62 protein-coding genes (2 of these 62 running past the window's edge) are annotated in these 57,671 nt (G+C 28.8%); 1 reads left to right on the top strand and 61 read right to left on the bottom strand.

Features of this window, described 5'->3' with window-relative positions; translation table 11 throughout:
* The 58 genes from J2Z25_RS00865 to J2Z25_RS00580 all read right to left on the bottom strand — a co-directional run.
* Positions 1-356: the 5' portion of a hypothetical protein gene (locus J2Z25_RS00865; protein WP_209737634.1), read on the bottom strand. The gene continues 160 nt to the left of window position 1, outside the view; 356 of the gene's 516 nt are visible here — the first part of the coding sequence; it begins with the start codon at positions 354-356; the stop codon falls past the left edge of the window.
* Positions 357-395: 39 nt separating this feature from the next.
* Complete coding sequence (locus J2Z25_RS00860; RefSeq protein ID WP_142689867.1) at positions 396-1,121, bottom strand: FliA/WhiG family RNA polymerase sigma factor; 726 nt, start codon at positions 1,119-1,121, stop codon at positions 396-398.
* 15 nt (positions 1,122-1,136) lie between these two features.
* Entirely contained in the window at positions 1,137-1,778 is a 642-nt protein-coding gene (locus J2Z25_RS00855; RefSeq protein ID WP_209737632.1) for a flagellar brake protein, read from the bottom strand.
* A gap of 10 nt (positions 1,779-1,788) precedes the next feature.
* Positions 1,789-2,652: a MinD/ParA family protein gene (locus J2Z25_RS00850; RefSeq protein ID WP_209737624.1), complete on the bottom strand. Its 864-nt coding sequence runs from the start codon at positions 2,650-2,652 to the stop codon at positions 1,789-1,791.
* Positions 2,646-3,797 (bottom strand): flagellar biosynthesis GTPase FlhF, encoded by a 1,152-nt coding sequence (gene flhF / locus J2Z25_RS00845; protein WP_209737622.1) that lies wholly within the window; start codon positions 3,795-3,797, stop codon positions 2,646-2,648. Before flhF ends, J2Z25_RS00850 begins: the two co-directional genes overlap by 7 nt.
* A complete protein-coding gene (flhA, locus tag J2Z25_RS00840) occupies positions 3,797-5,857 on the bottom strand; it encodes a flagellar biosynthesis protein FlhA (RefSeq protein WP_008678076.1) in 2,061 nt (686 codons plus the stop codon). Before flhA ends, flhF begins: the two co-directional genes overlap by 1 nt.
* 17 nt (positions 5,858-5,874) lie before the next feature.
* A complete protein-coding gene (locus tag J2Z25_RS00835; protein WP_111928422.1) occupies positions 5,875-7,719 on the bottom strand; it encodes a fused FliR family export protein/FlhB family type III secretion system protein in 1,845 nt (614 codons plus the stop codon).
* 14 nt (positions 7,720-7,733) lie between these two features.
* Positions 7,734-8,003, bottom strand: a complete 270-nt coding sequence (gene fliQ, locus J2Z25_RS00830; protein ID WP_035285706.1) for a flagellar biosynthesis protein FliQ — start codon at positions 8,001-8,003, stop codon at positions 7,734-7,736.
* Between the two features lie 9 nt (positions 8,004-8,012).
* Positions 8,013-8,786, bottom strand: a complete 774-nt coding sequence (gene fliP, locus J2Z25_RS00825; RefSeq protein ID WP_008678069.1) for a flagellar type III secretion system pore protein FliP — start codon at positions 8,784-8,786, stop codon at positions 8,013-8,015.
* A gap of 13 nt (positions 8,787-8,799) precedes the next feature.
* Positions 8,800-9,168, bottom strand: a complete 369-nt coding sequence (locus J2Z25_RS00820) for a flagellar biosynthetic protein FliO (RefSeq protein ID WP_035285104.1) — start codon at positions 9,166-9,168, stop codon at positions 8,800-8,802.
* A gap of 19 nt (positions 9,169-9,187) precedes the next feature.
* Positions 9,188-9,634 carry a flagellar basal body-associated FliL family protein gene (locus J2Z25_RS00815; RefSeq protein WP_008678065.1) on the bottom strand — a complete coding sequence of 149 codons (447 nt, stop codon included), beginning with the start codon at positions 9,632-9,634 and terminating at the stop codon, positions 9,188-9,190.
* A 1-nt stretch (position 9,635) separates the two neighbouring features.
* Positions 9,636-10,376 carry an OmpA family protein gene (locus tag J2Z25_RS00810; RefSeq protein ID WP_099346642.1) on the bottom strand — a complete coding sequence of 247 codons (741 nt, stop codon included), beginning with the start codon at positions 10,374-10,376 and terminating at the stop codon, positions 9,636-9,638.
* Positions 10,376-11,182, bottom strand: coding sequence for a motility protein A (locus J2Z25_RS00805; RefSeq protein ID WP_099346643.1), 807 nt, complete (start codon positions 11,180-11,182; stop codon positions 10,376-10,378). Before J2Z25_RS00805 ends, J2Z25_RS00810 begins: the two co-directional genes overlap by 1 nt.
* A 16-nt stretch (positions 11,183-11,198) precedes the next feature.
* Positions 11,199-11,390: a flagellar FlbD family protein gene (locus tag J2Z25_RS00800; protein WP_008678059.1), complete on the bottom strand. Its 192-nt coding sequence runs from the start codon at positions 11,388-11,390 to the stop codon at positions 11,199-11,201.
* Between the two features lie 133 nt (positions 11,391-11,523).
* Positions 11,524-14,163: a flagellar hook-basal body complex protein gene (locus J2Z25_RS00795; protein WP_209737620.1), complete on the bottom strand. Its 2,640-nt coding sequence runs from the start codon at positions 14,161-14,163 to the stop codon at positions 11,524-11,526.
* Between the two features lie 76 nt (positions 14,164-14,239).
* Positions 14,240-14,626 (bottom strand): TIGR02530 family flagellar biosynthesis protein, encoded by a 387-nt coding sequence (locus J2Z25_RS00790; RefSeq protein ID WP_209737618.1) that lies wholly within the window; start codon positions 14,624-14,626, stop codon positions 14,240-14,242.
* A 31-nt stretch (positions 14,627-14,657) separates the two neighbouring features.
* Positions 14,658-15,356 carry a flagellar hook capping FlgD N-terminal domain-containing protein gene (locus J2Z25_RS00785; protein WP_209737616.1) on the bottom strand — a complete coding sequence of 233 codons (699 nt, stop codon included), beginning with the start codon at positions 15,354-15,356 and terminating at the stop codon, positions 14,658-14,660.
* 12 nt (positions 15,357-15,368) lie between these two features.
* Positions 15,369-16,880 (bottom strand): flagellar hook-length control protein FliK, encoded by a 1,512-nt coding sequence (locus J2Z25_RS00780; protein WP_209737614.1) that lies wholly within the window; start codon positions 16,878-16,880, stop codon positions 15,369-15,371.
* A 17-nt stretch (positions 16,881-16,897) separates the two neighbouring features.
* Entirely contained in the window at positions 16,898-17,329 is a 432-nt protein-coding gene (gene fliJ / locus J2Z25_RS00775) for a flagellar export protein FliJ (RefSeq protein WP_111928421.1), read from the bottom strand.
* 14 nt (positions 17,330-17,343) lie between these two features.
* The gene (gene fliI, locus J2Z25_RS00770) at positions 17,344-18,654 is read right to left on the bottom strand and encodes a flagellar protein export ATPase FliI (RefSeq protein WP_008678048.1); all 1,311 of its coding nucleotides are present in this window, start codon (positions 18,652-18,654) and stop codon (positions 17,344-17,346) included.
* A 15-nt stretch (positions 18,655-18,669) separates the two neighbouring features.
* Positions 18,670-19,428, bottom strand: coding sequence for a FliH/SctL family protein (locus J2Z25_RS00765; protein WP_209737612.1), 759 nt, complete (start codon positions 19,426-19,428; stop codon positions 18,670-18,672).
* Positions 19,412-20,428 carry a flagellar motor switch protein FliG gene (gene fliG / locus J2Z25_RS00760; protein ID WP_008678045.1) on the bottom strand — a complete coding sequence of 339 codons (1,017 nt, stop codon included), beginning with the start codon at positions 20,426-20,428 and terminating at the stop codon, positions 19,412-19,414. Before fliG ends, J2Z25_RS00765 begins: the two co-directional genes overlap by 17 nt.
* A 4-nt stretch (positions 20,429-20,432) precedes the next feature.
* Positions 20,433-21,995 (bottom strand): flagellar basal-body MS-ring/collar protein FliF, encoded by a 1,563-nt coding sequence (fliF, locus tag J2Z25_RS00755; RefSeq protein WP_209737610.1) that lies wholly within the window; start codon positions 21,993-21,995, stop codon positions 20,433-20,435.
* Between the two features lie 21 nt (positions 21,996-22,016).
* Entirely contained in the window at positions 22,017-22,319 is a 303-nt protein-coding gene (gene fliE / locus J2Z25_RS00750; RefSeq protein WP_209737608.1) for a flagellar hook-basal body complex protein FliE, read from the bottom strand.
* Positions 22,320-22,328: 9 nt separating this feature from the next.
* A complete protein-coding gene (flgC, locus tag J2Z25_RS00745; protein WP_008678042.1) occupies positions 22,329-22,733 on the bottom strand; it encodes a flagellar basal body rod protein FlgC in 405 nt (134 codons plus the stop codon).
* Positions 22,734-22,735: 2 nt separating this feature from the next.
* Positions 22,736-23,131 (bottom strand): flagellar basal body rod protein FlgB, encoded by a 396-nt coding sequence (flgB, locus tag J2Z25_RS00740; RefSeq protein WP_209737606.1) that lies wholly within the window; start codon positions 23,129-23,131, stop codon positions 22,736-22,738.
* 703 nt (positions 23,132-23,834) lie between these two features.
* Positions 23,835-24,692, bottom strand: a complete 858-nt coding sequence (locus J2Z25_RS00735; RefSeq protein WP_209737604.1) for a flagellin N-terminal helical domain-containing protein — start codon at positions 24,690-24,692, stop codon at positions 23,835-23,837.
* 192 nt (positions 24,693-24,884) lie between these two features.
* Positions 24,885-26,000 carry a flagellin N-terminal helical domain-containing protein gene (locus tag J2Z25_RS00730; RefSeq protein ID WP_209737602.1) on the bottom strand — a complete coding sequence of 372 codons (1,116 nt, stop codon included), beginning with the start codon at positions 25,998-26,000 and terminating at the stop codon, positions 24,885-24,887.
* Positions 26,001-26,170: 170 nt separating this feature from the next.
* Positions 26,171-26,497, bottom strand: coding sequence for a flagellar protein FliT (locus J2Z25_RS00725; RefSeq protein ID WP_209737600.1), 327 nt, complete (start codon positions 26,495-26,497; stop codon positions 26,171-26,173).
* 4 nt (positions 26,498-26,501) lie between these two features.
* Positions 26,502-28,613, bottom strand: a complete 2,112-nt coding sequence (gene fliD, locus J2Z25_RS00720; protein ID WP_209737598.1) for a flagellar filament capping protein FliD — start codon at positions 28,611-28,613, stop codon at positions 26,502-26,504.
* 141 nt (positions 28,614-28,754) lie between these two features.
* A complete protein-coding gene (gene fliS, locus J2Z25_RS00715; RefSeq protein ID WP_209737588.1) occupies positions 28,755-29,138 on the bottom strand; it encodes a flagellar export chaperone FliS in 384 nt (127 codons plus the stop codon).
* Positions 29,139-29,152: 14 nt separating this feature from the next.
* Entirely contained in the window at positions 29,153-29,443 is a 291-nt protein-coding gene (locus tag J2Z25_RS00710) for a hypothetical protein (protein WP_008678032.1), read from the bottom strand.
* A 14-nt stretch (positions 29,444-29,457) separates the two neighbouring features.
* A complete protein-coding gene (locus J2Z25_RS00705; protein WP_209737586.1) occupies positions 29,458-29,808 on the bottom strand; it encodes a flagellar protein FlaG in 351 nt (116 codons plus the stop codon).
* Positions 29,809-29,823: 15 nt separating this feature from the next.
* Complete coding sequence (csrA, locus tag J2Z25_RS00700; protein ID WP_035285103.1) at positions 29,824-30,042, bottom strand: carbon storage regulator CsrA; 219 nt, start codon at positions 30,040-30,042, stop codon at positions 29,824-29,826.
* A 16-nt stretch (positions 30,043-30,058) separates the two neighbouring features.
* Positions 30,059-30,481 (bottom strand): flagellar assembly protein FliW, encoded by a 423-nt coding sequence (gene fliW, locus J2Z25_RS00695; RefSeq protein WP_209737584.1) that lies wholly within the window; start codon positions 30,479-30,481, stop codon positions 30,059-30,061.
* A gap of 13 nt (positions 30,482-30,494) precedes the next feature.
* Complete coding sequence (gene flgL, locus J2Z25_RS00690) at positions 30,495-31,490, bottom strand: flagellar hook-associated protein FlgL (RefSeq protein ID WP_097032673.1); 996 nt, start codon at positions 31,488-31,490, stop codon at positions 30,495-30,497.
* Positions 31,491-31,503: 13 nt separating this feature from the next.
* Entirely contained in the window at positions 31,504-33,339 is a 1,836-nt protein-coding gene (flgK, locus tag J2Z25_RS00685) for a flagellar hook-associated protein FlgK (RefSeq protein WP_209737582.1), read from the bottom strand.
* 21 nt (positions 33,340-33,360) lie between these two features.
* On the bottom strand, positions 33,361-33,771 hold the full coding sequence (gene flgN / locus J2Z25_RS00680) for a flagellar export chaperone FlgN (protein ID WP_209737580.1): 411 nt from the start codon (positions 33,769-33,771) through the stop codon (positions 33,361-33,363).
* 1 nt (position 33,772) lies between these two features.
* Positions 33,773-34,048: a flagellar biosynthesis anti-sigma factor FlgM gene (locus tag J2Z25_RS00675; RefSeq protein ID WP_209737578.1), complete on the bottom strand. Its 276-nt coding sequence runs from the start codon at positions 34,046-34,048 to the stop codon at positions 33,773-33,775.
* 241 nt (positions 34,049-34,289) lie between these two features.
* Positions 34,290-35,396, bottom strand: coding sequence for a flagellar motor switch phosphatase FliY (gene fliY / locus J2Z25_RS00670; RefSeq protein ID WP_008678018.1), 1,107 nt, complete (start codon positions 35,394-35,396; stop codon positions 34,290-34,292).
* Complete coding sequence (fliM, locus tag J2Z25_RS00665) at positions 35,389-36,384, bottom strand: flagellar motor switch protein FliM (protein WP_008678016.1); 996 nt, start codon at positions 36,382-36,384, stop codon at positions 35,389-35,391. The genes fliY and fliM overlap by 8 nt, the downstream gene beginning before the upstream one ends.
* A gap of 16 nt (positions 36,385-36,400) precedes the next feature.
* Positions 36,401-36,799, bottom strand: coding sequence for a chemotaxis protein CheW (locus tag J2Z25_RS00660; protein ID WP_008678014.1), 399 nt, complete (start codon positions 36,797-36,799; stop codon positions 36,401-36,403).
* 22 nt (positions 36,800-36,821) lie between these two features.
* Positions 36,822-37,181 carry a response regulator gene (locus tag J2Z25_RS00655; RefSeq protein ID WP_008678013.1) on the bottom strand — a complete coding sequence of 120 codons (360 nt, stop codon included), beginning with the start codon at positions 37,179-37,181 and terminating at the stop codon, positions 36,822-36,824.
* Positions 37,182-37,196: 15 nt separating this feature from the next.
* Complete coding sequence (locus tag J2Z25_RS00650) at positions 37,197-37,796, bottom strand: chemotaxis protein CheC (RefSeq protein ID WP_008678011.1); 600 nt, start codon at positions 37,794-37,796, stop codon at positions 37,197-37,199.
* A 14-nt stretch (positions 37,797-37,810) separates the two neighbouring features.
* Positions 37,811-39,847: a chemotaxis protein CheA gene (locus tag J2Z25_RS00645; RefSeq protein WP_008678009.1), complete on the bottom strand. Its 2,037-nt coding sequence runs from the start codon at positions 39,845-39,847 to the stop codon at positions 37,811-37,813.
* A gap of 12 nt (positions 39,848-39,859) precedes the next feature.
* Positions 39,860-40,624, bottom strand: coding sequence for a CheR family methyltransferase (locus J2Z25_RS00640; protein WP_008678007.1), 765 nt, complete (start codon positions 40,622-40,624; stop codon positions 39,860-39,862).
* Positions 40,625-40,634: 10 nt separating this feature from the next.
* Positions 40,635-41,225 (bottom strand): CheB methylesterase domain-containing protein, encoded by a 591-nt coding sequence (locus tag J2Z25_RS00635; RefSeq protein ID WP_008678005.1) that lies wholly within the window; start codon positions 41,223-41,225, stop codon positions 40,635-40,637.
* A 15-nt stretch (positions 41,226-41,240) separates the two neighbouring features.
* Complete coding sequence (locus tag J2Z25_RS00630; RefSeq protein ID WP_008678003.1) at positions 41,241-41,741, bottom strand: chemotaxis protein CheD; 501 nt, start codon at positions 41,739-41,741, stop codon at positions 41,241-41,243.
* Positions 41,738-42,190 (bottom strand): chemotaxis protein CheW, encoded by a 453-nt coding sequence (locus tag J2Z25_RS00625; protein WP_008678001.1) that lies wholly within the window; start codon positions 42,188-42,190, stop codon positions 41,738-41,740. Before J2Z25_RS00625 ends, J2Z25_RS00630 begins: the two co-directional genes overlap by 4 nt.
* Before the next feature lie 10 nt (positions 42,191-42,200).
* Complete coding sequence (locus tag J2Z25_RS00620) at positions 42,201-43,970, bottom strand: flagellar assembly protein A (protein WP_008677998.1); 1,770 nt, start codon at positions 43,968-43,970, stop codon at positions 42,201-42,203.
* Between the two features lie 116 nt (positions 43,971-44,086).
* A complete protein-coding gene (locus J2Z25_RS00615) occupies positions 44,087-44,899 on the bottom strand; it encodes an aminotransferase class IV (protein WP_008677996.1) in 813 nt (270 codons plus the stop codon).
* 15 nt (positions 44,900-44,914) lie between these two features.
* The gene (locus J2Z25_RS00610) at positions 44,915-45,553 is read right to left on the bottom strand and encodes an HAD-IB family hydrolase (protein WP_008677995.1); all 639 of its coding nucleotides are present in this window, start codon (positions 45,551-45,553) and stop codon (positions 44,915-44,917) included.
* 167 nt (positions 45,554-45,720) lie between these two features.
* Positions 45,721-46,914 (bottom strand): pyridoxal phosphate-dependent aminotransferase, encoded by a 1,194-nt coding sequence (locus tag J2Z25_RS00605; protein ID WP_008677994.1) that lies wholly within the window; start codon positions 46,912-46,914, stop codon positions 45,721-45,723.
* A gap of 14 nt (positions 46,915-46,928) precedes the next feature.
* Positions 46,929-47,753, bottom strand: coding sequence for a PHP domain-containing protein (locus J2Z25_RS00600; protein WP_008677993.1), 825 nt, complete (start codon positions 47,751-47,753; stop codon positions 46,929-46,931).
* Between the two features lie 273 nt (positions 47,754-48,026).
* A complete protein-coding gene (locus J2Z25_RS00595; protein ID WP_008677992.1) occupies positions 48,027-48,359 on the bottom strand; it encodes a DUF1292 domain-containing protein in 333 nt (110 codons plus the stop codon).
* A 145-nt stretch (positions 48,360-48,504) separates the two neighbouring features.
* Positions 48,505-52,017 carry a pyruvate:ferredoxin (flavodoxin) oxidoreductase gene (gene nifJ / locus J2Z25_RS00590; protein ID WP_008677991.1) on the bottom strand — a complete coding sequence of 1,171 codons (3,513 nt, stop codon included), beginning with the start codon at positions 52,015-52,017 and terminating at the stop codon, positions 48,505-48,507.
* A 173-nt stretch (positions 52,018-52,190) separates the two neighbouring features.
* Complete coding sequence (locus J2Z25_RS00585) at positions 52,191-52,616, bottom strand: flavodoxin (protein WP_008677990.1); 426 nt, start codon at positions 52,614-52,616, stop codon at positions 52,191-52,193.
* A gap of 163 nt (positions 52,617-52,779) precedes the next feature.
* Positions 52,780-53,865: an undecaprenyldiphospho-muramoylpentapeptide beta-N-acetylglucosaminyltransferase gene (locus J2Z25_RS00580; RefSeq protein ID WP_008677989.1), complete on the bottom strand. Its 1,086-nt coding sequence runs from the start codon at positions 53,863-53,865 to the stop codon at positions 52,780-52,782.
* 316 nt (positions 53,866-54,181) lie between these two features.
* On the opposite strand from J2Z25_RS00580, the gene J2Z25_RS00575 reads away from it, so the two are divergent.
* Complete coding sequence (locus J2Z25_RS00575) at positions 54,182-54,370, top strand: alpha/beta-type small acid-soluble spore protein (protein WP_008677988.1); 189 nt, start codon at positions 54,182-54,184, stop codon at positions 54,368-54,370.
* Between the two features lie 82 nt (positions 54,371-54,452).
* On the opposite strand, the gene recJ is transcribed toward J2Z25_RS00575, so the two are convergent.
* The 3 genes in view from recJ to J2Z25_RS00560 are tightly spaced (at most 19 nt apart) and all read right to left on the bottom strand, a layout consistent with a single transcriptional unit that may run on beyond the window.
* The gene (recJ, locus tag J2Z25_RS00570) at positions 54,453-56,234 is read right to left on the bottom strand and encodes a single-stranded-DNA-specific exonuclease RecJ (protein WP_209737576.1); all 1,782 of its coding nucleotides are present in this window, start codon (positions 56,232-56,234) and stop codon (positions 54,453-54,455) included.
* A gap of 19 nt (positions 56,235-56,253) precedes the next feature.
* Positions 56,254-56,793 (bottom strand): DJ-1 family glyoxalase III, encoded by a 540-nt coding sequence (locus J2Z25_RS00565; protein WP_097032801.1) that lies wholly within the window; start codon positions 56,791-56,793, stop codon positions 56,254-56,256.
* A gap of 19 nt (positions 56,794-56,812) precedes the next feature.
* On the bottom strand, positions 56,813-57,671 hold the 3' end of the coding sequence (locus J2Z25_RS00560; RefSeq protein ID WP_209737568.1) for a DNA topoisomerase IV subunit A. Its footprint extends 2,048 nt past the window's final position; the window shows 859 of its 2,907 coding nt (coding positions 2,049-2,907); the start codon falls outside the window, past its right edge; it ends in the stop codon at positions 56,813-56,815.

Genomic DNA, 57,671 nt, shown 5'->3' with positions numbered 1-57,671 from the left:
AAATTTATTTCAGATATTACGTCTTCATTAAAATTATTAATAGGATGATCCTTTTGGAAACTATTATCTGAATTTTCTTTTTTGAAACTTTTTATATTTATTTTATTATCGTCTGCTATCTTAGAACTCTTAATATTATTTATTGAAATTTTTAATTCCTCAATTTCTTTCTGTAAGTCTAAGACTGTTTCCGCTAAATCCTTTCGTATAGCTATTATCTCCAAATCATAATCTTTATCATTATTGGATTCTTCTCGCTCCAATATTTTATCGAATGATTTGTTTTCTTTTTTTATTGCCTTAATATTTAAAATTATAAGTATAATTCCTATTAGAATTATTAATATAGGAAGCATAACCTTTTCCCTCCTATTATGTTCAAAATAATTTACTTTTTATATATAATTAATTTTTTGCATTACTGCTCTCAAATTTCTTATTGCTCTACTATGTAACTGACAAACCCTCGATTCTGAAACCTCTAAGATTTGTCCAATTTCTTTTAATGTTAACTTCTCATAATAATATAAATTTAAAATAAGCTTGTCTTTATCTTTTAATTTTTCAATTGCTTCTGCAAGAATCTCTAATTTTTCTTTATCTTCTAAAGATTCTTCAGGAGAAATAGAATTTTTATCTTCTAAAGTTTCCATTATAGTTACATCATCGTCATCTGAATAAATTATAGATTCCAAAGACATTATAGACATGTAATTAATATAGTTTTCAACTTGAGAAACCTCTTCCTCCGATATATTTAATTCCAGTGCAATTTCTTGTAAACTTGGCTCTCTCATATATCTATTTTGAAGCTTTTCAACACACTCATTATATTTTGCTAATTTATCCATAGCTCCTTTTGAAATTGGCCTACATTTTCTTATTTCATCAATCATGGCTCCTTTTACTCTTAAAGTTGCATAAGATGAAAACTTCATTCCCTTAGTTGAATCATATCTATTAATTGCATCTAAAAGCCCAACAATTCCGTAGCTCACTAAATCCTCATATTCTATATATTTAGTTTTACCGAGCATAACTCTAGAAGCCAAATATTTAACTAATGGTATATACTTTTCGACTATTTGTTCTTTATGAATTATAGGGCTTTGACATTCCATATTAATGACCTCCTCTTAAATAAGCTCTCTTTGTTTTCTCATTATTGTAAATACCGTTTTAATAATTTTTTCTCTTGTTCCATTATCTATATCATCAAAATTTATACCACATATATATTTCTTATCTTCTGATTTATCAACTCTTATTACTTTTCCTCTTACAGATATTTTTTCATTATCATATGTTAAATTTGAAATTATAATATCTGAAACTTTAACTTCTTCTTTTATCTTAATTCGCATACCACCACCACTTAAATCAAGAAGCAATGCATGCTCATATTTTTCTTCTCCGCTAATATTTAATTTTAACTCTTCTTCCTTTATATAATTAATAACTTGTATAACATTAACCCTTACATAATCTCTTCTTTGAATCCTTGTTATATCATAAGGCTTACTTATTCTATAAAACGGTATATCTTTTTCTGTTATTCTACCTAAAACCTTATTCTTATATCCAAATACATTTCCTTTATCATCATAAAAAATTTGCTCTATTTCACTTCCATCTTTTAATGTTAAATAAATTCCATCACATACCGGAATACTTATTAGTATTTCATCATCCTTTATATCCTGAATTGAAGATTTATACATATTCTCTTCCCATAAAACATCTACTCTACAATTTATACCAAGTTCTAATTTTGCCATGACTAACCCCCTAAGAAAAAATATTAAATAATCTTTTAAATAACCCTTGAGCTCCTACTCCCATAGTTTCCTTTTTTTCGCCTATAATTTTTTCTGATATAGTTTTTATACATTTAGCTGCATCACAATTTGGATATCCTATTACAAATGGAAGCTGCTCCCTTACAGACATTATAAGCTTTCGATCTTCATATACTACTCCTAAAAAGTTTACATCTAACTTTAAAAACCTATTAACTGCCATTTTAAATTTTGAAAAAGTTTGATCTCCCTCTTTTTTTTCTAAAATCTTATTAACCACTATGCTTGCTTTATCTTTTATTTTGAAATGATCTACTGCTTTTAATAGACTATATCCATCAGTTAATGATGTTGGCTCAGGAGTAGTCACTAATATTACTTCATCAGAACATGCTATAAAAGCCAAAACACTCCTACTTATTCCTGCTCCTGTATCTATAAAAATGTAATCAAACCCCTCTAACATTTCTATCTTTTTTAAAAACAAATCCCTTTGATTTTGCTGAAGATCTTCTATATTATTAAGTCCACTTCCACCTGGCAATAGCTTAACCCCTTCTGGTCCATTAACAATAATATCTTCTATTGCTAATTTACCATTAATTAAATCTAAAACACTATTTTTAGGATATATTCCCATTAATACATCATCGTTTCCCATTCCTATATCTGCATCAAAGATTAAAACCTTTTTTCCCTTTTGTACTAATGTAATTGCTAGATTTACTACAAAGTTACTTTTTCCAACCCCCCCCTTGCCAGAGGTTACTGTAATAATTCTAGCCTTTCTTTTTTGTTCCTCTTGGACTTCGCCTCTTGCTAGTCTTCTTAAGCTTTCAGCTTGATCTAACATACAGTTTCCTCCCCAAGAATAAGTTTTGAAATCTCACTTTTCAGTGGTATCCTAATATCATCTGGAACATTTTGACCAGTAGTAATATATGCTATAGGCTTTTGTGCTTTCTTTATAATATTGTATATACATCCATATGAGCTAGTTTCATCAAGCTTTGTTATTATCATTTTTTCATAGCCAATTTCACTATATCCATTTATTATAGTTTGTATATCTCTATTTTTAGTTGTTCCACTTATCACCAATGCTATATGATCTGCATTTACTTTTTGAGTAAAGGCTCTAAGTTCTGATATTTGCATAGTATTTTTACTGCTTCTTCCAGTTGTATCAATTAATATTACATCACAATCTTCTAACTCACTAACTGCATTTTCCATTTCTTTTAAAGTTATAACTACTTTAAATGGAATATTCATAATTTCTGCATAAGTTTTTAATTGTTCTACAGCACCAATCCTATATGTATCTATTGTAATTAAACCAACCTTCTTTTTTTCTATTAATGCTAACCTTCCTGCAAGCTTAGCTATAGTTGTAGTTTTTCCAACTCCAGTTGGTCCTACTAAAACTACTTTACCACTTAAGCTTTCAGTACAAACTTGAATTTCATTTTCTAATAATTCCTTAAAGTATGTTTTAAATTCATCTATATTATCATATTTATCAGTTAATACTTCTTTTATTAATTCATCATCAATATCAATATCTTTTAAATATTCTAATACTATATCTTTTTCTTCTTCTTTGTTAGTATTTTTAATAACTGTATTTAACAAATCTTTGATTTCTTTTACTTCTTCTTTTATATTATCTGTATTTGTTAAGTTAATTTCTTTATTAAGCTGTTGAGATTTATCAAACTTGCTGTCCTTCCTATCATCTATTATCTTTTTAATACTATCTAGTGAATCCTTAAAGTCTATTTCATTTTTATTTTCTACATTAAATTTATTCTTTTTCTCTATCTTGTTATTTTCCAAGGCTGCTGTTACTTCAATTAATTTAGGTTTAAAATACCCCTTAATACCAGACTCTCTCACTTTTCTTTGGCTAATTATAATAGCATCTTTACCTAACTCATATCTTATTCTAGTAAGAGCTTCATTCATATTTTTAACTAAGTATTTTTTTATTAACATTACAATGATACAACTCCTTCAGTTCTTATTTCTACATCATTTGGAATTTCATTTAATGATATAACCATCACATGCGGAAATACCATTTCTATAAGCCTTCTAAATACAGGCCTTATATTAGGTGATACTAATATAACAGGTTGATTATTGTAAAAATATATTCTATCAAGAGTGTCTCTTACACAATCAAGTATTCTAGTAGTTGTATCTGGATCAACGGCTGGGAATGATCCTTGCATAGATTTTTGAGTATTGGCAGCTATTATTTCCTCTATTTGCGGAGATAAAGTAACTACTGTTATACTCCTATCCTCATCTATTACTTGGTTACAAATAGTCCTTGCTAAAGCAAATCTAACATACTCTGTTAAAAGTTCTAAATCCTTTGTAAGTCTTGAATTATCTGCTAAAGATTCCATTATTGTTACCATATCTTTTATTGGAACCTTTTCTCTTAATAAGTTTTGCAATACTTTTTGAAGTTCCCCTATTGTCATTAAATCTGGAATAAGCTCTTCTACTACCGTACTATATTTTTCTCTAGTATTGTCTACTATTAATTGAACTTCTTGTCTACCAAGTAATTCATAAGAATGTGCCTTTATAGTTTCAGTTAAATGTGTAACCATAACTGTAGTTGGATCTACAACTGTTAAACCTTTTATTTCAGCTTCTTCTCTTTGATCTTTATTTATCCATACTGCTGGCAAATTAAATGTAGGCTCAATAGTTCTTATTCCTGCTATTTGAGAATTATCTCCAGATGGATCCATACAAAGTAACATATTTGCCATAAGCTCTGATGATGCTATAACAGTGCCTCTTATTTTTATTACATATTCATTTGTTTTTAATTGAAGATTATCTCTTATTCTAATAGGTTGTACAACAACTCCCATTTCAATTGCACACTGCCTTCTAACTGAAGCAATTCTTTGAAGTAAATCTCCTCCTGTTGACTCATCAGCTAAAGGAATTAATCCATAACCTATTTCTACTTCCATAGGTTCTACAGAAATTAAACTCATTACATTTTCTGGTTCTTTTCTTTCCATTTCTGTATACTCTTCCTCTACTTTTGCAAGCTCAGCTTCTTGATTTTTCTGATCTTCTTTTATTAAAAGATATGTAGCAACACTTCCTGTAACAGCAGCTAATAAAAATGGAAGCTTTGGCATGCCTGGTATTAAAGCTAAAAAGAACATTACTGCAGAAACTATTCCAAGTGCAACAGGGAATGCAGTAAGTTGTTTACTAAAGGTTTTACCAAAGTTATCAGAAGATCCTGATCTAGTTACCAATATACCTGATGCTGTAGATATTAATAATGCTGGTATTTGGCTAACTAGCCCATCTCCAATCGTAAGTCTTGTATATAATTCTCCAGCTTGTGCAAAACTCATGCCATTCATTACTCCAATAACAATACCTGCTACTATATTAATTATAGTTATTATTATTCCTGCTATAGCATCTCCTTTTACGAACTTAGACGCACCATCCATAGCTCCATAAAAGTCTGCTTCTGATTGCAAATCTTGTCTTCTTTTCCTTGCCGTTACTTCATCGATTATTCCAGCATTTAAATCAGCATCTATACTCATTTGCTTACCTGGCATAGCATCTAGAGTAAATCTTGCCGATACTTCTGAAACTCTTCCTGCACCGTTAGTTATTACTACGAATTGTATAATTACTATAATTAAGAATATTATTATACCAACAACATAATTTCCACCTATAACAAACTCTCCAAAGGCTTCAATTATGCTTCCTGCATCACCTTCACTTAGTATAAGTCTTGTAGATGAAATATTAAGACCTAATCTGAAAAGTGTTGTTACAAGTAATAGTGTTGGAAACACTGATAATTGTAATACATTTGTAGTAAACATAGTTATCATTATAATTACAGCTGACAGTGTAATATTAAATGCTAATAAAATATCTAACATTAGTGGTGGTAGAGGTATTATTATCATAAGGACAATACCTAATACACCAAAGGCTACTAATACGTCTGTATTTTTCTTTAAATTAATTTTATTATTTATAAGCAACCTTATCCCATCCTTTATTATCTAGTACGTCTTTTTTTCTTATCTAATTTATATACCATAGCTAAAACTTCTGCTACAGCTTGATACATATCTTGTGGAATTTCTTTATCAATTTCTACTGATTCAAATATCATTCTTGCTAAAGGCTTGTTTTCTATTATTGGAACTTTAGACTCAATAGCTTTTTCTTTAATCTTTATTGCTATAGTATCTGCTCCCTTAGCCACAACCTTAGGAGCTTCAGTCTTTCCTTCTTCATATTTAATTGCAACAGCTAAATGAGTAGGATTCGTAATCACAACTGTTGCATCTCCAACTGATTGCATCATTCTTCTTTGTGACATTTCCCTCTGCCTTTGCTTTATTTTAGATTTAATTTGAGGATCTCCCTCCATTTGTTTGTATTCTTCCTTAATTTCTTGCTTAGTCATCCTAATATCCTTTTGAAAAAGCATATATTGAACAACATAATCTATAATTGCAATTACAACTAATAATATACATATCTTCACAAATATACCTACTATTAAAGATTTAACTTCAATTCCTAAAGTAGGTAAATATAAATTTCCAATTTGCATTATTTTATCAAAGTTATCTCTTATATATGAATACGCTATAAAAATTACTATTGCAATAAGAATTAAATTTTTTATTAGCTCAACTAGTGATTTTTTAGAAAACATATTTTTAAATCCATTAATCGGATTTAGCTTCCCAAATGAAGGCTTTATAGCATCTTTCACAACTAAAAATCCAGATTGAACTAAACTTGCAGCAACTCCAGCTATCATTATAGGCAAAATAACAGGCATTATTACCATTGCTGCCTTACTTATAATAAGAGTGTTTATTCCCTTTATACTATTTTCAGTAACTTCCATCGAACCCATATCTCCTAGAAAATAAACTACATTATCCTTCAGTGAAGATACTATAAACCCACTTAATGCAACAACAACTAATACAGTAGCTATCATTGTAATTGCAAGTCCAACATCCTTACTTCTAGCTATTTGTCCTTTTTTTCTAGAATCACTTTTTTTCTTTGGAGTAGCTTCTTCTGTTTTTTCATCTGCTCCAATTAAGAAAACTAGAGGAACAGTTGTCATTATTTTTCTAAATATATCTGGTAAGTAACTTATACTAATAACAAATAACTTTATTATAATTGGTAGTGATACTGATATTGCTAATATTCCAACCAACATTTTAACTGGCATACCAAGTATCATTACATTTATTTGTGGGACAGCCCTTGAAATAAGTCCCATACAAAGATCAGTTAATATAATTATCAATACTATTGGTATTGCAATTTTCAATCCTATTACAAAATACTTTGCTATAACTTCTATAAGTACCATCATTGTATCTGTATACATTAAACTTTTACCCATCGGTAGTATTATAAAGCTTTCTATAAGCGATTTAATAAGCATATGATGTCCATCTACTACAAAGAAAATCATTAATGCTACATAATGAAGTAAATTACCACTTATAGTCGTACTTGTTTTACTGTTTGGATCTATTGTATTAACCATACTCAATCCTATATGTACATCTATTAAACTCCCTGCCATAAGTACTACTTCAAAAGCAATATTAGAAATTAATCCAAGAACCAATCCAGTGGTAACTTCTGAAATCATATAAATAATTAAATAATAATTGCTAGTTATTGAATTTATATTTGAATAATCTATTCCTCCAAGTAATGCGAAGGAAAATATTAATGAAAACATAGCTTTTAATGTTTTCGGTGTTCCATTTGGAAAAAATATATTTGTTATAGCAAAAAAAGCTGTAACTCTTAAAAATATAAAAAACAAGGCTAAAAAGTAGGCTGTATCTATCATACTTTACCTACCCCCTAAGTAGATATTTTAATAATAAGTTCAAATATTCTTTCTGTAAAAGATACTAGTGTATGTAACATAAAGCTTGATAACATTAGTCCTACAGCTGCAATTCCTATAAGTTTTGGAACAAAGGTTAATGTTTGTTCTTGTATTTGAGTGGTTGCTTGAAAAATACTTATTATTAATCCAATTAAAATTGATACTATTAATATAGGACCTGCTACCTTTAATGACGTATATAATGCATCTCTAACAATTCCTATTATTAAATTTTCACTCATACATATCACCTACCCTCCAAAGCTCATTATCAATGATTTAACCATTAAATACCAACCATCTACCATTACAAATAACAATAATTTAAATGGTAATGCTACCATAACAGGTGGAACCATAAACATCCCCATAGACATAAGAACACTTGCTACAACCATATCTATTATTAAGAAAGGTAAGAATAGTAAGAATCCTATTTGAAAGGCTGTTTTTAATTCACTTATTGCAAAAGCTGGTATAACAACAGTTAATGGAATATTATCTCTTGTTATTTCTTCTTTATCTAATTTTGATGTTTCAATAAATAATTCTAAATCTTTTTGTCTTGTTTGCTTTAACATAAACTCCCTTAAAGGCTTGCTTCCAGCCTCCATAGCTTCATCTTGCGTTATTGTATTTTCCATAAAAGGCTTAAATGCATTATTATTTATCTCACTATATACTGGTTGCATTATGAATATAGTTAAAAATAATGCTAGTCCAATAAGTATTTGATTTGGTATAGATTGTTGTGCTCCTAATGCACTTTTTAAAAATGAAAATACAACTATTATTCTTGTAAAAGATGTCATCATTATTATTATTGAAGGCAATAATGTTAAAATAGTTAATATTATTAATAATTTAATATTATCAACATAGTTTTGAGGAGAAGTTGATTCACCACCTACCGAAATATTAACGTTTGGTATATTTATAGGTTCAGCACTTACACTTTTATCAAAGGTGAATATTAAAGCTAATGCTATTAGCATTATAAATAAATATTTATTTTTTTTACTCATACAAATCTTCCTTTTAGTTATATTTATTCCTAAGTTTATTTACTTTGGATTTTAAACCCTTAATAGCTACTTCATATTGCTGATTAATTTTTTCTTTTTCTATTCTTTTCTCCTCTTCCAAAAGCAATATCTCCTCTTCAGATATTTCATCTATTTTTTCAGTATTATTATTAGATGAACTCATTATGTATCCCTTTTTCCCAATCTTTACTACTACTATTGAAGTATCTTTAGATATTTGAACTTTTTCTAATACTTTTATATATTTTCCTTCATTAATTTTATTAAGTCTATTTCCGCTTATTTTAAATACTAAATACATAAGTCCTAGTACTACTACAAGAGCAAATATTAACTTAATTATCATAAATATTAAATCCATCTTTTAATTCTACTTCCTTCTATTGTACTATAATATCACTTATATATACATCTTTTATCAATCCTGATTTCAATTTTTGATTCATCCTAGTAATCATATCACCTTTTAATACAGCTTCATTTGCTGGTTCAAAACTACTAGCTTTACAAGACTTTACATAAAATATAGCCACATCTCTAAGTACAACTTTTTTATCTTCTATTTCTTTAGCTAAATCTTTATTGTTTTTATCATAACTTATTGAAAGGTTAAGTTTTACATATCTCTTTGATCCTTCATCACTTAAATTAACAAATATTTCTCCAACTTCAAAAAAAGCTTCTTCTATAACAACTGGCTGTGAGGCATTATTTTTATTCATAAAGTAATATACTCCCCCAAATGTTCCACCACCCAAAATTGCTAGAATAGCAATGATTATAATTAATTTACTACCCTTTTTCTTTTCTTGCTTACTTTCAGCCATCTTATTCTTCCTCCTTTTCAGTTGTCACAATTAAAATATCAACTCTTCTATTTTTAGCCATATTTTCATAAGTATCATTAGGTGCTACCGGATGGTACTCTCCATATCCTGCTGCACTAAATCTTGAAGGATCTTGTCCCATTACTTCTATAAAATATTTAACTACATTGACTGCTCTATCAGCAGACAATTCCCAGTTTGATGGAAATCTACTTGTATTTATGGGTCTATTATCTGTATGACCTTCAACTAATATTTGATTATCTATAGATGCTATAAGTGAATTGATTTTGTTAAGTACTTCCTTACTTTCTTCCCTTAAATCAGAACTTGAAGTTTCAAACAATACATTATCTCTTAGTTGTATTATTACTCCTCTTTTATTATCAAGAATATCTACAACAGATCCTAAATTATTTTCATTAACAAATTCTTTAACATTCTTATACATTTTTTCTTGTTCTGTTAATGATTCTCCACCTTCTATATTATCTTCAGTTTCTCCTCCAATTAAAGGTACTTCCCCATTATACATGTTATATTCCATTATGCTATCACCATTTTGTCCACTCATCATTGAAGTAAAAGCATTAGATATACTTTTAGTTTTTTCCGCATCTACAGTTGCCATTGAATATAACAAAACAAAAAAAGTAAGCAATAAAGTTACAGTATCAGCATAAGTTGCCATCCATTCATCGCCCCTTAAGCCTTCAGCTTTATTCTTTTTCTTTCTAGCCATTAAATAACAACTCCTTCTCCATTTTCAATGCTGTTATTTAAATATTCTAATTTTTCCTTAGGAGGTAAGTATGTTATTAGCTTTTCCTCTACAATTCTTGGGTTTACACCTGATTGTATTGCAAGTATTCCTTCTAAAATCATTTCTCTTTCTCCAGCTTCCTTTGCACTCTTTTGCCTTAAATTAGAAGCAATAGGATTACATAAAATATTTGCTAAAAGTGAACCATAGAATGTAGTTATTAATGCTTTTCCCATACCAGATGCAATATTTGCTACATCTGTTAAATTTGCAAGCATTTGAATTAATCCAATTAAAGTTCCTAGCATACCAAATGCAGGGGCATAAGCCCCCCATGCAGCATAAATACCTGCGCCTCTTTCATGTCTATTTTCCATTTCTCCAATTTCTAATTCTAATATTTCTCTTATTGTTTCTGGTTCAATACCATCTACAACCATTTGTAATCCTTTCTTCATAAAAGGATCTTCCATTTCAGAAATATCATCTTCTAAAGATAATAGTCCTTCTCTTCTAGCTTTTTTAGAAAGGCTTCCAAACCTTATAATTATATCTTTTCCTGATGATTTATTTTCCTTAAAAGCTTGCATGAAAAGCTTTCCCATATTTTTCACTTCTTCTAATGAATATGTTATTAAAAGAGCTGATAATGATCCTCCTACAGTTATTATTACAGATGCTACGTCCCAGAAAATTTTAAGACTACTTCCAATAAGCATTCCATAAATCATTAATACTATGCTTAATATTAAACCAACTGAGGTTAATATGTCTGACTTTTTCATATAATATTGCCTCCCATTATAATCTATAAGTAACAATCTTATTTTTATATATAATTACTTTTTCTACTATCTCTTCTACGCTTTCAAGCACAATATACTTTTTACCATTAGTTAATGTTATTAAAGTTTCAGGAACCTCTTCTATTTTCTCTATATGATCGGCATTTAAAATAAACTCTTTGTTATTCATAGCTGTTACATTAATCATTTAATTCCCCTCTTCACTATAGTAAATTCACTTTATATAGATATAAAATACTTTTCCATAATTTACTTATATAGTTAGGATGCTTTGCTCAGTTTATTGAAGCAACTGAGCATGAGCAATCTATTTTGTTTTATTATCTCTTTAAGTTAATTATATCTTGAAGAATTTCATCTCCAGTAGTTATCATTTTCCCTGCTGCTTGGAAAGCTCTACTTGAAACTATCATATCTGTAAATTGTTCTGATAAGTCTACATTTGACATTTCAAGCATTCCTTGAAGATTATCTCCATAACCATTTGAATTATCATCATTTAAAGTTCCAACACCACTCTTTATAATTGCATCTCCTGAGTTAACTGATGAACTATAAAGATTTCCTCCAAGCTTAGTTAAACCTTCTGGATTCTTAAAACTTGCCATAGCTAATTGTCCAAGTGCAGCTACCCTACCATCTTCAAGTACTCCATTAATTACACCATTTTTATCTATAGTATAAGTTTTAACTCTAAGCTCTATATCTGTTCCTGGTATTCTCACCTTATCTGGAATCTTAAGAGTTTTTAATTCTCCATCATATGATTTTAAATCTTTTGTTGCATCTACAAAATTAATACTTCCATCTGAGTTCATACTTTCTATTGGAGTTCCTCCATTTGTTTCCTCTGAAACAACTCCGCCAATTTCTATTGGCTTTCCTGTTGCAGCTATTCCTTGAGCTATCCCTTTTCCTTCTAAAGCTCTAGTTAAAGCATCTTGTATATTTTTAGCTGTAATAGCATTCGTAGTTACAAAATCACCATTTATTGTAATTGTCTTTCCTTTTTCATCAATTGTAGCTGATGTCTTAGTCCCAGGGCTTATTACACCTATTTGGAACTTATAACCATTAAGTGCTGCTCCTGCATCAAATGTTAGTTCTATACCACCAACTGCAATTTTCCCTGGTGCCTTATCAACTTCTCCACCTTCAATATTATCTGAAGTTAATCCAGTGTAAGGTTTAGATGTTCCTGATATTTTAACTTTAGGCGAATCAATTTTATGAACTTTAGCTAAAGCTTCATTTATTTTATCTTCTAAATCTCTTGCTGCAACTTTCTTAGTAAAATCTCCTGTTATAACTAATTTAGGTGGATTTCCTCCTGTTGCTTCAGTATATTTTACGTTTAATGCTGGCTCATTAATATCAGTAATTTCAAATTCTAAATTGTTTAATAGTATTCCTGCTGGAAGTTCTACATTTAATCCAGCTATGTTTAATGCCTTTGGAGAGGACGCTGTAACTCCATCTTGGAATTTAATTTTATTTGTTATATCCCCTAACTTTATACTTCCTGCAACATCTAATTGAGTTTTAACTCCATTTGCTTTTAATGCACTATTTAATTTAGTTTTTAATTCAGTATTTGTAAATGAATCTGCCTTAGTAAAATCACCATTAATTATTATATTTCCATTTTCAACTACTACTGTAAGTGGTGTTCCCGCTGAACTTTCTCCTATAGAAATTGTGTAATCATTAAGTTCTCCATCAGTTTGATTAGAAAATGTAAATCCACCAACTGACAAGTTGGTTTTTGTTCCATCTTTTGCATTAACTAACTCAGCTGCTTTGTCCACTTTACCAGTAGCATCTGAAGCACCACTTATATTTCCTAAAGTAGCCGGTGCTCCTGTAACTTTTGCTTCTTGTTTAATTCCTGCTTCTTTAAGCTTATTATTTAACTCCTCTTGTAAATCTGCTGAGTTAAATCCTTTATTTAAGAAATCAGCATTTATAACAATTTTTTTTCTACCTTTTTCAACATTAACCTCTAAAGTTTTAGGCGATATTTCACCAATTTCAAAGCTATAACCATTTAAATCACTACCTTCGCTAAGTTGTATAGTAAATCCTCCAACTGTAATAGCTTTAGGCGCTAATGCATCTGTACCACCTACAATAGCTGATGAGCCTAACCCTTCAAAAGTAATAGGTTTTCCACTAACAAACATTTGTTGTGATATTCCTGCTGATGATAATCCTTTATTTATTGCTGATTCTACTTGAGCTGGTGTTAATGCTCCTGTTGAAGAAAAATCTCCATTTACTATTATAAGTTTTTCTGCTTTATTAACATTTGCTGATGTAACAGTTCCTGGTCCAACAGATCCTAGAACTACTTTGAATCCATTTAATTGTGATCCAGGTCCAAATCTAAAATCTAATCCTGCAGTACTTACTCCATTCGGAACTTGTCCTGTTGCCTCTTGCGAACTATCATCATTTGTTAAAGAATAACCCATAACTCTAAATCCATCACCTGTTAATAAATTTCCTTGTTCATCTAATATAAATGATCCATCTCTACTATACATTATTTCGCTTCCAGAATTGCTTAATGACTGTGATGTTATATTATGTGCGCCAGCTCTATGATTTACTTCTAAAGTTCCATCATAAATTGCTGGTCCTTTACTTACCATAAAGAATCCATCACCATCAATTGCAACATCCAATTGTCTTCCTGTAGGTTGCATCATCCCTTGTGTCATAACAGAATCTATGCTTGCAAGTTGAACTCCAAGTCCAACTTGGCTAGCATTTACTCCACCTTGGTTATTAGATGGTGCCATAGCATCTGATACATTTTGGCTTAGCATATCGCTAAATCTTGCTCTTGATGATTTAAATGATGTAGTACCAACATTTGATATATTATTTCCTATAACATCTAACTTAGTTTGATTAACCTTCATACCGCTTATACCGGAATACATTGATCTTAACATAAATTGACCTCCAACCATTTATTTTTTCTTGCATCTGTCATTCAACAAGAATTAAGCCTCCTAAAATAGGTCCAGCTTATAAAATTACAACACTATCTACATTTGTAAATACATTTGCCTTAGCTCTTTCTTTTTCTATTGCTGTTATTACAGTTTTATTTTCTATACTAGCTATTAAAGCTACATCTTTATATATCATTACAGAATTTTTAGAACCTTTATCTTGTGCCATTTTAAAGCCCTTTGCAATTTGGTCCATATCTACATCTGTAAAATTGATTTCTTTCAATCTCTCTGCTGCATGCTTTGATAGTGTATATTCATTGCTATCTTTATTTATAGCTTCATTTAAAATATCATTAAACTTACTTTTGTAGTTATTATTTTTCTCATTTACCCTTTCATTTTGCAACTGAAAATTACCTACAGGATAAGCTTTTCCATTTATAACTCTAAAGCTCAAAAAAAACACCTACTTTAATAATTTACTTATCTTACTCTTGATTCTCTTCTGATTTTATCTCTTCTTTACTATTTGAAGCCTTAATTATCTTATCATAAGTAAATTCTTGTATTTCATCTGAATCATGTAATTTAACTCTTACTTTAACTATACCTTGATCTTTTAATACTCCTAAAACTTCTCCAGTAATATTATTTTCATTTGAAGCTTTCTCACTTAATTCAACATGCTTTCCTATAAACGAAGAAGCAACTAAAAATGACATATTACCATTTATATTATTAATTGATGGTAGCGAATAGTCAGGAACATCTAAAACAGTAAGTACATCTGTTATATCAAAGTCCTTATAAGTATTATTTCCATTTTCATTAACTTCTACAGAAATTGTAGTTTTAGCTGATGTTGATGTTACAGATTTTACAATCCCAGTGTAAGGCTTGCCTTCACTATCAACACTTTTTAAAGTTACACCTTTGCCAACCATTGAGTTATGTGCGTAACTAGACATTGTAGTATTTAAATTTGTCATTTGCTCCATTGAAGCAAACTGTGCCATTTGAGTAACATATTGAGTAGAATCGTTATTTCCCATTGGATCCATATTTGATAATTCTGCAGATAATATTGTTAAAAATGCATTTTTATCCATATCTTGTCCTGGTTTAACTATTTGTGTTCCTCTATCTGTCGCTCTCGCTCCTGTATAACTATTTATAACATTAGACACTTATTTATCCCCCTATGCCAATAAATTTACATTGCTTTCATTAAGTAAATCCTCTTTAACTTCTTCATCATCAATAAATATAGAATTATTACTGTTTTCATTGCTTTTTTGATTTCTAAAATTATCTGATGAATTTTCTTTTCCACTAAAGAAAGTAGTGTCTTCATTATATATTCCTATATTTACTTCTTGAATTTTTATATTTTGATCTACTAAGCTCTTCTTTATATCATTTAAATTAGAATTTAATAAATTATATGTTTCTTTAGAAGTTGCCTTAATTTCTGCTCTCATTATTCCTTCTTCTGAAAGAATTTTTATAGTCATTTCGCCTAATTCTTTAGGATAAACTTTTACTTTTAATTCTTGCACAGAATTTTTCATCATAAACTTAACATTTTTTATTATGTCTATATCTAATGTTTGTCTATTTACAGTAACTGGTTCTTTTATTGTTTCCACACTATTTTTATTAAACTTATCATAATAAGTTAATACTTTTGAAAATGAACCTTTATTATCACTATCTATTATCTTCGAAAGTATTATATCTTCGTCATTATTTTCATCTAAAGAATTTTGCTTTAATGAATTATTATCATTAAAATTTTTTTCTTTCGTTATATCTTTATATAATGAAGTAAGGTTATTATCTACAAAGTCATCATTTACAGCTATCCTTAAATCACTAGTACTTTTTTCTATACTATTATCTTCATTACTTATTTTTTGTAATAATAAAGTACTTAATATTTTAAGCTTATCCTTTTCTTTAATATTAGAATATATACTTTTTATAGATTCATTTGGTAATGATTCTAATAAAGAAATGATTTTATTTGATAATTCATTTTTATAATCATCTATAGTATTAGTATCAGAAAGATTTAAGTTTATATCTTCTAAAATATTATCAGTTAATTTTTTTACGTCTTTTAACAATCCCTTAATATCTATATCATCTGAGCTATTAGTTCTTAGTAATTCTAAATTTGATAAATTATTTTCTGTTTTTGTATCATCTTTTGAATTAAATAATGTTAAAAATAAATTTTGTATATTATTCAAATCAGAATCATTTAAACTAATAAAATTATTATAACTATCATTTAAGACTTCGTTACTCAAATCTTCATTACCTAGATTCTTATTTAAAAAGCTCGATAATAATATTAATATTTCACTTAAATCATCAATATCAGATCCATTTCCTAGGAAATACTCGTTATCAATTAGTTCTTCTAACTTATTAGATACTTCTGATAGGATATCTTCTATTTCATTTTGACTTTGAGAAATTTCTTCATTACTAATAAAAGCTTTATCATCTTTTTGTACGTATGTACTATTTATTGAATCTCTTGAAGTATCACTCTTAACTTCCTTACTAAGATAATCTTTAAAATCTGTTATTACTTCAGTATCATTTTTTGATACTTCTTTTTTAAACACTTCTTTCTTTGAGCTAATCTTTATATTATTTAACTTCTTGTCTAAATCCATTACAATTTTTGTATTTAGCACTCTTTACTCACCTCCTTTCAATGCTTTCTCATATATGCATATAAAGCAAGCTCGTCATTAAATATTTGATCTTTTCTCTCTTCTTCCTTATAAAATTCTAATGACTTTCTTTCTTTTAATATATCAACAGTTTTTCTTTCTATTTGCTTTTTTAGTAAATCTTCTCTTCTTATATCAAGTTCCTTTAACTTTATAGTTAAATCTTTTTCAGTTTCTGTAATTCCTTTATCTAAAGCAAATAAATAATTTCTTTTAATTTTTTGATAGACAATACTTTCACCTTTATTTATTCCATTATATTTTTCATAATTAAATTTAAGATTGTTTAATTTTTCTTCGGTCTTTTGTTTTTCTATTTCAGTCTTATTAAATAATCTTTTACTCTCTTCTTCTTTTTCTGTTCTTATTTCAAGAAGCTTTTCTAACCTAAATTTAAAATTTCCTGACATTTTGAGCCTTCCTTTTAATTTCTAAATATAGAAATAAGCTTATCTAAAGAAGTGTTAAAATCAGATTTTTCTTCAATTCCTTGTTTTAAATAGCTGTTTAATCTATCATTATATTGAATTGATAAGTCTATCTTCTTATTACTTCCCTTTACATAAGCACCTAAATTTATTAAATCCTCAGCATCTTTATAAGTTGCAAGTAAATCTCTTCCCATAGATGAAGCTTCCTTATGAATATCTGTAGCAATACTAGGCATAAGTCTACTAATACTATTCAAAATATCTATTGCAGGATAATGATTTTTATGTGCTAAATCTCTTGATAAAACTATATGTCCATCTAATATACCTCTTACAGCATCTGCAATTGGTTCATTAAAATCATCTCCGTCAACTAAAACTGTATAAAAAGCTGTTATAGATCCCTTGTCAGATGTACCTGGCCTTTCCATAAGTTTAGGTAATTTAGCAAATACAGATGGTGTATATCCCTTTTGAGCTGGTGGCTCTCCTATGGCTAACCCTACTTCTCTTTGTGCCATTGCAAATCTAGTTACTGAATCCATCATCAATATAACTTTCTTACCTTTATCTCTAAAGTATTCTGCTATTGCCGTTGCCGTTAATGCCCCTTTAATTCTTATTAAAGCTGGCTTATCTGATGTGGCACATACAACAATAGATTTTTTCATACCTTCCGGACCTAGATCCTTTTCTATAAACTCTAAAACTTCTCTTCCTCTTTCTCCAATTAAAGAAATCACATTAATATCTGCTTCTGCTTCCCTTGCTATCATTCCAAGTGTAGTACTTTTTCCAACACCTGATCCAGCAAAGATACCAATTCTCTGTCCTTCACCAACAGTTAAAAATCCATCTATTGCCCTTACTCCAGTTGGAAGGATTTCTGTTATTCTCCTTCTTGTTAACGGATCTGGAGGTTGATTTTCAAGAGGATATCCTTCCCCTTGAATAATTTCATCTCCTTGAAGTGGATTACCCAATCCATCAAGTATTTTACCTAACAAATCATCTGAACACCTTACCTCTAAAGGTCTTCTTTCTGGAACTACTCTACATCCTGGTGATATTCCTATAAGTTCTCCTAGGGGCATTAAAAGTACTGCATCTTCTCTAAACCCAACTACTTCACATTTAATTGGTTGGTTTTCTTGATTATATATGGTACAAAGTTCTCCAACAAAAGCCTTAACCCCTTGAACTTCTATTGTTAACCCTATTACTTGTTTAACTGTTCCTTCTAAATAATAAGTATTTACTTTTTTAATTCTTTTATTTAATAAATCAAAATCTACATTTATCATATTTTCACCTACTTATTACTTAAACAAAGCTTCTTGAAGCTTTTCTAAGCCAATATCTAATCCAATAATAGCTTTGCCTGTACTTTTCTCAACTATAGCATTTCCACTCTCCATTAAAGGATCTTCAATTATAAATATTTCTCCTTTTATGGCATATGCTTTTTTATAGTAATCTACTTTATCTTCAATTGCTTTTACATGTGCTGTATTGCATTTTATTATTATATTCTCTTCAGCCTTGGCTTCATTTAAAATATCTTCTAATAAAGGTAATATGCCTTCAGATTTATGCAATTCTTTTCTAGCTATTATAGCTGCCATTTCGAAAGCTATATTTATGATATCTTTTTCTTTAAGCTTCAAATATTCTTTAAATTTACTATTTGCAGATTCTAATATTTTTTCTGACTTTTTTATATATCTCTTTACTTCTTCTTCTGTTTCTAACTTAGCCTTTTGCAATCCCTCTTTGTATCCATCTTCAAAGCCATTTTCTTTTCCTTGTGCATATCCTTCTTCATAGGAAGTTTTTTCCATTTTAATAGCTGTTTTTCTACTTTCCATAAGTAATTCTTCAGCTTCTCTTTTAGCTTTTTTTAAAATGCTTGCTCCTAAGCTCTCATAACTTTTTTTAATTTCTGCTTCAATAGATTTTATATCTTGTTCTTTATTTTCTTCTAAAGTTTCTTCTCTGCTTATATAATTAGTTTCTATCTTTTTCTTTGAAACTTCTAATGCTGAATTACTTTTTATAAGATTATAAGATAATTGCATCTTCTCCACCTCTTGAAATTATTATTTCTTGAGCATCATCTAATCTTCTAATTATTGAAACGATTTTTTGTTGTGCCTTTTCAACATCCATAAGTCTAACCGGTCCTAAGAATTCCATATCTTCCTTAAGTGCCGCTGCTGCTCTCTTAGATTGATTTCTATATACAGCATTTGCCACCTCATCTGAACATCCCTTAAGCGCAAGAGCAAGTTCTTTTCCATCAACTTCTCTAAGAATTCTTTGAATAGATACATCATCAAGAGTAATGATATCTTCAAATACAAACATTGAGCTTTTAACAATATCCGCAAGTTCTGCATCTTCTCTTTCTAAGCTTTCAGTAATATTCTTTTCTGTTGTTCTATCAACTTGATTTAAAATATCTACTAAAGTTTCAACTCCACCAAGTGAAGTCATTTCACTTCTAACAACAGTACTTAATTTACTTTCAAGCACTTTTTCAATTTCTTTAATAACCATTGGAGAAGTATTACTCATTGTTGCTATTCTATAAGCAACTTCACTTTGCGTATCTTCAGGCAATTCAGCTAAAACTTGTGCAGCCTTATCTGGTTGAAGATAACATAATATTAAAGCTATTGTTTGTGGATGTTCATAACTAATTACATTTAATAATTGATGAGCATCCGCCTTTCTTGCAATAGAAAATGGTCTGTACTGCTGAGTTGCTTCTGTAACTTTACTTAAAATTTCATTTGCTCTTTGCGTACCTAAAGCCTTAGATAATAAGGTTCTTGCATATTCTATTCCACCTTCTATAATATAATCCCTAGCCTTATTCATCTCTAAAAATTCATCTAGAATAATCTGTCTTTGTTCAGAAGTAACAGATGATATATTAGCAATTTCATATGTTATTTTTTGTATTTCCGGTTCTGGAAGCTTCTTTAAAATTGCTGATGAGGCTTCTGGTCCAAGTGTTATAAACAATATAGCTGCTTTTTGTACTCCATTTAATTTCGATGTATCTCTTGCCATACTATCACCTCTCATTCTCAGCTAACCAAGATTTAACTATATCTGCTACTTGATCTGGTTTATCTGTTGCATATTTCTTAATTTCATTTTCTATATGTGCTTTTGGATTTATACTTTCAAAATTAATTGAAGGCATAACTTCAGTATTTTCATTAGATAATCTATCGTCTATAACAACATCTAATAAATTTTCTTTTTCTTCTTGATTATTTTTAGATTTCCTTCTAACAAAAATTAAAATTACTACTATTATTATAAGTCCTAATAATCCTAAAACTGAATAAATTATCATTTTATTTCTATTCTCTTTTGCTAGTAATTCATTTATAGAATCAAATTCTTTTTGTGCTTCTTCCTTTGTTATTGGATCAAATGTCATACCGACTACTGATACACTATCGCCTCTTTCAGTATTAAGTCCAATTGCATTAGCAACAGACTTTTCTATAGCTGCTTGTACATTTCCATCTATATTTCCATCAATAAAAACAGACGCAGTTAATCTCTTAACCTCCCCTGGAGCACTTATTGTTTTAGTTTCCGTTTTTCCACTTTCATAGTTAGTGTTTACTTCTTCTCTTGAAGAACCATTTCCAGTAGTTCCCTCATCTATAGTATTTCCCATATTATTATCTACAGGTCCACCACTATTTTCACCAGTATTTATTCCATTTTTTTCTTTTATAGTTTGCTGGCTAACAATAACCTTATTCGGATCTATAATTGTTTCTGTTTTTTGCTTTGAATCAAAATCCAAATCAACATTTACAGAGCTTTTAACTTTATTTTTCCCTACTACAGGTTCTAAAAGATCAATTATTGATTTTTGTATATCTTCTTCATATTTTTTTTCTAAATTAAATTGTTTTTCTATAGTTTCAGAGCTTACTTCTGTTCCATCTGAGTTATTTAAATCTTTTGTTAAAAGATTCATATTATCATCTATAACTTCAATGTTTTCCTTAGGAACATTTTCAGTACTTCCTGAAACTAATGCAACAATAGATTCCACCTGTTCTTTACCTAGTTTATTTCCTGGAAGAAGCTTTAAATAAACAGCTGCCTTTCCTGGTTCCTTATCTTCTACAAAAACTGAATCTTTTGAAGGTGTTATATGTACTCTTACAGTATCAATTTGAGGAAAACTTTTTATAGTTTTTTCTAACTCGCCTTGCTGCATTCTTAATTTCTTTAATTTAAACTCTTCATCTGTCATTCCAAATGAATTTCCAGTATCCATAAGTTCATAACCTTTACTTCCATCAGAAAGCTCTGGTGCTAATTCAAGCCTTAACTCATCTACAGAGGCCTTTGGAACCATTATTGTTTCACCTTCAATTTTCATATCAACTTTTTTTTCTTTTAATTTATTTGTTACAAGTTGTGCATCACTTGCATCCAGATTTGAGAATAAAACCTTATATTTATTAGCCGAATTGTAAAAAAATAAAGATCCTATAGCAATAATAAATGTAACTAGTGCCGCTATTATTGCAATTCTTATTCCTTTACTAAATGATTTAAACTTCCCCCACAGCTTACTAAAGCTTTCCTTAAGCTTATCCATTAATAGCACTCCTTATCATAATTACAATTGCATTCTTGTTAATTCTTGTACTGCTTCAACAACTTTATTTCTTACTTGAATTGCTAGCTGAAGTGACATCTTAGATTCTTCCATACTTAACATCATTTCATGAACCTCAACATCTTTTCCTGAAATAAAATCATTTGTCATATTATCTGCATTAATTTGTTTTTCATTTAATTTATCTAAACTATCCTTTAAAGCGCTTTGAAAACTATTTTCCGAAGGGCTTGTCTTAATATCGTTAGCATTAATACTGCTCTCAAAAATTTTTTCACTTGGAACAAAGTTATTAACTATCATATTCTATTTCTACCTTCCCAACTCTAATGATTTAGTAAACATACTTTTTGAAGCATTTAAAGTATCCACGTTAGCTTCATAAGCTCTAGAAGCTGCTATTATATCAGCCATTTCATTAAGCAAATTAACATTTGGCATAGTAACATACCCATCTTCATTTGCATCTGGATGAGTAGGATCATAAACACTTTTAAGTGGCGACTCATCTTCAACTATTTCAACAGCTTTTACACCATTAAGTTTATTAGCTTTATCTAAATTTTCTTGAAATACAGCTATTTTTCTTACATAAGGTTTTCCATCTTCTCCCCTAGTAGTTGTTGCATTAGTTATATTTGATGTTATTGTGTCCATTCTTAATCTTTCTGCTGAAAGACCACTTGCACTTATTCTCATAGTATTAAATATTCCCATATCTATCTACTTCCTCCTGATATAACACTCTTAGTCATATTTAACTTTGAATTTGCTTGAGTTATTAATGCATTATACATTAATGTATTTGCTGCTTGATTTACTTTTTCTAAATCCATGTCAACATTATTCCCATCAGTTCTCATACTCGTACTTTTATCTTGCTTCACACTAATTAAAGAATCATTTAATTCTCCATTTAAATGCTCTTTTTTAGTTTTCTTTAAAGAAAAGTCTTGCGTTGCTTTTGTTAAATTTTCTTCAAAAGAAACATATGATTTCTTAAAATCTTTAGTATTTATATTTGCCATATTATTTGCAATTACTTTTTCTCTTAATGCAGAAGCATCTAATCCTAGTTTTATAAATTGCATTGAACTATCATTATTTATATTCATAATTCCTCTCCCTATAACAACATTCTTTACATCTCAACTTTAACTTACAAACAACTACTTTTATTTTATTTTCTTAATTAGGCTATTTATGCAAAATTCACCATATTTATATTATAGTTTAATATTAATTATTTTTCTATAATAATTTTATCAAAAATTATAATCATATTCTTACATAATCTTTGTCGATAATAATTCATTTCTTGTTTTTTTATGTTTTTTTACATATTATTGTAGTATTTTTCTATATATCGCAAAAAGTTTTTATTGAACTATAAAAAGTCAAAAAAATAGAAAATTCTTCATTTTTTTATGTCGATATTTTTTAAAACATTTATTAAGTTTTATTTAACTTAGTATTAAATTTATTATTTTTTAAATTTTGTTTATGTTTGTATCAAAATAGTTTTAAAATTCAAGTATAGTATTGTAATTTTATAATACCTTTGATATACAATTTCTGCATAATTCTCAACTTTTATGATACTGACTCTTAACCAATACTATAATAATAAATTTGTTGTTAACACTAATTTTTATTAAAAATTTAAAAATATTTAGTTTTCTTCATATTTAAATAATAGAAAACTCTTTTAAGCAAATAAAATCACTAACTTAAAAGGACCTCGCAAAACGAGCCCCTTTTAAAAAATAAAATATATATGTTACAATAAAAATTAAAAATTAATATTATAACTATTTTTTATTTCATATTTTCTAATATTCTTAGTACATCCTGTGGAAACCTATTAGTTTGTTGCATTAAAGCAATCGAGGTTTCATGTAATATTGATGTTCTTGCATACTCTGCCATTTCTAATGCTATATCAGAATCCCTTATTCTACTTTCAGCATTTTCTAAATTAAATGAACTTCCACTTAAATTTTGTGCTGAAGTATCCATTCTATTTTGAATCGCCCCATATCTACTCCTTACGGAATTCATAGTTTCTATTGCCGAATCTACAATATTTAAATTTTTATCTAATTCATTTTTATTAGTTATATTAATATTTTTCAATGAATTTCCTTCTGAATCAATAAGCATATCTGTTGTCACATTAAATACAGGTATGTTTATCTCTTCTTTGGCATTAGCTCCTACAACATGATTTAAATACTTAGGATAATCATTATTAGTAACTTTTTCAGAATTTAATAATTTTACTCCATTAAACTCAGAATTATTTACTGTATAATCAATATGTTCCTTAAGTTGATTTATTTCTCCTTGAATTATAGTCAAATCTTCATTATTTTGAACTCCTCCAGCTTGAACGGTTAACTCTTTAATTCTAGTCAAAGATTCACTAATTGTTGATAAATATCCATCTACTGTTTGCATCATAGAAACTCCATCTTGAAGATTCCTTTCTGCCATTTGAAGCCCTCTAATTTGCATTCTAAGGCCTTCACTAACTCCAAGCTTATTAGGGTTATCCTTAGCAGAATTAATTTTACTTCCTGTAGCTATTCTATCTAAAGCAATAGATTGAGTAACTAGATTTTTTTTATAATTTCTATATACATTTAAAGATTGCATATTTTGATTTAATCTCATAATATTCTCTCCTATATTTAAACTAACTAATGTCTATATAATTTATATCGTATAAAAAAATATATTCTTAACAAGAATAATATAAAATAATATAATATATTATTTATCTTATATTTTTCAAGAACTATACTATCTAAAATATAAAAAGACCCTTCCTAATAGGAAGAGTCTTAGTCAAAATTATGTTATCAATTATCTTAATAATTGAAGAACTCCTTGAGGTTGTTGATTTGCTTGAGCAAGCATAGCTTGTGCAGCTTGAGAAAGAATATTATTCTTTGAGAAATTCATCATTTCTTTAGCCATATCAACGTCTCTAACTCTGCTTTCAGCAGCTGTTAAGTTTTCAGATGATGTACCTAAATTTGCAATTGTATGTTCTAATCTATTTTGGAAAGCACCAAGTTTAGAACGCTCAGTTGAAACCTTATTAATAGCATTATTTATTGTTGTCACAGCCTGTTCTGCATTTGTAGATGTATCAACTGCTATAGTACTTAAACCAGTAAATGCTGATGCTCTCATATCTCCAATATCGATTGTAATATTTTGTGATTCATTAGCACCTATCATAACGCTTATTGAACCTCCAGCAGCAACTTGGAAAGTGTTGTCTGCATTAATATCAGCAGTTAAAGCTTCATTTACTGATACAGTAATTCCAAGTTCCGCAAAATTAACATCTTGAGTACTCATACTACCTGCAGCCGGAACATTTACCTTAATTGTACTTGTTTTACCAAGAGTTGCACTAGCTACTGTTAACTCGCTTTTAGCTTGATCAAAAGAAATTTTATAATCAGTTGCAGCATTAGCTCCATTTGAAGTTATCTTTGATATACCCTTACCAGCTCCAATTCCAGTTCCTACACTTGTTATACTAGAATTTAAAGCACCATTTAATAACTTCTTATTATTAAATTCAGTAGTATTACCAATTCTTGTTATTTCAGCTGTTAATTGATCAAGTTCTGTCTTTATAGCGTCTCTATCAATTTTTTCGTTAGTATCACTAGCACCTTGAACAGCTAATTCTCTCATTCTTTGAAGAATTGAATGAGTTTCATTTAATCCACCTTCTGCAGTTTGAATCATTGATATAGCATCTTGTGAGTTTCTAGCTGCTTGATCTAATCCTCTAATTTGTCCTCTCATTTTTTCAGAAATAGCTAGTCCTGCAGCATCATCTCCAGCTCTGTTTATTCTAAGACCTGAAGATAACTTTTCCATTGATTTCCCTGCAGAAGCAGTGTTTCCTGTCATGTTTCTATGAGCATTCATAGCATTTAAATTGTGATTAATTATCATAATAAAATTCCTCCTTGATTTTTAAATTGACATCCTTGTCATTATATTTTTTTATTTAGAACTCCTACCATTTTGGTGGAGAAATTCTCTATATAGAGTTTTAAGTTGCTTAAGCTTATATTATATATATCGTACTAAATTTTGTAACTTTATAGTATTTTTAAATTTTTTTAAATTTTCACATTGAAAAAATTGTTTATCTTTCTATTTTTTTCATAAGCATTATTAGCATTTTTCAACTTATGCAAAGATCTTATTTCTTCTTTCACTCGATTTTTTTCTTTTTCAATAGCTAATTTCAATTTTCTATCAAGGCTTATTAAGTCTTGATAGAAAATTATTTCTTTTATTTGTTCTTTGTTATTTTCATAATTACACAGTTTTTTGATAATTTCTTCTCTATTCTCCATAAGCTTTATAACTTCTTCATCTTTATCTATATTTTCTATAATTTTTTTTGTTATATTCTTATAATCATCTAAAATCTTTTCTATCATAATTTTAACTTAACCCTAATTGTTGCATTAAATAACTTTGCTGTGAATTATACTTGTTCATTATCGTTTCTAAATTTGCATACTTAGTATATAAAGCTTGTTCTCTTCTTGAAAAATCTTTTTCCATATCCTTCATTTTCTGTTCATACTTTTCAATAGATTTAGTTAATTCATTATTATAAGCTGTTGAAGAACCTTCGATCCCTGCTTTCTTAAGTAAAGAAGCTGCAACCGTCATTGTTTCATTATATAAAATATCCTTTAATCTTTGCATTATTCCAGATTTAGAATATTTAGTAGACTCTGAAAGACTATCCTCCTTAGGTTTTGATTTAATGAACAAATTCATTACTTCTTCTGAACTTTCTTCTAGTGCCTTAGTTAATTTCGTTTCATCTATAGTAAAAGTACCATTTTTAACTCCTTGATAATCTGCAACAGGAGCAATTCCTATTCTCTCTAAATTTAGTCCTGATCCATCTACTAAAGATCTCATAGCTTGTTTTAAACTATTCGATATTCTAGTTAAATCGTTATCTCTCCTAAGCTGTCCTTTTTCAACTTTTTCATTCCATAATTTTATTTCATCTTCAGACATTTCCTTCTTTTGCTCTGCAGTCAAGGGATTAAAATCTCTATTTCTTTTCTCAGTTGTAAGTTTATTTAATTTTTCTATTAATGTATTATAATCATTAATAAACTTGACTAAATTATCCTTTATAGCTGTAACATCTTGTTTAGCATTTACAGTAACAGTTTCATCAGTAGGTATATCTCCATTAAATTTGAATGTTATTCCATCTAAAGTTACTGTATTAGATATGCCAGTATGAGTATAAACTCCATTCTTACCATCTTTTATTATAAACTTAGCATTTTCTCCATCTGTTGAAACTTTAGCATCATCTGATACTATACTTACATCTACATTATAATCTGCTCCTGCTATATTCGAAGTTAAAACCAAATTATTTCCACTTAAAGTAGCGGTAATATTCAAATTTTGTTGTTTTAACATTTTGTTTATATACTCATCTTCTTTTCCAGGAATCGCTTTAGATAAATCTATCATATTGCCATTAATTGATATTCTCTTCCCACTTATATTAAACTCTTTTAAATTTAAAGTATTAGTTGTAGGAGTTGCATCATTTCCTGAATTAAATTTTATATTTTCGCCTTTACCATTTATTGTAATATTAGGATTTTTAACATCCTTCCCTAATACCGTGCTTTTAAATTCAATGTTATTATCAGTAATTGATACTGATAATTTATACTCCTTTAGTTTACCATTTAATAATTCTTCTAATTTTGTTTTATCTATAGCGGAATTATCATCATTCTTTATAGAATCCCAATCTATACTAATACTTTTCTCTTCACCATCTACTGTTAACTTAATTATATTGGAGGAGTTTATGTTAAAATTATCTATTGTGAATCCAGATATAGTTGCTGCTGTTGCATTCTTACCTTTTACTGGATCAAATTTTTTAAATTCACTTCCTCCAATAGTAAATGTACTATCACTTCCTAAAATTTTAGATTCAAATATAAAAGCTTCTTTATTATTTTCTATACCTGAATTACTTCCTGCAAAGCTTGTATATCTTACTGAAATATTTATTCCCGCTTTAGTTAACTCTTTATTTAAAAAGTCAACCTTTTCTTTATTAGATAAACTTTCATCAATTACAAATTCCTTACCATTTACTATTACTTTACTTTCTGTAACTTTCCCGTCTTTATCTATAGTTTTAGCTTCAAATTTTTCTAAAGTTATACTTGAAGCCTTTGCAGTACTTCCGGTAATAGTATAGTTTCCTACCTTAGCATCACTATTTCCTGAAACTGATACTAAATTTTCATTAGAAGAAGTAAATTTAGTAGTTGCCCAATTTTTACTCAATAATATGCTATCACTTTTTGTTACATCAAAATATTTATTATAAAGCTCCCTAGAATCTTTAATAACTTCCCTATAAAGCTTTTGTTTTATTTCTAAAATCTCTTTATCTTGACCTTTTCTATCTATCTTTATTCTATAAGGCTTCATGGAATCTTTAACTATTTGATCCATATCCAAGCCTGTTGCTAAACCTGTTATTCTCACTTAAACACCCCGACTTTCAATTAATAATGGATAATGAGTAATTTATAATTGATGGTAAATTCCTATGGAATTTTATTCTTTAAACTATATTCTTTAATAATTTAGCTTGTCTGAATTATCTCATTTATTTTTCATTTTCCATTACTTCATTTTCTTAGATATTTCATATGCTTCATGCCATGTATCTCTTACATTTTCTATTACTGGCATAAGCTCGTCCATCATTTTCACATCTTTTTTTAGGTTTATTTCAAATAATCTTGTTTTTATAAATTCATATACTTGATATATTTGTCTTGCCCACTCACCTGCATTTTGATCTAAGCTTATCATTAGTTCTGTAAATATATCTTGAACTTTAACTAGATTTTCATGACTTTTTTTAATATCTTCACTAACTAAAGCTTCTCTTGCTATCTTTGCAAATTTTACAGCTCCATCTACTAGCATTAATAGTAATTGTTCTTTTGATGCGTAGTTTACGCTATTATTTTTATATACATTTAATGCATTATTACCATACATTTTATTGTTTCCTCCTACTTTTTAACATCTAAAAAGGTGCCATAACCTATTGCATGTAAATTTTCTTCTTTTTCACCATGAAGACTTATAGTGGGCTTTTCTAATTTTGTAGCATCTACAGTAAATTTACTTTGCTCCATTTGCTTTCTTTCTTCTTTTACATATTCATTAAAAAACTTTTTCTTTTGCTTTTCACTATCTTTATTAATGCTTATGTTAGACTTTCTATGAACCTTACCATCTTTTGTTTTTTCATAAACTTTTTTTCTAAGATCTGTATCAATTTTATTTAGTAAGAAATTCATAGCATCTCCCCCTATTAAGCTTTTTTATCTATTGCAACACCAACTAGCTCCATCATTTTGGCTACTAAGTCTAGTATTTTCTTAGGTGGACACTCCATAATAACTTCTTTCGTATCTTCACTTATTATTTTTACCATTACATCTCCAAGCTTTTCATGAATAGAATATTCTGCATAGGTATGCTCATCTTTTAAAAACTCATTTAACTTATCTATTGCCTTTATTACATCTTCTTTTTTATAATTTTTATCTTTAGCGCTTACAGCTTCTACTACATCCTTGTTTTCTGCTATTTGCTTAATTTCTAGATTTTTAACTGTACTTAGGTTAACTTGTCCTCCTTGACTTGCAACCTTCATTTCCATTTTTAAAACACCACCTTATTTTTTCCCTAACATTTTTAATAGTTCTATATTCATTTTTGTTGCTTCTTTGTTTTCATTTTGAACTTCTTCATAAAGCTCTTTTCTTAAAATAGTCATTTCTTTAGGTGCTTTTATTGCTAGTTTTACACTGCCATCTTCTATTTTTGAAATAGATATTTCTATATCATCACCTATTAAAATAGACTCTCCTTTTTTTCTTGTTATAACTAACAAATTTAACACACCTTCCTTACTTGAATACTTTTTCTTTTATGTTATATACTTCTTTATCTGAAATATATTGTTCCCCTTTTCTATTTTTTATATTTATTACTAAAGGCGCTTTTAAATTTGCTGTTATTTCTTCTGCTTTAGAGTTTAATGTCACAATTGAATATAACATTACATCTTTTGAATCTTCTAGGTTTAAGTTTTTTATTACTTCATCATTTAGTTTTATTTCGTACTTATCATTTATAAAAAATGGAGAAATAATTATAAAACCTAATTCTTTATCTTCTATTGATTGTAAAATATTAAATGGACTTTCATTTCCAACTTCTTTTATTATATATTTTTTCAAATTATCGAATCCTGGAATTCCTTTTTCAAAATATATTATTTCATTTTCTTCATATATCATTTTCCCATGTATTGGTGATATTAACTCCATATTATATCTTCTCCTATCTTAGGAAATCTAAAAGTGACGGTTGTATTATTTTTGCACTTACTTGAAGTGAAGCCATATATACACTTTGTGCAACTGTTGCTTCTATATTTTTTTCAGCAAAATCTATATCTTCTGTTTGTGATAATATATCTTTTAAATTGAAGTTTTGTTCTTCATTTTGATCTCCAGCTGATTCCATTCTATTTTGCTTTGCTCCAACCTCTGCTCTTATCTTTAAAAGATTAGCTATAGTTTCGTCCATAGTTTTTAGATTTTCATTTGTTACTTTTCCACTAACACTCGCATCTTCTGAACCTATATTATCTGTTATTTCTTTTAATAATCCCATAACATTAACATCTGCTCCATTTTTATCTTTAAATAATAGCAAATCAGTAGCAGATACATTGTAATCCATCGTTACTCCTTGGGATACTTCTACAGTAAGTTTCTTATTTATCATACCTATTTGATTTTGTACTGATTCATCTAAATTATCTAATTCTAAAACTTCTCCATCATTTCCACTAAGGTGAATAGAGTTATTTCCAGTAACTATATCTTTATTAGTTCCTATTGGTTTTGTATTTCCTTTAGTGCCACCAAAAATGTATTTACCATCAAAACTACTATTTAATATTTGAGCTATTTCATTTACTTTTTCGTTCATTTCATCTTTTATTGCTTTTTTCTCATCACTTCCGTATGCAGCATTACCAGCTGAAACCATTAGTTCTCTAAATCTTTGGAAGCTGTTACCTAATTGCTCTAGAGCAGTATCTGTAGTATCTAACCAATTTGTAGTATCTTTTATATTTTCATTATATTGAGTATTAGCTCCTATATCTCTATGTAATTGCATACTTCTTGCAACCTTGAAAGGATTATCAGAAGGTCTTCTAATTTCCTTTCCTGAAGTAAGCTGATCATTTAGTTTTTTCATATAACCTTGATTTCTACCAAGATCTCTTAAAAAGCTTTTACTCATCATTTGATTAGTAATTCTCATTTACTTCCTCCCCCTATCTCTTTAGTCCATTTATTATAACCTCTAAAAGTTCATCTACTGTTGATATTATTTTTGCATTTGCATTATAAGCATGTTGAAACTGCACAAGGTTTGCCATTTCTTCATCTAATGATACCCCTGAAACTGAAGCTCTACTTTCTTCTATGCTATACAATAAATCTTCTTGGTTTGTTACCATTCTTTGAGCTTCCTGTGCTTGCACACCTAATCTATCAATTGTATCCTTAAAGTAAGAATCCATTTTCATTCCTGATGTACTATTTTCAATTTTCAATCCATTATTTATAAGTGAATTTCCACCTTTATTCTTGTCAAACATGTCTTTTCTAGATATTACTGTTTCATTTATATCTTGAATTCTTATTAATGAATCCCTAAGCTGTGCTATTGCTAATGCTCTTGATCCGTCACTATCCCCATCCATATTATTTTCATGCGTATATGGGAATAAATCATCATGAGTCTTAGTTTTTATTTTCATTACATCTTCTAATATTTCTTTATTTACAGATATATTCTTAGCAGTAATTCCCAATTCTCCTACTAAGGTTTCATCTAAATTGCTTAAAATACCATTACTTTTATATTTAGCAACATCTTTATTAACAAAGAATGGCATAAAGTCTTTTTCTGCTCCAACAGTATTATTTAATGGGTCTTCAATACCACTATGTATAGCATTTACTGAAAAAGCTATCGATTTTGCTAATTTATTTAATTGATTCATATAATCTTCTATATCTTTTTGCACTGACACTAAGCCATTAACATTACCATTTTCAGGTTTAAACATCATAAGTTCTGAATAACTTATAACATCTCCATTTTTTATAGGATATCCGTCACCTCTGGCTGCCTGTCCAGACTTATCAGCCCATATTATTCTATTATCTTTAATTTCTTTAGCTTGCTCTGCTGTTATTCCTGTTACTTTTAAGGTTTGTCTATTAGATTCACTGTCCATGTTACCATTTTTATAATATGTAACTATATATGTCTTTCCAGAAAAATCACTTGAATCTAACTCAACATCTGTTACATATGAAAATCTTGCAACATCTCCATTTGGACTTGAATTTACTAAAAGTGGTGCTTTCATACTTCCTATTTCTGTTGGTTTTAAATCTATTCCATTGAACTCTCGTTTATCTACTTGTATTCCGAACTTATAACTTAATTGATCTAACAATAAATCTCTTTTATCCATTAAGTCATTTGGTGTATTTCCAGAAACAGTTACACTAATTATTTCTTGATTTACTCTATCTAATTGCTCTAAAATACTATTTACCTCTGTAACAGAACTTTTTAACATATCTTGAGCATTAACTTGTAAGCTTTCAAGTTTTGTATATGTTGCATTTAAAGCATCTGTCAAAGCTGCTGTTTGCTGAGCTACTACAGTTCTTGCATTAGAGCTATTAGGTTGCTTTGATAACTCTTGAAATGAATCAAAGAATTTTCCCATTAAAGTTGATATACCAGTTTCTGATGGTTCATTAAAAACGCTTTCTACTTCATATAGAAAATTATTTCTTATATCATATTTCCCTAAAACAGCACTTTCGCCTCTTACTTGATAATCTAAGAAATTATCTCTTACTCTTTCTATTGCTTGAATTTGTGCACCTGTTCCAAGTTGCCCTGCTTGTACAGATGAACCCATTGATGTTCCACCAAAGGGTCTACTTGTTTCTATTTTTGCTCTTTGCCTTGAATATCCAACAGTATTAGAATTTGCAATATTATGAGATGTTACATCTATACTTTTTTGTTGTACATTCATTCCTCTTTTTGCTATATTAAATGTTGAAAATAATCCTGACATTTATTCACCTCCAGCTTCCTATTATCTTTTTATGCTTCCATAAGAGTTATAGGTTGGTATATCCCTTTTAGGATTTATTAAATTCAAAAGTTTATTTGTAAAACTTAGTTGTTGCTTTATTAACAAATCATTTGTATCTTTTTGAAGAATCATTTCATTCAATAGATTTTGTATCCTTCTATATCCATTTTCTAATTCTTCATCTTTAGAATTTAATATAACTTCTTTTATGGACTGATTACCTAATAATCGTCTTCTGCTTACTTCAATTTCAGCTACATCTTTATTTTTTTGTTTTATATCTTCTACTATTGATTCCATTCCAAATATATCTTTAGCTATAATTAATTTATATTGTTTATCTAATAGAATTAATAACTCCTTTAACTCTTTTTCTTCATCATAAAGTATATCTCTTAAATTATTTATCATACTATTCTTTTCCTCTCATAGCATCTAACATACTTTTAGCAATAAGTTTTGAATCATAAGTATATGTTCCGTTGTAAATGCTATTTTTAACTTCTAAAACCTTTTTTCTATTATCAAAGTCTTTATTATCTATTGAATAATCCTTCAATATTTTTGCAGCTTCTGATAATTCAATTCTGTCATAGTTTTCTTTTTTTTCTAACCTTTCAATTTTATTAGAAGTTACTTTATTATAATAGTTAATTCCATTTGTATAACCTATACCTTTAATATTCATAATTTCCTCCTAATAACACTTCTTATATTTATTTATCGGAATTGTTATTTATAAGTTTAGACGTTAATTTAAAAATGTTACATCTATATTTTATATGTATCTTTAATAAACCCTTAAGTATTTTAGTAATATTAATTTATTTATCTTTTAATTATCTTGAAATAAATAAAATGGAACCTATATATAAACTCTTTTAAGTTTCTATATATAAGTTCCATTTTAAAATACTTAATTTTATGTATTATTTCAGTGTCCTTATTCTGTCAGCTCCACTTACGATACTTGTTATTCTGACTCCAAAGTTTTCATCAACAACAACAACTTCTCCATAAGCTATCTTCTTACCATTTATTAATACCTCTACTGGCTCTTCTGCGAGTTTATCTAGTTCTATTAAAGATCCTGTACTTAAATCTAATATATCCTTAATACTCTTCTTAGTTCTTCCTAAAACAACTGAAACCTCTAATGGAACATCAAGTATTAAATCAATATTTCTATGTGATTCTCCGACAACACCTTGTGACAAAGGCTCAAAAGTGGCTCCATGAACTTCTACAGGTTTTTCCACAATATTTTTAACTGCTCTTTCTTCTACAGTATTAATAATAGGCTTTTCCTCTATGTTATATTCTTCCTTATAAATATCTGAAGAATCATAACTATCATCTATTTCATTTGCAACTTCTTGATCTTCACCCATCATTATTGAAACTATTTTTTTCGCAGTATTTATTGGCAATATTTGCATCATATTTGATTGAAGTAATCCTTCTATAGTTAAATCAAAACAAACTTCAACTATAGGCTCGTCTTCTGGAATAGTTTCTGATATATTTTCATTCATATCCTTCCAAATCTTTGATTTAGGAGGTGATATATTGACTTCTCTCGCAAACATAGTTGCCATAGAAGTTGCTGCCGAGCCTATCATTTGATTCATTGCTTCTTGAACTGCACTGACTTCAATTTCAGATAACTCAGATGTATTAACTTGTCCATCTCCACCCATCATAAGATTAGCAATTACAGCTGCATCTGTAGTTTGCATTATTAATATATTTCTTCCAGTTATTCCAGAAACATATTCAACATCTAATATTATATTAGGATACTCAAATCCATCCTTTATTTCTTTTAATGTTGTAACCTTAACTTTAGGTGTTGTTATGTTCACCTGTTTATTTATAAGTTGATAAAGAGCTGTTGAAGCTGATCCCATGGAAATATTCCCTATTTCACCTAACAGATCCTTCTCTATTTCTGATATTAACTCTGGTTTTACACTATCTGCACCGCCATTTAACAATGAATCTATTTCTTCTTGAGACAAAAACCCATTACTCATTCTCAATCACATCCTTATCTAAAATATCTAAAAGTTGTATTCCCATATTTTTACCTACAATTCCTGGCTTAGCTATAAAGCATTCTTCATTTTCCACAAAAACTCTTACAGGATCACTGTATTGAGAATTTAATACTAGAACATCTCCATTAACTAACTCTAAAAAATCATCGACAGTTATCTCTGTTTTTCCAAGTTCAACATGCATATTCACTTTTACAGGGTCTAACCCCTTTTTAAGCTTTTCTCTTGCTTCATCTTCAAGTTCTGATTCATCAGTCTTAAACCAATATTGAACAACAAGCTTATCTAATACTTTTTCAACACTTAAATAAGGAATACATAAATTCATATATGTTGTACTTTTACCTAGCTCTACCAAAAAGCTAAGCAAAGCAACTGGTTCATTTGGCGCTAAAGTTTGATTAGCTGATGGATTAGTTTCAAGACCTTCAAATTCTGGCTTTACTTCTAATATCCCATCCCAAGCTAAAATTAAAGACTTAATCATTTCTGAAGTTATATTCGCTAAAATATTTTTATCTATTTCTGAAAATTCTTTTGCTTTTTCATCTCTATCGCCTGTTCCACCTAAAAGTATATCTAGTATTTGAAATGAAAATTGTGGATTCATTTCAAGCAATATGTTTCCTTGTAGTGGTGGCATCTTAAATATAGTAAGTATAGTGGGATTCGCAATAGAGTGAACAAATTCTTCATATGTTATCTGCTCCACACTTTGGATATCTACTTTAACATGCTTTCTAAGTTGACCTGAAAGGTAATTACTTATTATTCTTGCAAAAGCGTCATGAACCATTTCTAAAGTCCTTATGTGATCCTTAGAAAACTTCTGAGGACTTCTGAAGTCATATTTTTTTATTTTTTGTTTTTCTTCTTTTTCTTTTAACTGTTCTGGTTCAACATCTCCTGTAGATAGGGCAGAAAGAAGAGCATCTATTTCGCTCTGACTTAAAACCTCTGCCATTTCTCTCCCTCATTTCCTAGTAATTTAGTAGCTTTTCTATATCTATAACTGTTAGTAATTTTTCTTCTAACTCAATTACTCCTTTTATATAAGCTTCAGTATTATGTGTTTCTAATCTTTGTAGCTTATCTTCATCTATATCTATTACTTCTTCAACTTCATCTACAGATATACCTATTTCTTCTTCATCAACCTTTAATATAATTATGTTATTTTGTTGTCTTTTTGATTCTATATTAAGTAATAGATTAACATCAACTAAAGATTTTATGCTACCTCTTAGATTTATTAAACCTTTTATATAATCTGGAGCTTTTGGCACTCTTGTTATAGTCATCATATCATTGATACTTAATATTTTATCTGTCTCTACTGCAAAATGTTCTTCTCCTAATTTAAATATTACAAATTGCATCTAACTTGCCTCCTAAATAGTTTTAACCAACTACCTTTCTTATTGCTTCTAATACTCTATCTGCTTGGAATGGCTTTACAATGAAGTCTTTTGCACCAGACTTAATTGCATCCATAACCATTGATTGTTGTCCCATAGCTGAACACATTATTATCTTTGCTTCTGGATCGAATGATCTTATTTCCTTTACTGCTTCAATTCCATCCATATCCGGCATAGTTATATCCATTGTAACAACATCTGGATTTTCTTTTTTATATAAATTTACTGCTTCTATACCATTACAGGCTTCTCCTACTACTTCAAATCCATTTTTTTGTAGTATATCCTTTATCATCATTCTCATAAAAGCTGCATCATCCACTATTAAAACTTTTGTCATTTTAATCCCTCCAAATTATCTTATTCCTAATGATTCTAAAATTTTTTCCAATGATCCTGGAGCTGGAACAAAATAAAAATGACCTTCTATTTTGTTATCCCCTTCTCCCATAAATAATGTTTCTATATCTAAAACATACTCTTCGTACTGTCCTGTTTCAACAAATGTTGAAATAAGTATTGCACTTAGCATATCATTAGCTACTGCCGGTACAGAGGCTGTTGCCTTTAGCCCTGTAAAATTTGCAATTGCATTCATAAAAGATGAGGATATAATATTTCCAATCTCACCTATAACTGAAATACCCATTTCAGTAAAAGTTTTTTCATCTTTATAAGTCATTTTTGATATCATATTTAATGCTACGTCTTCTTCAAATATATAAAGAACACTTCCTGGAATATCATCAAGCACTTTAACCAATACAGCTACAACTTCATTTTCTTTATAATTATTAAATAACTCATCAAATTCTATTATGTTCATATTAGGAACTGACATATCAATCTTAGTTCCAAGTAACATTGATAAAGCTGTTGCTGAATTTCCTGCTCCTATATTAGAAACTTCCCTTAATGCATCCAATTGAAATGAAGTTAAATTCTTGTACTCCATAAAAATCCTCCCTTCTAAATCAATGCCGCCACATCGAGAATTAATGTTACTAATCCATTTCCAAGTATTGTAGCTCCAATATATTCTTTTAAGGATTTTAAAGTTTTTCCTAAAGGCTTTATCACTATTTCCTGTTGACCGAATAATGAATCAACAAGTAATCCTACAGTTTTTTCTCCAACCTTTACTATAATAATAAACTTCTTTTTACTTTCTTTATTTTCTATTCCAAGTCTATCATTTAATCTTATAAGAGGTATAATACTATCTCTATATACTATTACTTCCTCTCCATTTGTCTTTTTAACATTCTCTTCTTTATAATCTATAACTCTATCTATAAATCCTAATGATATAGCAAGAGTTTCATTGCCTACCTTAACTAAAAGAGCTTGTATTATTTGAAGTGTTAAAGGTAATTTTATAATAAAGCTTGATCCTTTTCCTTCTTCACTAACAACATCTACAGTACCACCCAGTGATGAAATTTTTGTCTTAACAACATCCATTCCAACACCTCTGCCTGATATATCCGTAACTACAGTATTTGTACTAAACCCTTGAGCAAATATTAAGTTTCTAATATCATTATCACTTAATCCATCTGTATTAATTCCTACTTTTTCAGCTTTAGCCTTTACTTTTTCAAGATTTATACCTGCTCCATCATCAGTAACCTTTATCAAAGCCTTAGTTCCTTCTTGATAAGCAACTAACCTTATTGTTCCAACTGGATTTTTTCCCTTTGCAATTCTTTCTTCTTTAGTTTCTATACCATGATCTGCAGCATTTCTTAAAAGATGTATTAAGGGTTCTCCAATTTCGTCTATAACAGTTCTATCTAATTCTGTTTCAGAACCTTCAATAATGAAATTTATCTCTTTTTTAAGTTCTACAGATAAATCTCTTATCATTCTAGGGAATCTATTAAACACTACTTCTAAAGGAAGCATTCTTATTTTCATAACTAAATCTTGTAGATCTGATGTAGTCCTCTCAACTTGCTCCAATGTTTCTATAAGCTCCTGAGACTTATCATCAATTACAATTTGCTCTAATCTAGTCCTATATATAACAAGCTCTGATACCATGTTCATAAGCTTATCTATTCTTTGTAAATCAACTCTAACTGATTGATGAGCTTTCTTATTATTATCTTTTTTCTTATCTTGCTTTTCTATTTTATTACTTGATATATTATCCTTTATATGAATCTTCTCTAGTTCACTTACTATTTCATCTTGTACTGTAGATTCTTCATTTGGATGAACATCTTCTATAGAAGCATAAGATGTTACTACTTTTCTTACTTCTGAAATATTATTTGTTATCTCTTCAATTTCTTCTTTTGATTTAGTTGTTATTAAAACAAATATTAATTCTGTATCAAACTGTTCATTTTCTATATCTTCTGTAGAAGGAAAAGATTTTAATATTTCCCCTTGTGTTTCAAGTTCTTGAACAATTAAAAATGCTCTTGCAGATTTTAATAATGTATCCTCTCTTAATGTTATTTCAACATTAACTCCATTAAATCCATTTTGTTTTGCTTGCCTTAAAACTGATAAATCATATTCATTTAATGCTATATTAATAGAATCTTTTGATACTTCATTACCTTTGTTAGTATCATGTTCTTCTGTCATTTCCTCTTGTTTATTTATTGATATCTTTTCATTGCCAACGTTCTCCAAAGACTTCATTATATTTTCTATTTCAACTTCTTCGTCATTTCCTTCTTCTATATTGCTAACCATTCTTTCTAAAGTATCTAAACATTCAAATAAAACTGTAACAACATTTCTACTAACTTGTAACTTGCCTTCTCTAAACTTTGATAGCACGTCTTCCATCTTATGAGTTAACTCAGCTATATTACTAAATCCCATAGTTGCAGCCATACCCTTTATCGTATGTGCTACCCTAAATATTTCATTAACTTTATCTATATTATCTGGTTCTTGCTCTAAATCTAATAAAGCTTCGTTTAAGGTTTGTAAGTTATCCATTGACTCTTCTAAAAACATTCCCATATATTGAGATACGTCCATTTTATTCACCCCTTATACTCTTTTATAAATAAAAGTAGAAACTTTTTCTAATCCATACTCTTTATAATTATAAATACTTTCTGTGGCTCCAACAAATAGTAGTCCACCTTTTTTTAAAGAATTTGAAAAATTTTTAAATATCTCTTTTTTAACATCATTTTTAAAATATATTATTACATTTCTACATACTATCAAATCAAAATCTTTTTCATAATTATCTAAAATCAAATCATGCTTTTTAAATCTAACCATAGATTTTATCTTATTATTTATAATGTACTTATCTTTCTCTAATTTAAAATACTTTTTCCTATAATCTTCATCTATATTTTTCATTTCTGCTTGTACATATTCTCCAAGACTTGCTCTTTTCAATATAGTACTATCTATATCAGTTGCAACTATATTATTTCTCCCCATTGGATTTATCTCATTTAACATCATTGCAATACTATAAGGCTCGCATCCTATAGAACAAGCAGCACTCCAAACTTTTAACTTATTATTATTTAAAAGATAAGATTTCAAAGCTTTTTCTAGTTCTTTGAACAATTCTGGATTTCTAAAAAATTCTGTAACATTTATAGTTATAAAATCTAAAAATCTCTGCCTTTCTTTATTATCAGATTGCAAAAGCTTTTTATAATCCTCTAATGATTTTATATCTATTCTTGACATTAAGCTTCCAATTCTTCTATTTAATTGTTCTTGCTTATATGCGTTTAAATTAATATTGAACTCTCTATATATCCAATTGTGAAATTCTGTAAAGTCCATATATATCCTCCTAAGTTGCATTAACTAAGCTTCTTATCTTTGCTGCAATATTATTTAAAGAAAGCACATAATCTACGCATCCTGTTTCATAAGATACTTTCGGCATCCCATAAATAACAGAACTTTCTTCATCTTGTGATATAGTTATTCCTTTATTCATTTTTACAACTACAGTTCCTTCTGCTCCATCTTTTCCCATACCTGTTAACACAACAGATATTACTCTACTACCATATATAGTAGATGCTGATATAAATAATTTATCTACAGCAGGTCTCACTCCCCATATTGGATCTTCAGTATTAAGCTTTAAAATACCTGACTTTTGGACTACCATATGAAATCCACCTGGAGCAATATATATTTTATTTTTCTCTATCTTCATTCCATCTTCAGCTTCTAAAACATTTAATGAGCATTTCTTATTTAATCTTTCAGCAAATGTTTTTGTAAATCCACTTGGCATATGTTGAACAACTAAAACAGATACATTTAAATCTGTTGTTAATTCTGTAATCACTCTTTCTATTGCCTTTGGCCCACCTGTTGATGCTCCTATTAAAATTATATCTCGTCTATTCTTTATGTCATTATGTATCAATAGTGCATACACCCCCTATAGTCTTCTTAGACTATTTCCAATACTCTTAATTGTAACTGCACCATCTTCACTTTCTAAAATCATAGTTCTTCCTTTGTTTCCTCCTATATCCTCTCCAATTATAGGAATAGATAATTTTGTTATAGCTTCAATTACAGCAGTACTATTTCTTTTCCCTACATCACTAATAATCTTTTTATCTGGGAAATTAAACATTGATGCTCCCCCTGCAATCTTAGCTACAATATTATCTTTTCTACATCCAAGAGATAACATTTTTTCTAGTAAACTTTGAACTCCTAAATCTGCATATTTAAAAGGATTTAATATATTCTTGAATTGTGTGCTATCTGGTAACATTATGTGAACAAGTCCTGCAATTTTTTTTTCTTTATCATATAAGGCTATTCCAACACATGATCCAAGTCCCATAGTTATTAGTTTATCTGGGGCAGATACAATAGCTCCATCAGCTATTCCAACTCTAACCTCTTTTTTATCTTCCAATTCTGTCACCCCTGAAAAATACTCTCTTCTTCTTCTACTGTTAATATTTTTTCTAAATCTAACATTATAATTATACTATTATTTTTCTTTATTAATCCTTTTATATATTTCTTTGATATTAAAGTTGAAAGACTCTCTGGATTATTTATTTCCTCATCAAATATACTTAGAACTTCACTGACACTATCTACCGATATTCCAAATTTCCCTGTATCTCTTTTTACAACTATTATTTTCTTATCTAAACTATTTTCCAATTTTAATTTGAATTTATTTAGAAGATTTATAATAGGTAAAACTCCATTTTCATAGTTAATTACACCATCTAAAAAATTTGGTGAATCTGGCAAAATTGTCGGTTCCTCATACCCTAAAATTCTCTCTACTTCCATTATATCAGTAGCATAGAATTCATTACCCAGTTTGAAAACTAAAATTTTTATCTCGTTCATTCCCATTCTTTTCCTCCTATAGAAGTAATTTATCTACAATTAAACTACCATCTTTATCCATATATACATGTACATTTTTAGATGGCTTTTCCAAGATATATTTTTTATTTCCTATAATAAAAATAGTGTTGTGATATGCAACATTTACATTTATTTCTCCTTTTTTATCTACCTCTAACTTTGTAAATACTCCTGAATCACTTCCTACTATTGAAGCATTAATTAAATTTTCTGCCTTCAAGTGCCCTCCTCTACAGACAGAAGAGTTAAGATAAAAATTAATATTACCAGATGAATTCAATTTGCTAGTAAATAAACCTTTTCCTATTATATTTATATCTCCTGTAACACTTATTTGGGATTCTTGAGCGTACTCTATTGTTAAATCTGATGTTGTTATAACATCCTTTTCTAGCTCTTCTAACTCCTTATCCACCTCATAAATTATATCTTCTATCTCATTAATATCTTTTATGGTGCTAGGAGCAGCCCCTATAAGTTTTGCCTTAACTAACTTTACAACAACAGAATTATAACAATTATCTTGCATAGCATTTGAAATTATATTTATACATTTTTTAGGAATATTTTTAAATTTTGTTTCAATAAGCGATTTAATTATCATTCCATCTGTTATATTTTTTTTAATTAAATTATTATCTTTTAAATACATAGAGTTTTTCAATAAAGATTCTAAATCATCCTTAATTTCTTTTAATGTTTTAACTCGCTTTTCTTTAATTAAATTTGCTCCCCCAACTTCAACTATAGAATTAACTACATTTCCCATAATTTTAGATGTATCTTTTGCATCTACAAATGCATTAAATACTCCATCCTTTACAGCAAGGCTACCGCCAGCAGTAACTTTCATACCTTCAGTTATCTTACCATTTATTTGTACATTTGATGGGAACTTAATATTTCCTGTTGAAATTGTAACATCATCATTTAATATATATATAGGTTCAACACTAATAGTATTTTTACTAAAACATGGTCTTCCAGCAATAGTTGAAATTATTAAATTATCTTTTATTTTACATCCTTGTCCCGCTGAAAAATTACTTTTTTTCTTTGCCTTCCCTGGTATTCGTTGTGAAAAAACATTTTTCCCATCAACACCATTCTCTCCCTTTATAATCTCGGCTAAAACTTCGTTAGCTTTAACACTTGTTATAGAATTAAAGTCTCTATAATCAACTTTTTCTGTATTTTCATCTATTTCTAATTTGTTATTTGACTTAAAAAACATCTTTATTTGATCTTCAATAGGAGGTTTTGCCTGCACTCCATGTGCAATCAATTTATTTTCAATATCTTTATTTGACACTATATACCTTAAAGCATCACTATCTATACCATAAGATATGCCCTTATCTTTTAATTCAGTAACTACCTCAGACTCTGTTATTATTGGTGGATCTATTCCTTCTTCAATGTCTACATCTAGTGATAGGATATTACCTTCCTTTGAGTCTTTTAAATAATAAACTAATTCCTTCTTATATGTAATTGAAATATATGCTTCTGTTTTATCATCATTAAATGTTATTTTAATAAGACGTTGTCCTTTTTCTTTAAACTCTTTAAACTCTATAACATCTTCCTCTTTTACACTAGACTGCTTAGCTACCTTTTCTCCATTTATATATAACTCCCCATTTAAAGGTGGCGAAATGGTTGCATATTCTCCATTTCCAACTGGATTCTTAACTATTATTCTTTTATCCCTAACATAAACACTTCCATCAATGTTATTGATTTTATCATAATTTTCTTCCATACCCCAGTCCCCTTTACATAAATATGGTAATTAAATTACCATTTTAATCATAACATAATTTAAAATATTTTTGAATATACACAAATCTTTTTAAAAATGCAAAAAAATCTATTATTTTATCTAAATTTATTAATGTATATTTTTATTTCTTCATCAAAGCTTTTAATTAATTTTTGCATAATTTTATTTTCAACATTAAAGTTAATTTTATCCACTTTAGAAATTGGCAATATTTTAGGTGATGTGCCAGATATAAATATTGCATCAATATTTTCTAATTGTTCAAAACTTATCTTTTTTTCTTCAAAACTTATTCCTAAGCTTTTAGCTAATAATATAATTCTACCTCTTGTTACTCCTGGTAAAACATCCTCTAATGGAGAGGTATATAATGTATCTTCTTTAATCATAAATATATTTGACTTGCTTCCTTCAGTTATAAATCCATTTGAGTTTACAAGTATTGCTTCAAAAGCATTTGCTTTATTAATTTCATCAGTTACTTTTTGCCTAAAATTACTATCAATCACCTTTGCATTAGGATTTGTTCTTTCTCCATGATAAAGTATAGTTTCTACTCCATTTTTATACATATCTTCGCTTGGATAACTATGTTTAATACTAAAAACCTTCATAGTATCACTTTCTATATCAAATGTAAGTTTAATATTTCCACACTCTACATTATTTGCTTCAATTAAGCTCACTAGATAATCTTTTATTTTATCATATTTATAAGAAAATGTTTTTCCCATCAACCTAAAAGATGATTCCAATCTCTTAATATGGTCTTCATAAAACAATGGAACTCTATCTATAACTCTTATAACTTCATATATGATTCTACCTTTTTCTGTTGAATCACTCGTATAATTATCTATCCCTTCTAAATGTCCATCTTCTAAATAATATTTTGAAATAGCTTCCATAAGTAATTCCTCCCTTTATTTCCATCTTAATACTTCAAAACTATTTTTCTTTTTATAATTTATTAAATATGCATTTCCAACTAAATCTAATAACGGCTTATCTGATAAGGAATCAGAAAACATATAAGAGTTTTTAAAATCAACTTTAATCTTTTCCTTCTTTAGCACTTCTTTAAGCCTTCTTACTTTTTCTTCACCCTTACAATTTTCACCTTCCATTTTTCTTATAAACTTGCCACTATCTATAGTAAATTTCGTTCCTATAACCATATCTACTTCTTTTATAGCGTAAAATTCTCTTAAATAAAATTCTGGAGATGCAGATATTAAATATACTTTATATCCTTGACTTTTTAGATCTTTCATCATTTTTATAGCATCTTTATATAATATATTCTCTAAAACATCGCTATAGAAATCTTTGACTAATATAGCTAAATCATTTTCATCTATTCCATCTATAAATTTAAGAAAACTCTCCTTTACTCTCTTTTCATCATAAACCTTTATAGAATACATAATTCCACTATACAAAGCTCTTGGAAGAAATTTAATATTTCCTATATCTCTTTTAATAACATATTTATATAATTGCATTAAAGTTTCTTTTTTAGTTATAGTATAGTCTACATCAAATATTGCTAATTTCTCCATTATCATTCCTCCTAAGCTAATTCATTATTAATTATATACTATAATTTGCTATAATTAAACAAATTAGTAGCTGAATTGCTTAAATATAAAATAATATTATCTTTATTATTTTACACAAAAAAATATTACTACATCTTTAGCGTAGTAATATTTTTACTTTTTATCTATTAAACTAATTTTCTCAAATATTTTTCTAATCTATTTAATCCTTCTTCAATTATTTCCATAGATGTTGCATAAGATAATCTTATATAATTATCTAGTCCAAAAGCAATTCCTGGTATTACTGCAACATTTTCTTCATTTAATAAACTTTTTGAAAAATCTAAAGATGAATTAATTATCTCACCATTAATCTTTTTACCAAAATAATTTTCTATACATACCATTATATAAAAAGCACCTTTAGGTCTTATAATTGACAATCCATGAATCTTATTAATTCTATCAATCATATAATTTCTTCTTTTTTCAAATTCTTTTATCATTATCTTTATGCTATCTTGCGGCCCATTTAACGCCTCAATTGCAGCATATTGAGATATAGAGTTTATATTTGATGTAACATGACTTTGAACACTACTCATTAACTTAGCAATTTCCTTGCTAGATGCTGAATACCCTATTCTCCAACCTGTCATTGCATATGCCTTTGATAATCCATTAATCACTATAGTTCTTTCATAAGAATCTTTTGATATAGATGCTATGCTAATATGCTTTTCATTATCATATATCAATTTTTCATATATTTCATCTGATATTATTATTAAATCATATTCTTTAGCTAGCTCTGCAATTTCAGTTAGTTCTTCTCTTGTATATATACTTCCTGTTGGATTATTAGGACTATTTACTAATATAGCTTTGGTTTTACTTGTAATTAAATTTCTAAGCTCTTTTACCGAATATTTATAATCATTTTCCTTATTAGTATTTATAAATACCGGTACCCCTCCAGCTAACTTTACTAACTCTGGATAACTTACCCAATAAGGAGTTGGTATTATTACTTCATCACCTTCGTTCAATATAGCTAAAAAGGTATTTGCTAAACTTTGCTTAGCTCCTGTAGATACTACTATTTGATCTGTATCATAATTTAATTCATTATCTTTTTTAAATTTATCACAAATAGATTTTCTTAAATCTAAAATACCACTTGTAGGCGTATATTTTGTTTTTCCATCTTTCATAGCTTTTATAGCAGCTTCTATTATATTTTCCGGAGTATTAAAATCTGGTTCTCCTGCCCCAAAACTTACTACATCAACTCCTGATTCTTTTAATTCTTTTGCTTTTGCTGTAATTTCCAGTGTTATTGATGGATTAATTTTCATTGCTTTATTAGATAAATCCATTTTGATACCCCCATTTACTTTTTAAAATTTATCAACTTATTTAGTAAAGCTTCATTTATCCCATAGCTTCCTATTAAATTCTCATTATAACATTCTTTACCATGATAATCGCTTCCACCAGTTATGAATAATTTATATTTCTTACATATATTATAAAAATTATTAGTTTGTTCTCTACTATGGCTAGGATGATATACTTCTACACCTCTTAGCCCATAAAATTTAAGATCCTTAATTATATTTTCTATTGCTAATCCTTTATATATTTGACCTGGGTGAGCTAAAACTGCAATTCCGCCTGAATTATTTATAACTTTTATAGCATCTTTATAATTTAGCTTGAAACCTTTAACATATGCAGGCTTTCCCTTAACTAAAAAGTTAGTAAAAGCAGCTTTATAACTATCAAAGTATCCTTTTTTAACCATAGCATTAGCAACATGACTTCTTCCAATCACTGTAGAATCTAAATCAATAGCCAGCTCATCTAAAGTTAAATGGATATCATTCTTATTTAACTTAAAAAGAATTTCTTCTATTCTTTCTATTCTTGCTTTATTTAATCTATTTACAGTTTCATTTAAATTTTTATCTTTTATATCAATAAAATATCCTAATATATGAATTTCTAAATCATCATATTCAGTACTTAGCTCTATTCCAGATATAATATTTATATCTTTATAATCATTTTTAATTATATATTGTGAAGCTATTGAGTCATGATCTGTTATAGAAATACTTTTCACACCTAGACTTTTTGCTTTATCTACAATTTCTTCTGGTGTCATACTACCATCTGAATAACTTGAATGAATATGTAAATCTGCATAGTTCATTTTAACACCTTATTTCTTAAGTATATATTAAAAATATATCATTATTAATATAAAATGACAATTAAAAAGTAAACATATATAAATTTACTTATTCCACAAATTTACTCTAAATCAAAGTAAAATTAATATGCTCACTTGAAAACCATAGATAAGGAAACTGTGAATTCAACTTTTGGTTATAAAGTATAGCATTATGCTTATTTGTTTTAATAAAATAATATTTATATTTTTATCAAAATAAAAGAAGTGCCAAACTTGACACTTCTTTTATTATTATTCTGCTAAATCTTCACTATAGAACTTTGATACTCTATCAAATTCTTCTTCTTCTGGAATTATTAATTCCCCATCTTCATTTGATCTAAATAAGTAAACTGAATCTTCATTTGGATCTTGAGCTAAGATATACTCATTTTCTTCAAATTCAAAAGCATCTATAATTGGACATGAAATAACATTTCCATTATCATCTTCTAAGTCTACAACAAAGTGTTCGTGATGATCTTCTCCACAACCACATCCTTCATGATGTTCATGATCATGATCGTGACCGCATCCACATTCCTTTTCTTCTTCGTTGCATCCACATTTCTTTTCGTTATCCATTAAACTAATCCTCCTTCAATAGATTATGATTCTATTTAATTCTACCCTTAATTAACAAAAATTAAAAGGAAAATATTAAATTATTTTTATTTTTTATTAAGAGTAGAAAAAAATGAGGAGCTTTATAGCTCCTCATCTATAAAAATTATTGTTGTTCTGCTAATCTCTTATAGTTTGCTAATCTTTCCATAGCATCCTTTTCTGTCTTTTCGAATAAAGCTTCAGCAGCTTCTGGGAATGCCTTAGCAAGTGATGCGTATCTTACTTCACCCATTAAGAATTCTCTGAAATCAGCTTTTGGTTCTTTAGAATCTAATGAGAATGGATTCTTAGTTCCAACTAAGCTTGGGTTATATCTATATAATCCCCAATATCCGCATTCAACAGCTTTTTTAGCTTCATCTTGGCTATTAGCCATACCACTCTTAATACCATGGCTTATACATGGAGCATAAGCAATGATTAATGATGGACCATCATATGCTTCAGCTTCAGCTATTGCTTTAAGAGTTTGGTTCTTGTCAGCTCCCATAGAAATTTGAGCTACATATACATATCCATATGTCATAGCCATCATTCCTAGGTCTTTCTTTTTAGTTCTCTTTCCTGATGCAGCAAACTTAGCTATTGCAGCAGTTGGAGTAGATTTTGAAGATTGTCCACCAGTATTTGAGTAGATTTCTGTATCAAATACAAGAACATTTACGTCTTCTCCTGAAGCAAGAACGTGGTCTAATCCACCGTATCCGATGTCATATGCCCATCCGTCTCCTCCGAATATCCATTGAGATCTCTTAACTAGGAATTCCTTATCCTTTAATACTTCTCTTGCATAATCAGCATCAACATTTCCTAAAGTAGCAATCACTCTATCTGCTCTATCTCTAGTTCCTTCTCCACTGTTCATGTGATCTAACCAGTCTTGAAGTACTGCTTTAACATCTTCTGAAGTTTCTACTTCTAGACCCTTCTTCATATTGTCAGCTATTCTTTCTCTTATAGCCTTAACTCCTAAGAACATACCTAATCCAAATTCAGCATTATCTTCGAATAATGAGTTAGCCCAAGCTGGACCATGTCCTTCATTATTTACTGTATATGGAGTTGCAGGAACTGATCCACCCCAAATTGATGAACATCCAGTAGCATTAGCTATCATCATTCTATCACCAAATAATTGAGTTACAAGCTTAGCATATGGAGTTTCTCCACAACCAGCACAAGCTCCTGAGAACTCAAATAATGGTTGCTCGAATTGGCTACCCTTAACTGTATTCTTGTTCATTGGGTTCTTCTTAGGTGCAACTTCTTTAACTGCATAATCCCAAGCTTCAATTTGATCTTCTTGAGTATCCATTGGTTTCATTATTAATGCTTTACCAGGTGCTGGACAAACTTGAGCACAGTTTCCACAGCCTGTACAATCTAATGGAGTAACTCCAATTGTATAGAATGTTGGCTCTTCTGTCTTTAATGCCTTTGCAGGAACAATCTTTAATGATTCTGGTGCATTTTCTTTTTCATTTTCATTTAATAAGAATGGTCTTATAACAGCATGTGGACATACATATGCACATTGGTTACATTGGATACATTTATCTTGTTGCCATTCTGGAACATTGATAGCTATACCTCTCTTTTCATATGCAGCAGTACCTGCCATGAATGTACCATCTTCCATTCCTTCAAATGCTGAAACTGGAAGGTCAAATCCTTTTTGAGCATTGATTGGTTCTACTATGTTCTTGATGAAAGCTGGAATGTCATTTTTTTCTTCCTTAACTTCTTCAACAGCATCTTTCCAATCTGCTGGAACTTCTATTTTAACTATAGATTCAACACCTTTATCTATAGCAGCATAGTTCATATTAACAACTTTTTCACCTTTTTTACCGTATGACTTAACTACAGCGTCTTTTAAGTATTTAACAGCATCTTCAACTGGAATGATGTTAGCAATCTTAAAGAATGCAGCTTGCATTATCATGTTGATTCTTCCACCAAGACCAATTTCTTGTGCTATCTTAACAGCATTTAAAGTATAGAAATCAATGTTGTTTTCTGCTATGAATCTCTTCATTGCTGCTGGTAACTTTTCATTAACTTCTTCCGGAGTCCAGATTGTATTTAATAAGAACTTACCATTTTTCTTTAATCCTTCTAATACGTCATATTTATAAACGTAAGCTTGGTTGTGACATGCTACGAAATCAGCTTTGTCAACTAAATATGGTGACTTAATTTGTTTCTTACCAAATCTTAAGTGTGATACTGTTATACCACCAGACTTCTTTGAATCATAAGAGAAATATCCTTGAGCATACATGTCTGTATGGTCTCCAATGATCTTAATAGCACTCTTATTAGCACCAACTGTACCATCTGATCCTAATCCCCAGAACTTACATGCTTTAGTTCCTTCTGGAGTAGCATCGATGTCACCAACTGCTTCTAATGAAGTGTTAGTTACGTCATCAACAATTCCAATTGTAAATCCATCTTTTGGATTTTCTGATAATAAGTTAGCATATACAGAAGCTATATGTGATGGATTTGGATCTTTTGAACCTAGTCCATATCTTCCTCCAACTATAACTGGAGCATTTTCTCTTCCATAGAATGCACTCTTAACGTCTAAGTATAATGGTTCTCCAATTGAACCTGGTTCTTTAGTTCTATCTAGAACAGCTATAGATTTTACTGTAGCTGGTATTACCTTTAGTAATCTTTCTGTAGAGAATGGTCTGTAAAGTCTTACTTTAACAACCCCAACTTTTTCTCCTTTTGCATTTAAGTAATCAACAGTTTCTTCAGCAACGTCAGTTGATGAACCCATTGTAATTATTATTCTATCTGCATCTGGAGCTCCATAATAATCAAAGCAGTGATATTCTCTTCCTGTTAACTTAGTTATTTCAGCCATGTAGCTTTCTACAACTTCTGGAATATCTTCATAGAATCTATTTACTGATTCTCTAGTTTGGAAGTATATATCAGGATTTTGTGCAGTACCTCTAGTTACTGGATGATTTGGATTTAAAGCTCTCTTTCTGAAAGCATCTAAAGCATCATGATCAACTAACTTAGCTAATTCATCATATTCTAAAACTTCTATTTTTTGAATTTCGTGTGAAGTTCTGAATCCATCAAAGAAGTTCATAAATGGTATTCTTGTTTTTATTGAAGTTAAGTGAGCTACTGCTGATAAATCCATAACTTCTTGAACTGATCCTTCTGCAAGCATTGCAAAACCAGTTTGTCTTGCAGCCATAACATCTTGATGGTCTCCAAATATACTTAATGAAGAAGTTGCTAAAGCTCTTGCTGATACGTGGAATACTGTTGGAAGCATTTCCCCTGCAATCTTGTACATATTTGGGATCATTAATAATAAACCTTGTGATGCTGTATATGTTGTTGTTAAAGCACCAGCTTGTAAAGATCCATGAACTGCACCAGCTGCTCCTGCTTCTGATTGCATTTCCATAACCTTAACAGGTTGTCCAAATATGTTCTTTCTTCCTTGTGCTACCCATTCATCAACGTGCTCAGCCATTGGTGATGATGGTGTAATTGGGAAAATAGCAGCTACTTCTGTGAACGCATATGATATATGAGCCGCAGCCGTATTACCATCCATAGTTTTCATTTTTCTCATCGTGTTTGACCTCTCTTCCTTATATATAAAATTTTATAAATATGCTAAATACAGAAATTTAATACTGTATTCAATAGAAATTAATTATTGGTAAGAAAAGATTCAATCGCTTAATTACGTCTCCGTACCTAACCCCTAAGGTACTTTCCTGAGTCTTTACCCCCTCAAAGAATTTATTTAGTTAATTTCTCACCAAGTTCTTTTGCCTTTAACAATTCTTCTTCGCTTGGTGATTCTTTAACGGCGATGTGTCCTACAACATTAAAGTCGTAATCATTCATACGTTGAACCCAGTCAACCATGAATTTTCCATCATCCCATCCATATGACCCAAATAATACTATCTTCTTTTGTTTGTTCGGTAATAATTTGAATTGGTTTATAAATGGTTCCATCTCATGTTGTTCAATTCTATTATTATCCATTGATGGGCTTCCAAAAGCAACTGCATCAGCTTCTGTTACATCTTCAACTGTTGCATCATAAACATATTTTATATTTACATCTGCATTGGCACATTTAGCACCTTCTGCAATTGAATTTGCAAGAACTTCTACATTTCCTCCATTGCTCCAATAGATAATAGAAATTTTCTTCATAATTACATCACCTCATCCTTTGACTAAATTAAGTCACATTGTTGGATATATATTACCTGTTTTTTTACTCACTATTTTATTATATAACACTATTTTTTTTTTGCAAGTTTTATACAAGCCATATTACTTCAATATATCCTTTTCAATTAAAAAAAATCTTATTTTACTTATTTAACTCCATACTTTGGTTAATTACTCCTAAAATCGCATCTACACCATTAGTTATACCACTTTTTTTCATATTTTTTACTAAAGCGCCACTTTTCTCTTTCAACTCATTTATTTTTGTAAGCAGCATTTCTTTATTTTCCATCATTTCATCTTCATCAAGGACTACTGAGTACCCTTCCTTCTCAAAAGATTTAGCATTTAATATTTGATCCCCTCTACTTATCTTTTTAGATAATGGAATTAAAAGAGTTGGTTTATTTAATGCTAGTAATTCAAATATAACATTAGCACCAGCTCTAGATATTACATAATCAGCAGCTTTTAATAAATGTGGAAGTTCATCTTTAACATACTCATATTGTACATATCCTTTTAAATTGTTTAGTTTTTTATCTAAATTTCCTTTTCCACATATATGAATAATATTAAAACTTTCTAATAAGGTTTTAATATTTTTTCTTACTTCTTCATTAATACTTTTAGCGCCTAAACTTCCCCCGATAATAAATAAAATTTCCTTATTATCATTAAACCCACATATCTGTTTTCCTTTAATTGCACTACCACTTAAAATTTCTTTTCTTATTGGTGTTCCTGTTAATACACCTTTACCATCCTTTATATAATTTAAACTTTCTCTGAAGGTAACGCATAATTTTGAGCAAAATGGAGCCGATAGCTTATTTGCTAACCCCGGAGTTAAGTCCGATTCATGTGATACAACTGGGATTCTCTTCATTGAAGCAGCTATTACAACTGGTACTGCAACAAATCCCCCCTTAGAAAATATTATATCTGGTTTTTCTTTTTTAATTATTTTATTAGCTTCTATAACACCTTTCATAACTTTAAAAGGATCTGTAAAATTTTTAATATCAAAATATCTTCTTAATTTTCCTGATGATATTTCATAATAAGGTATATTAGCATCTTTTATTATTTCTTTTTCTATTCCATCTTTGCTTCCTATGTATTTTATATCAAAACCTTCTTCTTTTAATCTTGGCACTAATGCTAAATTAGGAGTAACATGCCCTGCTGTTCCTCCCCCAGTCATTATTATTTTATATTTACTCATTTAAACACCCCACTTATTTAATTGACAATTAATAATTAATAATCGATAATTTCGGAATAAAACCCTCAAACAGTTTTATATATTATAATTTAAAAAATCCAAATTATTTTATAAACTATTTACTTTTAACTATAATTTAAAATTATTTTTCTCCTTAAATAATATCATATTATTCAAAACAATTTAAATGTTATTTAATTTATTATAAAAAATTATCTCTTCCACTATTATGCCCAATTACCTAAAGTTACATATCATATTTTTAAAAAATATACACAAGCTATAATTACAAAAGAGACAAGGAGGTGTAAAAATCATGGCAAGTAACAGAAGTTTAATACCAGAAGCAAAAAATGGATTAGCTAAATTCAAAAATGAAGTAGCTAGCGAAATGGGAGTACCATTCTCTGATTACAATGGAGATTTATCTTCAAAACAATGTGGTAGCGTTGGAGGAGAAATGGTTAAAAGAATGGTAGAACAATATGAAAACGGAATAAAATAGTTTTCCATTGTTAAATAATTAAATACCATAAACTTAAGGAGTTACCTTAACGTGATTTATATCATATCAAGGTAACTCCTTTTTAGTTTATTCGTATATTTTTTATCATAAGCTGGATATTTCTTTTACCATTAAATTCATTAATATTAGGATAATAAATCACATCTGCTTTTAAATTTATATAACTACTGTCACAAGCTCTAATAAATTCTTCTTCCCCATATTTATTTATAACTTCTTCTTTAAAAGTTTCAAATTTATCAAAGCTTACCCCATCTATATATAAAAATCTTCCATTAGATTCAAATTTAAATCTAAGCTTTAGAAAATTCTTTTCTTTTCCTAGTAACCATATTCTTTCTATATTAACATTTTTAACAGCAAATAAAGGACTAGAGTTTCCTTTTCCAAAAGGTCTTAAACTTTCAATAATATTTATTAAGTCTTCGTTTAAGTAATTTAATCCAAGAGGCGAATCTATCTTAACAGTAGGAATTATATCATTATCTGATAACTTACATATATTGTTCAACTTATTTCTTAATGGAATTATATTTTCTTCTTTAATAGATAATCCTGCAGCCATTGGATGTCCACCAAACTTTTCTATAAGCTCACTACATTTGCTAAGTTCTTCAAATATATTATAGCTCTCTATTGATCTTGCAGATCCTTTAGGCATTTCCTTACCTTTAGTTAAGACTATACAAGGCATGTTATATCTTTCTTTTACTCTACCTGCTACTATTCCTGCAATACTTTCATGTATAGTATCATCATATACCACTATTACTTTTTCTTCTTTGTTTTTTTCATTTTCTATTTTTTCAATAATTTTTTCAGTACTTTCTTTAGTTAAATCTTGTCTTATTGTATTTAATTCACTTAATTGATTTGATAAGGCTTTAGCCTTATTAACATCATCTGTTATCAACAATTCTACTGATAAATCTGCAGTTTCTAACCTTCCTGTAGCATTTATACATGGCCCTATTACAAATCCTAAATGGTATTCTTCAATTCTTTTATCACTTAATCCAGTTGATTTTTTCAATTCTTGTATTCCAAAGTTCTTTGTATTATTTAATAATTCTAGTCCTTTTTTAACAATAATTCTATTTTCATCAACCAAATCTACAACATCGCAAACCGTTGCTATAGAGGCAAACTGTATTAAATCTAAAAACTTTTCTTCATCTATTTCAAATTCATCATATAAACACTTAGAGAATTTTAATGCTACTCCAGCTCCACAAAGATTTTTAAATGGATATTTGCAATCACTTCTTTTTGGATTTATTATAGCATCTGCACTAGGTACAGTTTCTTTCAATTCACCTTTATCATTTTCTCTAATTGGTATATCATGATGGTCAGTAATGACTATCTCCATGCCAAGTTCTTTAGCTAAGTCCACTTGTTCAAATGCAGCTATACCATTATCACAAGTTAAAACTACTTCATATCCCTCTTCTTTAAGCTTTTTTATTCTTCCACTATGCATTCCATAGCCTTCATCTTCCCTATTTGGGATATAATAACTATAATTTGCTCCTACATTTTTTAAAGCTTTGTAAAATATAGTCGTGCTAATTACTCCATCACAATCATAATCTCCATAAATAATTATTTTTTTATTATTTAAAATAGCATTTTTTATAATGCTTACTCCTTTTTTCATATCAGCCATTAGATATCCATCATAAAAATCATTTATTGTTCCATTTAGAAATCTATTAGCTTCTTCAAAAGTATCTATCCCTCTATTTGCAAGAAGTCTTAGTACTAATGGGTTTTCATTTATAGAATTAGAGAGCCTTAAAAAGCCCTCTTTTTTATTTACTAGTATCCAATTTTCTTTCATTTTCCCTCCTAAGACAAAACTATTTAAATAACATACCGCTCTTTATAGACTCTGCCTTATCTTTTGAAATTACTGATAATATTTCAAAAGCAAATGGAATTGCTGCAGCTGGTCCCTTACCTGTTATCATTTTACCATCTACAACTACTAAATCTTCCTTGTAATTACTATTACCTATTTGGTCTTCAAAGCCAGGATAACATGTCATATTTTTACCTTCTGTTATTCCTGCCTCACCTAGAGCTATTGGTCCTGCACAAATTGCACAGATCCATTTATCTTTAGCATTAAATTCTTTTACTAATTCTATAACTCGTTCACTATCTCTTAAATTTTTAGCTCCTGGCATACCACCTGGTAATACTAAAAAATCATAATTTTTTAGTTCTTTATCCATTATATTTTTATCAGCTTTTACTATTATATTATGAGATGTTTTTACTTCTTCACCTTCTAATGCAAAAGTATGACATTCTACTTCTGCTCTTCTTAAAATATCAACAACAGTTAAAGCTTCTAAAGTTTCAAAACCATTTGCTAATAAAATTGCTACTTTCATTCTACAATCACCTCCATGATTATATAATTTCTTTGATTTCATCCTCTAAGGATATAGTCATTATACTACTTCCCTTACCTGCTCTATTTTGAAGCTTTATATCTTCTAGCTCTACTTCCTTCTTTTCTTTATTTTTAGAAATTAACGTTATTTTATCCGTAGATGTTAATGCAATTTCATTTGTATTATCCCTACTTTGTGAGCCTATTAAAGAACCATAAATTACTTCATCGTTTTCTTTTAAACTTATTCCTGTAACTCCCGAAGCAACTTTTCCCATAGTATTAACATTTTCAGAAGAGAATTTTATACCCATTGCCTTTTTAGTTATAATAAGCATTTCAACTTGACAATCATCATATAATTCAACTGATATTAACTCATCATTATCATACTTAAATTTATACGTTATTTGTGTTGAATAATTACCATCAAACTCTGTTAAAGCAGTCTTTTTAATCATTCCTCTTCTTGTAAAGAAGTAAATAAATTTATTTTCTTCAAAAGTTTTTAAAGAAAATACTTTTATTACTTTTTCATCTTTTTCTATATTATCTACAATTTTATCTAGTGGCAGCTCTCCTTTGCTTACTCCAGATAATAAGAATGCTGGTATTTTAAATACTTTCCCCTTATTTGTAAACATTAATACATTACTTAAAGAGTCTGTACTTACTTTTAAATTATCATTTTTCTTAATAATGTTAAAGCCTTTTATAGTTCCTTTTGAAGTTATTCCTATAGAAAAATTAACAAACTCCATAGTTTCACTATATTCAACTTTTATTATTTCATCCTTATTAGATAAATTGAACATTATTGTCGGTAATATATTTCTAGGTAAATCTTCTATTTTAGGAATTTGTAAGCTAAATGAT

This window comes from Clostridium tertium (assembly GCF_017873245.1).
Taxonomy (GTDB): Bacteria; Bacillota; Clostridia; order Clostridiales; family Clostridiaceae; genus Clostridium; species Clostridium tertium.
The sequence above is the reverse complement of the archived record's forward strand: the minus strand, read 5'-3'. Positions and strand labels throughout refer to the sequence as shown.

Coding starts and splice junctions, on each gene's coding strand:
- J2Z25_RS00735 (WP_209737604.1), bottom strand. CDS start 24,692: ATGAGATTAAATCAAAATATGCAATCTTTAAATGTATATAGAAATTAT.
- J2Z25_RS00765 (WP_209737612.1), bottom strand. CDS start 19,428: ATGCAATTATCTTATAATCTTATAAAAAGTAATTCAGCATTAGAAGTT.
- J2Z25_RS00800 (WP_008678059.1), bottom strand. CDS start 11,390: ATGATTAATGTAACAGCTATGAATAACAAAGAGTTTATTTTAAATGCC.
- J2Z25_RS00620 (WP_008677998.1), bottom strand. CDS start 43,970: ATGGAAGAAAATTATGATAAAATCAATAACATTGATGGAAGTGTTTAT.
- fliY (WP_008678018.1), bottom strand. CDS start 35,396: ATGAGTAATGGGTTTTTGTCTCAAGAAGAAATAGATTCATTGTTAAAT.
- J2Z25_RS00565 (WP_097032801.1), bottom strand. CDS start 56,793: ATGAAAGTAGCAATTTTATTAGCAAATGGTTTTGAAACTTTAGAAGCT.
- J2Z25_RS00660 (WP_008678014.1), bottom strand. CDS start 36,799: ATGCAATTTGTAATATTTAAATTAGGAGAAGAACATTTTGCAGTAGAG.
- flgC (WP_008678042.1), bottom strand. CDS start 22,733: ATGGGAATATTTAATACTATGAGAATAAGTGCAAGTGGTCTTTCAGCA.
- J2Z25_RS00600 (WP_008677993.1), bottom strand. CDS start 47,753: ATGAACTATGCAGATTTACATATTCATTCAAGTTATTCAGATGGTAGT.
- J2Z25_RS00610 (WP_008677995.1), bottom strand. CDS start 45,553: ATGGAGAAATTAGCAATATTTGATGTAGACTATACTATAACTAAAAAA.
- J2Z25_RS00585 (WP_008677990.1), bottom strand. CDS start 52,616: ATGAAGAAAATTTCTATTATCTATTGGAGCAATGGAGGAAATGTAGAA.
- J2Z25_RS00640 (WP_008678007.1), bottom strand. CDS start 40,624: ATGGACTTTACAGAATTTCACAATTGGATATATAGAGAGTTCAATATT.
- J2Z25_RS00625 (WP_008678001.1), bottom strand. CDS start 42,190: ATGGGAATGAACGAGATAAAAATTTTAGTTTTCAAACTGGGTAATGAA.
- J2Z25_RS00595 (WP_008677992.1), bottom strand. CDS start 48,359: ATGGATAACGAAAAGAAATGTGGATGCAACGAAGAAGAAAAGGAATGT.
- J2Z25_RS00815 (WP_008678065.1), bottom strand. CDS start 9,634: ATGGCTGAAAGTAAGCAAGAAAAGAAAAAGGGTAGTAAATTAATTATA.
- fliW (WP_209737584.1), bottom strand. CDS start 30,481: ATGGAGTTAATATCACCAATACATGGGAAAATGATATATGAAGAAAAT.
- fliG (WP_008678045.1), bottom strand. CDS start 20,428: ATGGCAAGAGATACATCGAAATTAAATGGAGTACAAAAAGCAGCTATA.
- J2Z25_RS00860 (WP_142689867.1), bottom strand. CDS start 1,121: ATGGAATGTCAAAGCCCTATAATTCATAAAGAACAAATAGTCGAAAAG.
- J2Z25_RS00805 (WP_099346643.1), bottom strand. CDS start 11,182: ATGAAAAAGTCAGACATATTAACCTCAGTTGGTTTAATATTAAGCATA.
- fliS (WP_209737588.1), bottom strand. CDS start 29,138: ATGTATGGTAATAATGCATTAAATGTATATAAAAATAATAGCGTAAAC.
- J2Z25_RS00835 (WP_111928422.1), bottom strand. CDS start 7,719: ATGATAGATACAGCCTACTTTTTAGCCTTGTTTTTTATATTTTTAAGA.
- J2Z25_RS00820 (WP_035285104.1), bottom strand. CDS start 9,168: ATGGATTTAATATTTATGATAATTAAGTTAATATTTGCTCTTGTAGTA.
- J2Z25_RS00810 (WP_099346642.1), bottom strand. CDS start 10,376: ATGGCTAGAAAGAAAAAGAATAAAGCTGAAGGCTTAAGGGGCGATGAA.
- J2Z25_RS00710 (WP_008678032.1), bottom strand. CDS start 29,443: ATGAATTTCTTACTAAATAAAATTGATACAGATCTTAGAAAAAAAGTT.
- fliP (WP_008678069.1), bottom strand. CDS start 8,786: ATGAGTAAAAAAAATAAATATTTATTTATAATGCTAATAGCATTAGCT.
- J2Z25_RS00705 (WP_209737586.1), bottom strand. CDS start 29,808: ATGGAAATGAAGGTTGCAAGTCAAGGAGGACAAGTTAACCTAAGTACA.
- J2Z25_RS00725 (WP_209737600.1), bottom strand. CDS start 26,497: ATGATAGAAAAGATTTTAGATGATTATAAGAATATAACAAAAAAAATT.
- J2Z25_RS00575 (WP_008677988.1), top strand. CDS start 54,182: ATGGCAAGTAACAGAAGTTTAATACCAGAAGCAAAAAATGGATTAGCT.
- fliI (WP_008678048.1), bottom strand. CDS start 18,654: ATGATAAATGTAGATTTTGATTTATTAAATAAAAGAATTAAAAAAGTA.
- fliF (WP_209737610.1), bottom strand. CDS start 21,995: ATGGATAAGCTTAAGGAAAGCTTTAGTAAGCTGTGGGGGAAGTTTAAA.
- flgN (WP_209737580.1), bottom strand. CDS start 33,771: ATGATAAATAATTTAAGAGATATACTTTATGATGAAGAAAAAGAGTTA.
- flgK (WP_209737582.1), bottom strand. CDS start 33,339: ATGTCAGGATTATTTTCAACATTTAATATAGCAAAAAGAGGAATGAAT.
- J2Z25_RS00795 (WP_209737620.1), bottom strand. CDS start 14,163: ATGTTAAGATCAATGTATTCCGGTATAAGCGGTATGAAGGTTAATCAA.
- J2Z25_RS00675 (WP_209737578.1), bottom strand. CDS start 34,048: ATGAATATTAAAGGTATAGGTTATACAAATGGAATTAACTATTATAAT.
- J2Z25_RS00855 (WP_209737632.1), bottom strand. CDS start 1,778: ATGGCAAAATTAGAACTTGGTATAAATTGTAGAGTAGATGTTTTATGG.
- J2Z25_RS00605 (WP_008677994.1), bottom strand. CDS start 46,914: ATGGATTTATCTAATAAAGCAATGAAAATTAATCCATCAATAACACTG.
- fliM (WP_008678016.1), bottom strand. CDS start 36,384: ATGGCAGAGGTTTTAAGTCAGAGCGAAATAGATGCTCTTCTTTCTGCC.
- J2Z25_RS00580 (WP_008677989.1), bottom strand. CDS start 53,865: ATGAGTAAATATAAAATAATAATGACTGGGGGAGGAACAGCAGGGCAT.
- J2Z25_RS00615 (WP_008677996.1), bottom strand. CDS start 44,899: ATGGAAGCTATTTCAAAATATTATTTAGAAGATGGACATTTAGAAGGG.
- flgB (WP_209737606.1), bottom strand. CDS start 23,131: ATGAATATAAATAATGATAGTTCAATGCAATTTATAAAACTAGGATTA.
- J2Z25_RS00730 (WP_209737602.1), bottom strand. CDS start 26,000: ATGATAATTAATCACAATTTAAATGCTATGAATGCTCATAGAAACATG.
- flgL (WP_097032673.1), bottom strand. CDS start 31,490: ATGAGAATTACTAATCAAATGATGAGTAAAAGCTTTTTAAGAGATCTT.
- J2Z25_RS00655 (WP_008678013.1), bottom strand. CDS start 37,181: ATGACAAAAGTTTTAATAGTGGATGATGCAGCTTTTATGAGAATGATG.
- J2Z25_RS00650 (WP_008678011.1), bottom strand. CDS start 37,796: ATGGAGTACAAGAATTTAACTTCATTTCAATTGGATGCATTAAGGGAA.
- J2Z25_RS00850 (WP_209737624.1), bottom strand. CDS start 2,652: ATGTTAGATCAAGCTGAAAGCTTAAGAAGACTAGCAAGAGGCGAAGTC.
- nifJ (WP_008677991.1), bottom strand. CDS start 52,017: ATGAGAAAAATGAAAACTATGGATGGTAATACGGCTGCGGCTCATATA.
- J2Z25_RS00645 (WP_008678009.1), bottom strand. CDS start 39,847: ATGGACGTATCTCAATATATGGGAATGTTTTTAGAAGAGTCAATGGAT.
- fliJ (WP_111928421.1), bottom strand. CDS start 17,329: ATGTCAGGAAATTTTAAATTTAGGTTAGAAAAGCTTCTTGAAATAAGA.
- fliE (WP_209737608.1), bottom strand. CDS start 22,319: ATGATAGTTAATAACTTTGTTCCAAGTGAAAAAATTTTTGAGAGCAGT.
- flhF (WP_209737622.1), bottom strand. CDS start 3,797: ATGTTAATAAAAAAATACTTAGTTAAAAATATGAATGAAGCTCTTACT.
- recJ (WP_209737576.1), bottom strand. CDS start 56,234: ATGAAAGAAAATTGGATACTAGTAAATAAAAAAGAGGGCTTTTTAAGG.
- fliQ (WP_035285706.1), bottom strand. CDS start 8,003: ATGAGTGAAAATTTAATAATAGGAATTGTTAGAGATGCATTATATACG.